This window comes from Micromonospora terminaliae, from assembly GCF_009671205.1.
Classification (GTDB): Bacteria; Actinomycetota; Actinomycetes; order Mycobacteriales; family Micromonosporaceae; genus Micromonospora; species Micromonospora terminaliae.
Genome location: NZ_CP045309.1, coordinates 623,703 through 679,905 on the forward strand (window position 1 = coordinate 623,703; position 56,203 = coordinate 679,905).

General features: G+C 71.9%; 54 protein-coding genes, 1 tRNA gene and 2 pseudogenes. 28 read left to right on the forward strand and 29 right to left on the reverse strand.

The genetic code is table 11. From position 1 onward, the window contains the following. Window positions 1-90: 90 nt before the first annotated feature. Window positions 91-513, forward strand: a complete 423-nt coding sequence (locus GCE86_RS02885; RefSeq protein ID WP_154225462.1) for a hypothetical protein — start codon at window positions 91-93, stop codon at window positions 511-513. A gap of 136 nt (window positions 514-649) precedes the next feature. On the opposite strand, the gene GCE86_RS02890 is transcribed toward GCE86_RS02885, so the two are convergent. After that, window positions 650-2,869: a HelD family protein gene (locus GCE86_RS02890; RefSeq protein WP_204343295.1), complete on the reverse strand. Its 2,220-nt coding sequence runs from the start codon at window positions 2,867-2,869 to the stop codon at window positions 650-652. 280 nt (window positions 2,870-3,149) lie between these two features. Then, window positions 3,150-4,268 carry a LolA family protein gene (locus GCE86_RS02895; RefSeq protein ID WP_154225464.1) on the reverse strand — a complete coding sequence of 373 codons (1,119 nt, stop codon included), beginning with the start codon at window positions 4,266-4,268 and terminating at the stop codon, window positions 3,150-3,152. Window positions 4,269-4,364: 96 nt separating this feature from the next. On the opposite strand from GCE86_RS02895, the gene GCE86_RS02900 reads away from it, so the two are divergent. Both GCE86_RS02900 and GCE86_RS02905 read left to right on the forward strand, forming a co-directional pair. Beyond that, complete coding sequence (locus tag GCE86_RS02900; RefSeq protein ID WP_154225465.1) at window positions 4,365-5,021, forward strand: response regulator transcription factor; 657 nt, start codon at window positions 4,365-4,367, stop codon at window positions 5,019-5,021. After that, on the forward strand, window positions 5,018-6,469 hold the full coding sequence (locus GCE86_RS02905; RefSeq protein WP_154225466.1) for a sensor histidine kinase: 1,452 nt from the start codon (window positions 5,018-5,020) through the stop codon (window positions 6,467-6,469). Before GCE86_RS02900 ends, GCE86_RS02905 begins: the two co-directional genes overlap by 4 nt. Before the next feature lie 6 nt (window positions 6,470-6,475). Here the strand turns inward: GCE86_RS02905 and GCE86_RS02910 are convergent, their stop codons facing one another. The 3 genes from GCE86_RS02910 to GCE86_RS02920 all read right to left on the reverse strand — a co-directional run bounded on the left by GCE86_RS02910 (window position 6,476) and on the right by GCE86_RS02920 (window position 10,880). Beyond that, window positions 6,476-8,698, reverse strand: coding sequence for a hypothetical protein (locus tag GCE86_RS02910; protein WP_154225467.1), 2,223 nt, complete (start codon window positions 8,696-8,698; stop codon window positions 6,476-6,478). A gap of 67 nt (window positions 8,699-8,765) precedes the next feature. Continuing rightward, on the reverse strand, window positions 8,766-10,361 hold the full coding sequence (locus tag GCE86_RS02915) for a tetratricopeptide repeat protein (RefSeq protein WP_154225468.1): 1,596 nt from the start codon (window positions 10,359-10,361) through the stop codon (window positions 8,766-8,768). A gap of 48 nt (window positions 10,362-10,409) precedes the next feature. Continuing rightward, window positions 10,410-10,880, reverse strand: coding sequence for a MarR family winged helix-turn-helix transcriptional regulator (locus GCE86_RS02920; protein WP_154230305.1), 471 nt, complete (start codon window positions 10,878-10,880; stop codon window positions 10,410-10,412). 50 nt (window positions 10,881-10,930) lie between these two features. Between GCE86_RS02920 and GCE86_RS02925 the strand changes: the two genes are divergently transcribed. Next, the gene (locus tag GCE86_RS02925; protein WP_154225469.1) at window positions 10,931-11,452 is read left to right on the forward strand and encodes a VOC family protein; all 522 of its coding nucleotides are present in this window, start codon (window positions 10,931-10,933) and stop codon (window positions 11,450-11,452) included. 24 nt (window positions 11,453-11,476) lie between these two features. Continuing rightward, the gene (locus tag GCE86_RS02930) at window positions 11,477-12,385 is read left to right on the forward strand and encodes a hypothetical protein (protein WP_154225470.1); all 909 of its coding nucleotides are present in this window, start codon (window positions 11,477-11,479) and stop codon (window positions 12,383-12,385) included. Here the strand turns inward: GCE86_RS02930 and GCE86_RS02935 are convergent. Further along, on the reverse strand, window positions 12,345-12,869 hold the full coding sequence (locus GCE86_RS02935; RefSeq protein ID WP_154225471.1) for a potassium channel family protein: 525 nt from the start codon (window positions 12,867-12,869) through the stop codon (window positions 12,345-12,347). The genes GCE86_RS02930 and GCE86_RS02935 overlap by 41 nt on opposite strands. 109 nt (window positions 12,870-12,978) lie before the next feature. Continuing rightward, window positions 12,979-13,158 (reverse strand): DUF4236 domain-containing protein, encoded by a 180-nt coding sequence (locus GCE86_RS02940; RefSeq protein ID WP_154225472.1) that lies wholly within the window; start codon window positions 13,156-13,158, stop codon window positions 12,979-12,981. Window positions 13,159-13,404: 246 nt separating this feature from the next. Between GCE86_RS02940 and GCE86_RS32555 the strand changes: the two genes are divergently transcribed. The 7 genes from GCE86_RS32555 (at window position 13,405) to GCE86_RS02970 (ending at window position 18,829) form a co-directional block, all read left to right on the forward strand. After that, window positions 13,405-13,482, forward strand: a complete 78-nt coding sequence (locus tag GCE86_RS32555; RefSeq protein ID WP_349881247.1) for a putative leader peptide — start codon at window positions 13,405-13,407, stop codon at window positions 13,480-13,482. Between the two features lie 133 nt (window positions 13,483-13,615). Next, window positions 13,616-14,650 (forward strand): ABC transporter substrate-binding protein, encoded by a 1,035-nt coding sequence (locus tag GCE86_RS02945; RefSeq protein WP_154225473.1) that lies wholly within the window; start codon window positions 13,616-13,618, stop codon window positions 14,648-14,650. After that, on the forward strand, window positions 14,647-15,462 hold the full coding sequence (locus tag GCE86_RS02950; protein ID WP_154225474.1) for an ABC transporter ATP-binding protein: 816 nt from the start codon (window positions 14,647-14,649) through the stop codon (window positions 15,460-15,462). The genes GCE86_RS02945 and GCE86_RS02950 overlap by 4 nt, the downstream gene beginning before the upstream one ends. Beyond that, window positions 15,455-16,315: an ABC transporter permease gene (locus GCE86_RS02955; RefSeq protein WP_154225475.1), complete on the forward strand. Its 861-nt coding sequence runs from the start codon at window positions 15,455-15,457 to the stop codon at window positions 16,313-16,315. Before GCE86_RS02950 ends, GCE86_RS02955 begins: the two co-directional genes overlap by 8 nt. 11 nt (window positions 16,316-16,326) lie before the next feature. Then, the gene (locus tag GCE86_RS02960) at window positions 16,327-17,661 is read left to right on the forward strand and encodes an LLM class flavin-dependent oxidoreductase (protein WP_154225476.1); all 1,335 of its coding nucleotides are present in this window, start codon (window positions 16,327-16,329) and stop codon (window positions 17,659-17,661) included. Continuing rightward, window positions 17,658-18,221, forward strand: a complete 564-nt coding sequence (locus GCE86_RS02965; protein ID WP_154225477.1) for a flavin reductase family protein — start codon at window positions 17,658-17,660, stop codon at window positions 18,219-18,221. Before GCE86_RS02960 ends, GCE86_RS02965 begins: the two co-directional genes overlap by 4 nt. Then, on the forward strand, window positions 18,218-18,829 hold the full coding sequence (locus GCE86_RS02970) for a malonic semialdehyde reductase (protein ID WP_154225478.1): 612 nt from the start codon (window positions 18,218-18,220) through the stop codon (window positions 18,827-18,829). The genes GCE86_RS02965 and GCE86_RS02970 overlap by 4 nt, the downstream gene beginning before the upstream one ends. A 4-nt stretch (window positions 18,830-18,833) precedes the next feature. Here the strand turns inward: GCE86_RS02970 and GCE86_RS02975 are convergent, their stop codons facing one another. Then, a complete protein-coding gene (locus GCE86_RS02975) occupies window positions 18,834-19,289 on the reverse strand; it encodes an RrF2 family transcriptional regulator (RefSeq protein WP_154225479.1) in 456 nt (151 codons plus the stop codon). A 7-nt stretch (window positions 19,290-19,296) separates the two neighbouring features. Continuing rightward, window positions 19,297-20,211 (reverse strand): helix-turn-helix transcriptional regulator, encoded by a 915-nt coding sequence (locus GCE86_RS02980; protein ID WP_154225480.1) that lies wholly within the window; start codon window positions 20,209-20,211, stop codon window positions 19,297-19,299. Between the two features lie 150 nt (window positions 20,212-20,361). Here GCE86_RS02980 and GCE86_RS02985 point away from each other — a divergent pair, with 150 nt between their 5' ends. Further along, entirely contained in the window at window positions 20,362-21,138 is a 777-nt protein-coding gene (locus GCE86_RS02985; RefSeq protein ID WP_154225481.1) for an SDR family oxidoreductase, read from the forward strand. 72 nt (window positions 21,139-21,210) lie between these two features. On the opposite strand, the gene GCE86_RS02990 is transcribed toward GCE86_RS02985, so the two are convergent. Next, window positions 21,211-21,642, reverse strand: a complete 432-nt coding sequence (locus tag GCE86_RS02990; protein ID WP_007457244.1) for an SsgA family sporulation/cell division regulator — start codon at window positions 21,640-21,642, stop codon at window positions 21,211-21,213. A gap of 294 nt (window positions 21,643-21,936) precedes the next feature. Between GCE86_RS02990 and GCE86_RS02995 the strand changes: the two genes are divergently transcribed. Further along, window positions 21,937-22,446, forward strand: coding sequence for a TIGR02611 family protein (locus GCE86_RS02995; RefSeq protein WP_420846508.1), 510 nt, complete (start codon window positions 21,937-21,939; stop codon window positions 22,444-22,446). 50 nt (window positions 22,447-22,496) lie between these two features. Further along, window positions 22,497-22,568, forward strand: a tRNA-Val gene (locus GCE86_RS03000). Between the two features lie 77 nt (window positions 22,569-22,645). On the opposite strand, the pseudogene GCE86_RS32465 reads toward GCE86_RS03000, so the two are convergent. The 4 genes and pseudogenes from GCE86_RS32465 to GCE86_RS03020 form a co-directional block, all read right to left on the reverse strand. Further along, window positions 22,646-23,870: pseudogene (locus GCE86_RS32465) on the reverse strand (tyrosine-type recombinase/integrase). Continuing rightward, a pseudogene (locus GCE86_RS32470) lies at window positions 23,870-24,066 on the reverse strand (excisionase family DNA-binding protein). The pseudogenes GCE86_RS32465 and GCE86_RS32470 overlap by 1 nt, the downstream one beginning before the upstream one ends. After that, window positions 24,063-25,631 carry a replication initiator gene (locus GCE86_RS03015; protein ID WP_338106377.1) on the reverse strand — a complete coding sequence of 523 codons (1,569 nt, stop codon included), beginning with the start codon at window positions 25,629-25,631 and terminating at the stop codon, window positions 24,063-24,065. The pseudogene GCE86_RS32470 and the gene GCE86_RS03015 overlap by 4 nt, the downstream one beginning before the upstream one ends. A 538-nt stretch (window positions 25,632-26,169) precedes the next feature. After that, the gene (locus GCE86_RS03020; protein WP_154225483.1) at window positions 26,170-26,487 is read right to left on the reverse strand and encodes a hypothetical protein; all 318 of its coding nucleotides are present in this window, start codon (window positions 26,485-26,487) and stop codon (window positions 26,170-26,172) included. Window positions 26,488-28,259: 1,772 nt separating this feature from the next. On the opposite strand from GCE86_RS03020, the gene GCE86_RS03025 reads away from it, so the two are divergent. Further along, entirely contained in the window at window positions 28,260-28,796 is a 537-nt protein-coding gene (locus tag GCE86_RS03025) for a fascin domain-containing protein (protein ID WP_167537021.1), read from the forward strand. Between the two features lie 369 nt (window positions 28,797-29,165). On the opposite strand, the gene GCE86_RS03030 is transcribed toward GCE86_RS03025, so the two are convergent. Continuing rightward, window positions 29,166-29,405, reverse strand: a complete 240-nt coding sequence (locus GCE86_RS03030; protein ID WP_154225485.1) for a winged helix-turn-helix domain-containing protein — start codon at window positions 29,403-29,405, stop codon at window positions 29,166-29,168. Between the two features lie 418 nt (window positions 29,406-29,823). Here GCE86_RS03030 and GCE86_RS03035 point away from each other — a divergent pair, with 418 nt between their 5' ends. Together GCE86_RS03035 and GCE86_RS31540 are read left to right on the forward strand one after the other, a co-directional pair. Beyond that, on the forward strand, window positions 29,824-30,042 hold the full coding sequence (locus GCE86_RS03035) for a flavin reductase (protein ID WP_154225486.1): 219 nt from the start codon (window positions 29,824-29,826) through the stop codon (window positions 30,040-30,042). Beyond that, complete coding sequence (locus tag GCE86_RS31540; RefSeq protein WP_167537022.1) at window positions 30,039-30,212, forward strand: hypothetical protein; 174 nt, start codon at window positions 30,039-30,041, stop codon at window positions 30,210-30,212. Before GCE86_RS03035 ends, GCE86_RS31540 begins: the two co-directional genes overlap by 4 nt. A gap of 440 nt (window positions 30,213-30,652) precedes the next feature. Here GCE86_RS31540 and GCE86_RS03040 read toward each other — a convergent pair whose 3' ends face one another. Both GCE86_RS03040 and GCE86_RS03045 read right to left on the reverse strand, forming a co-directional pair. Then, window positions 30,653-31,306, reverse strand: coding sequence for a CatB-related O-acetyltransferase (locus GCE86_RS03040; RefSeq protein WP_154225487.1), 654 nt, complete (start codon window positions 31,304-31,306; stop codon window positions 30,653-30,655). A 29-nt stretch (window positions 31,307-31,335) separates the two neighbouring features. Then, entirely contained in the window at window positions 31,336-32,949 is a 1,614-nt protein-coding gene (locus GCE86_RS03045) for an FAD-dependent monooxygenase (RefSeq protein WP_244317159.1), read from the reverse strand. Window positions 32,950-32,978: 29 nt separating this feature from the next. Here GCE86_RS03045 and GCE86_RS03050 point away from each other — a divergent pair, with 29 nt between their 5' ends. Both GCE86_RS03050 and GCE86_RS03055 read left to right on the forward strand, forming a co-directional pair. Next, window positions 32,979-33,548 (forward strand): TetR/AcrR family transcriptional regulator, encoded by a 570-nt coding sequence (locus GCE86_RS03050; protein ID WP_204343278.1) that lies wholly within the window; start codon window positions 32,979-32,981, stop codon window positions 33,546-33,548. 78 nt (window positions 33,549-33,626) lie between these two features. Next, window positions 33,627-34,037 carry a VOC family protein gene (locus GCE86_RS03055; RefSeq protein WP_154225488.1) on the forward strand — a complete coding sequence of 137 codons (411 nt, stop codon included), beginning with the start codon at window positions 33,627-33,629 and terminating at the stop codon, window positions 34,035-34,037. A gap of 127 nt (window positions 34,038-34,164) precedes the next feature. Here the strand turns inward: GCE86_RS03055 and GCE86_RS03060 are convergent, their stop codons facing one another. Further along, entirely contained in the window at window positions 34,165-35,028 is an 864-nt protein-coding gene (locus GCE86_RS03060; protein WP_154225489.1) for a hypothetical protein, read from the reverse strand. Window positions 35,029-35,192: 164 nt separating this feature from the next. On the opposite strand from GCE86_RS03060, the gene GCE86_RS03065 reads away from it, so the two are divergent. The 3 genes from GCE86_RS03065 to GCE86_RS03075 all read left to right on the forward strand — a co-directional run bounded on the left by GCE86_RS03065 (window position 35,193) and on the right by GCE86_RS03075 (window position 36,952). After that, a complete protein-coding gene (locus GCE86_RS03065; protein ID WP_154225490.1) occupies window positions 35,193-35,687 on the forward strand; it encodes a GNAT family N-acetyltransferase in 495 nt (164 codons plus the stop codon). Window positions 35,688-35,846: 159 nt separating this feature from the next. Then, window positions 35,847-36,392 carry a GNAT family N-acetyltransferase gene (locus GCE86_RS03070; RefSeq protein WP_244317161.1) on the forward strand — a complete coding sequence of 182 codons (546 nt, stop codon included), beginning with the start codon at window positions 35,847-35,849 and terminating at the stop codon, window positions 36,390-36,392. A 107-nt stretch (window positions 36,393-36,499) separates the two neighbouring features. Continuing rightward, window positions 36,500-36,952 carry a VOC family protein gene (locus GCE86_RS03075; protein ID WP_154225491.1) on the forward strand — a complete coding sequence of 151 codons (453 nt, stop codon included), beginning with the start codon at window positions 36,500-36,502 and terminating at the stop codon, window positions 36,950-36,952. A gap of 118 nt (window positions 36,953-37,070) precedes the next feature. On the opposite strand, the gene GCE86_RS03080 is transcribed toward GCE86_RS03075, so the two are convergent. The 4 genes from GCE86_RS03080 to GCE86_RS03095 form a co-directional block, all read right to left on the reverse strand. After that, entirely contained in the window at window positions 37,071-38,006 is a 936-nt protein-coding gene (locus GCE86_RS03080) for an NAD-dependent epimerase/dehydratase family protein (RefSeq protein WP_154225492.1), read from the reverse strand. A gap of 86 nt (window positions 38,007-38,092) precedes the next feature. Beyond that, entirely contained in the window at window positions 38,093-39,034 is a 942-nt protein-coding gene (locus GCE86_RS03085; RefSeq protein ID WP_154230309.1) for an RNA polymerase sigma-70 factor, read from the reverse strand. Between the two features lie 99 nt (window positions 39,035-39,133). Then, window positions 39,134-39,442, reverse strand: a complete 309-nt coding sequence (locus GCE86_RS03090) for a hypothetical protein (protein ID WP_154225493.1) — start codon at window positions 39,440-39,442, stop codon at window positions 39,134-39,136. Window positions 39,443-39,883: 441 nt separating this feature from the next. Next, window positions 39,884-40,210, reverse strand: coding sequence for a hypothetical protein (locus tag GCE86_RS03095; RefSeq protein ID WP_154225494.1), 327 nt, complete (start codon window positions 40,208-40,210; stop codon window positions 39,884-39,886). Between the two features lie 260 nt (window positions 40,211-40,470). Between GCE86_RS03095 and GCE86_RS03100 the strand changes: the two genes are divergently transcribed. Both GCE86_RS03100 and GCE86_RS03105 read left to right on the forward strand, forming a co-directional pair. Continuing rightward, a complete protein-coding gene (locus tag GCE86_RS03100) occupies window positions 40,471-40,992 on the forward strand; it encodes a GNAT family N-acetyltransferase (protein ID WP_154225495.1) in 522 nt (173 codons plus the stop codon). A 49-nt stretch (window positions 40,993-41,041) separates the two neighbouring features. Then, window positions 41,042-41,716, forward strand: coding sequence for a DUF6891 domain-containing protein (locus GCE86_RS03105; protein ID WP_154225496.1), 675 nt, complete (start codon window positions 41,042-41,044; stop codon window positions 41,714-41,716). Between the two features lie 50 nt (window positions 41,717-41,766). On the opposite strand, the gene GCE86_RS03110 is transcribed toward GCE86_RS03105, so the two are convergent. Both GCE86_RS03110 and GCE86_RS03115 read right to left on the reverse strand, forming a co-directional pair. Beyond that, entirely contained in the window at window positions 41,767-42,543 is a 777-nt protein-coding gene (locus GCE86_RS03110) for a hypothetical protein (protein WP_154225497.1), read from the reverse strand. A gap of 149 nt (window positions 42,544-42,692) precedes the next feature. Further along, window positions 42,693-43,619 carry an alpha/beta hydrolase family protein gene (locus GCE86_RS03115; protein WP_154225498.1) on the reverse strand — a complete coding sequence of 309 codons (927 nt, stop codon included), beginning with the start codon at window positions 43,617-43,619 and terminating at the stop codon, window positions 42,693-42,695. A gap of 158 nt (window positions 43,620-43,777) precedes the next feature. Between GCE86_RS03115 and GCE86_RS03120 the strand changes: the two genes are divergently transcribed. Next, window positions 43,778-44,374, forward strand: coding sequence for a TetR/AcrR family transcriptional regulator (locus GCE86_RS03120; RefSeq protein ID WP_154225499.1), 597 nt, complete (start codon window positions 43,778-43,780; stop codon window positions 44,372-44,374). A 75-nt stretch (window positions 44,375-44,449) separates the two neighbouring features. On the opposite strand, the gene GCE86_RS03125 is transcribed toward GCE86_RS03120, so the two are convergent. The 3 genes from GCE86_RS03125 to GCE86_RS03135 all read right to left on the reverse strand — a co-directional run bounded on the left by GCE86_RS03125 (window position 44,450) and on the right by GCE86_RS03135 (window position 48,395). After that, a complete protein-coding gene (locus tag GCE86_RS03125; RefSeq protein WP_154225500.1) occupies window positions 44,450-46,930 on the reverse strand; it encodes a M14 family metallopeptidase in 2,481 nt (826 codons plus the stop codon). Between the two features lie 249 nt (window positions 46,931-47,179). Then, the gene (locus GCE86_RS03130; RefSeq protein ID WP_154225501.1) at window positions 47,180-47,902 is read right to left on the reverse strand and encodes a hypothetical protein; all 723 of its coding nucleotides are present in this window, start codon (window positions 47,900-47,902) and stop codon (window positions 47,180-47,182) included. Next, on the reverse strand, window positions 47,895-48,395 hold the full coding sequence (locus GCE86_RS03135) for an RNA polymerase sigma factor (RefSeq protein ID WP_154225502.1): 501 nt from the start codon (window positions 48,393-48,395) through the stop codon (window positions 47,895-47,897). The genes GCE86_RS03130 and GCE86_RS03135 overlap by 8 nt, the downstream gene beginning before the upstream one ends. A gap of 223 nt (window positions 48,396-48,618) precedes the next feature. On the opposite strand from GCE86_RS03135, the gene GCE86_RS03140 reads away from it, so the two are divergent. Together GCE86_RS03140 and GCE86_RS03145 are read left to right on the forward strand one after the other, a co-directional pair. Further along, window positions 48,619-51,813 (forward strand): S8 family peptidase, encoded by a 3,195-nt coding sequence (locus GCE86_RS03140; protein WP_163636976.1) that lies wholly within the window; start codon window positions 48,619-48,621, stop codon window positions 51,811-51,813. Between the two features lie 136 nt (window positions 51,814-51,949). Beyond that, entirely contained in the window at window positions 51,950-52,894 is a 945-nt protein-coding gene (locus tag GCE86_RS03145; protein ID WP_154225504.1) for an acyltransferase domain-containing protein, read from the forward strand. Here the strand turns inward: GCE86_RS03145 and GCE86_RS03150 are convergent. Next, a complete protein-coding gene (locus GCE86_RS03150) occupies window positions 52,891-54,444 on the reverse strand; it encodes a GH25 family lysozyme (protein WP_154225505.1) in 1,554 nt (517 codons plus the stop codon). The genes GCE86_RS03145 and GCE86_RS03150 overlap by 4 nt on opposite strands. Window positions 54,445-54,562: 118 nt before the next feature. Then, the gene (locus GCE86_RS03155; RefSeq protein ID WP_154225506.1) at window positions 54,563-56,098 is read right to left on the reverse strand and encodes a serine/threonine-protein kinase; all 1,536 of its coding nucleotides are present in this window, start codon (window positions 56,096-56,098) and stop codon (window positions 54,563-54,565) included. Between the last annotated feature and the right edge of the window lie 105 nt (window positions 56,099-56,203).

A 56,203-nucleotide genomic window follows, 5' to 3' on the forward strand; every position in this document is an offset into this window, starting at 1 on the left:
CGACCCCGATCGTGGCGCCGGAGCGCCGGTTTCAGCGGCCGGGCGGCGGGCACGCAACAAGGATCCCGAGAAATCTGCGAGGTGGTTCACGTGCGTGAGGACGACATGCGGCAGCAGGCCGCCCGGCGGGCCGAGGAGCGGGTCGCCGGCGGCGTCTACGGCGAGGGCGCGCTCGACGAGGTCACCGTGCCGCAGACCGACGTGCTGCGGGTCATCCAGGACGAGGACCCGGACGACCCGGCGCACGCCCCGGTCGACCCGAACGTGTTGCGCGACGGCGGCCCGACCCGCGGCCAGGGCGCGGTCACCACGACCGGCGGCACCGCCGGGCCGGCCAGCGTCCGCCGGGTGGCTCGCCAACCTGAGCAGCACCGGGGCACCGTGGCGCCGACCACCACGGGCGACGCCACCACCGGCGGCCTGAGCACCCCGGCCGGCGGCTCGACGAGCGACGCCTCGTCGTCCGGCAGCCAGGTCGGCAACTTCACCAACGACCAGGCCAACCCAGGCTGACAAGGGCGCGAAGAAGGGGGGCGGCGGCTTGCCGCCCCCCTTCCTTGCTCTGCCGCGCCGATCATGAGGTTGACGGCACCAATGGAGATCCACATCACCGCCAACCTCATGATCGACCCAATCGGGCCCCGGTGGGTCAGGTGGTGCGGAGGATGCCCAGGCGTTGGGTCGCGCGGGTCAGGGCCACATAGAGGTCGCTGTGGCCGCGCGGGGACTCGGCGACGATCCGGTCCGGGTCCACCACCAGCACCGAGTCGAACTCGAGGCCCTTGGCCTGCTCGGTGGTGAGCACCACCACCCGGTTCGCCAGCTCCGGCTGCTCGCCGACGGCCGCCTCCGGCAGCGCGGCCACGACCGCCGCGCCCAGCTCGTCCACCCGGCCGGCCGGCACGATGACGCCCAGCCGGCCGTCGGCCAGCCCGGCCGCCTCCCGGCCCGTCGCCTCGACCAGCTCGGCCGCGAGCCGGTCCGACGGAACGCCGCGGTCCCACGGCGGTACGCCGCTGGCGCGTACCGAGCGGGGTGGGCGGAGCGCCGGGTCGATCTCGGCGAGCACCTCGGCGGCGACCGCCATGATCTCGGCCGGGGTGCGGTAGCTGACGGTCAGCTCCTCCAGCCGCCACCGGTTCGCCACGTACGGCGCCAGCGCCTCCTGCCAGGACGGCGTGCCGGCGAGCGCGCCGGTCTGCGCCACGTCCCCCACGATCGTCATCGACCGGCTCGGGCACCGGCGCATGAGCAGCCGCCAGGCCATCGGCGACAGCTCCTGCGCCTCGTCGACGATCACGTGCCCGAAGGCCCAGGTCCGGTCGGCGGCGGCACGCTGCGCGGTGGTGAGGTTGTCGGTCTCGCCCTGCCGCTCGGAGAGCCGGTCGGCGTCGATGAGGTCCGTGACGCCGAGGATCTCGCCGCCGTCCGCCTCGTCCTCCACGTCGATCGAGCGGGAACCGCGCCAGATCTCCAGCACGCCCTCGGCGTACTCCCGTTCCAGGGCCCGGATGCGCTCCCGGCGGGCCGCGGCGGCGCGCTCGTCCTCGCCCAGCAGCTCGGCGGCCTCGTCCAGCAGCGGCACGTCGGCCGGCGTCCAGCCGCCCGGCTCCCGGTGCAGCGCGGCCCGCTCCGCGTCGGTGAGCATGGGCGCGGCGGCGGCGATCCGCTCCGGCGACTCGAACAGGTCGGCGAGCAGGCGTTGCGGGGTGAGCACGGGCCACAGCTCGTCCAGCGCGGCCTGGATCTCCGGCTCGTCGCGCAGCTCCCGGCGGATCTCGGCGCGGTCGGCCTCGGACAGCAGGTTCTCGCCGCCGAGCGGGTCGGCGCCGATCCGCTCGGCCACCTGGTCGGCGAGCGCGTGCACGATCTCGATGTCGAACAGCGCCCGGGCCAGGTTGTGCGGGCGCTCGGTGCGGCGGACCCGGTCCCGCGCCTGGCGCACGGTCTCCGGGTCGAGGGTGAGGACCTCCCGCTGGGGCAGTTCGATCTCCAGCGGTTCGTCCGGCACCCACTGCCGGTCGCGCACGGCGCCCACCAGCACCTCGGCGAGCACGGCGCGCCCCTTCAGCGCGGCGGTCTCCGCCGGCTCGGTGCGGCGCGCGTGCACGCCGGGGAAGAGGTCGGCCTGGGTACGCAGCAGCACGCCGGTCTCGGCCAGCGCCGGCAGCACCTGGGAGATGTAGCGCAGGAAGGTGGCGTTCGGGCCGACCAGCAGCACGCCGCGGGTGGAGAGCTGCTGCCGGTGCGTGTAGAGCAGGTACGCGGCCCGGTGCAGCGCCACGGCCGTCTTGCCGGTGCCCGGCCCGCCCTGCACGACCATGACGCCCGGCAGGTCGGCCCGGATGATCCGGTCCTGCTCGGCCTGGATGGTCTCGACGATGTCGCGCATCCGCCCGGTACGCCCGGCGTTCAGCGCGGCGAGCAGCGACGCCTCGCCCGTCACCTCCTCGTGGGCGGTGGGGGAGGCGGCGGCGATGTCCAGCACCTCGTCGTTGAGCCCGGTGACCTTCCGCTCCCGCGTACGCAGGTGCCGGCGGCGGCGAACCCCCTGCGGGTTGGCGGCGGTGGCCAGGTAGAACGCGCGGGCGGCCGGGGCGCGCCAGTCGATCAGCAGCGGGTCGTAGTCGCCAGAGGTGTCGAAGATGCCGATCCGGCCGATGTAGCGGCACGAGTCGTCGTCGCCGTCGAGGCGGCCGAAGCAGAGGCCGGTCTCCACCGCCGAGTACTGCTCGACCTGTTCGGCGTACATCCGCACGGTGTGGTCGCGCTGCGACCGGGCCTGCTGCGTGCCGCCGGTGGCGCGCAGCTCCTCGGTGAGCCGCCGGGCCGCCTGGTCCCGCATGCCGTCCAGCCGGTCGTAGAGCATCGAGACGTACTTCTGCTCGTGACCGATCTCGTCGTTCTGGTGCAGCTCACCCGACACGTCGGAGTGCGTTGACAAGCCGGCTCCTCATGGCTAAAATTGCGGCAAGGAGTGGCTCAACGAGCCATTCCTTTTTGTGTTTGAACTGAGAAAGATACCGCGCGGCAGGCGGCCGGGCCAAGCCCCGCCGGCCGCCCGCGACGACGTCACACCGCAGGTTCGCACACGAAAGCGGGGCCCGGCCGGCACCTGCCGACCGGACCCCGCCGGGGCCGCGTGGAGCTCAGCCCTTCGCCGCCTGGTACAGGCGCTCGGGCCGCACGAGACCGGCCAGCACCCGGCCGTCGTCGGTGAGCAGCACGCTGAACAGCCTGCCGGTGAGCAACCGGCCGCTGCCCCAGTCGCCGCTCACCCGCTGCAGCCCGCCGAGCACCTTCGCCATCATGTCGGCGTCCGGTCCCGCCGCCTCGCCCGGCTTGGCGCCGGGCGCACCGGGCGCACCCTGCGCGTCGAGCTTCGCGACCAGCACGGTGGTCCAGCCGGTCCCGACGGTACGCACGTCCGGCCCGTCCTCGCCCCGCTGGGGACGCTGCTTGCCGGCCGGCCCGCGCGCGTCGCCCGCCGGCTCCTCCTTGACCGTCACGCCCGGCGGCGGGTTGAACCGGAACTGGTCGGCGTCCGGGGTACGGAAGTCGACCTGCGTGAACGCCACCTCGAACGCCGGCTCGTCCTTCCCGTCCGCGAGCACCTCGAAGCGCAGCGGCACGTGCTCCTTCGCGTCCAGCGCGATCCGCACCTGGTGCACCAGCGAGTCCCGGTCGCGCGGGGTCAGCACCAGCTCGTACACGCTGCGACCGGCGACGGTGGCGGAGCGGCCCACGGTGACCGCGGTGCTCGGGTCGATGGCCGCCAGGGCGCGGTCGGCGGCGTCGGCCGGCGTGGCCGGGGCGGACTCGAGGTCCTTCGCGTCCGCGGGCAGCGTCCGGTGGGACGCCGTGTTGGCCCGGCTGTCCCAGCTCCAGACGTCCCGCCCGTTGCGCAGCAGGTCCCGCTCGCCCAGCGTGTCGACCAGGGCGAGCCGCTGCCGCTCCGGGCCGGCGTACCAGACCCGCAGGGTGTGCGTGCCGCTCACGAGGCTGGCGAGCTCGCTTCCGGCGGCCTGCCCGACCAGCCCGGCGATCGGCGGCAGCCCGAGGTCGGCCCGCTGCACCACGGTGCCGGAGAGCCCTTCGAGGCGGGACGTCCGCAGGTCCTCCAGGAGCTGGGCGGCGGTACGCGGCGGCAGCGCCGGGTCGGCCCCGGCGGCGAACGTGCCGACGGCCGCGCCGCCCCCGATCACGGCGACCCCCGCGGTCACCGGGACCAGCCAGCGGAGCACGGCACGGTTCTTCAGTACGGACATGGTGTGCACCTCCTGACGGTAGATGCTGCACCAGGGTCGCTGTGAGAGCGCTGAGGAGATTCCCTAGGGGGTGTCACCGGATGGCACCCTTGACCCGTGCGTGTGCTGGTGGTGGAGGACGAGACGCGGCTGGCCGCGTCGCTGCGGCGGGGCCTGCAGGCGGAGGGCTTCGTGGTCGACGTCGAGGCCACCGGGCCCGGTGGGCTGGACGCCGCCCGGCACGGCGACTACGACGCCATGATCCTGGACGTGATGCTCCCCGGCCTCTCCGGTTACGAGGTGGTGCGCCGCCTGCGCGCCGAGGAGCGCTGGCTGCCGGTGCTCATGCTCTCGGCCAAGGACGGCGAGTACGACCAGGCCGACGGTCTGGACTGCGGGGCCGACGACTACCTCACCAAGCCCTTCTCGTACGTGGTGCTGCTGGCCCGGTTGCGGGCGCTGCTGCGCCGCGGCGCGCCGGAGCGCCCGGCCGTGCTCTCCGTCGGCGACCTGCGCCTGGACCCGGCGCGGCGGCGGGTGACGCGGGCCGACGCCGAGGTGGCCCTGACCGCCCGCGAGTACGCCCTGCTCGCCTACCTGATGCGCCGCCCCGGCGAGGTGGTCTCCAAGACCGAGCTGCTGGACCACGTCTGGGACGCCGCGGTGGAGACCGCCCCGAACGCCGTCGAGGTGTACGTCGGCTACCTGCGCCGCAAGATCGGCCGGGACCGGCTGGAGACGGTCCGGGGCGCCGGCTACCGGCTGGCCACATGAGGCGGTGGCTCGCGGCGCTCCTGCCCAACCTCGGACTGCGGTCCCGGCTGCTCGTGCTCGGGGTGCTCGGCCTGGTCGTGGGGTTCGCGCTCGGCGGGGCGCTGCTGCTCGGCGCGCTCGGGTGGACGCTGCAGCGCTCCGTCGACGACGAGGCGCTCCGCACCGCGGACGCGGTCGCGCTGCTGGCCGCGGAGGACGCCCTGCCCGACCCGCTGCCGGTGGCCGGCGGGCAGCTCCGTGTGCAGGTGGTCGACGGCCAGGGCCGGATCCGCGCGGCCTCCATCGACGCCGACCGGCTGGTGCCGATGCTCGGCGCCGACCAGCTGCGTGCCGGGGAGCGGCAGCGGCTCGTGGTGGACGGGCGGCGGGTCGGGCTGACCGGGCCGGTCCGGGTGGTGACCGTGCCGGCGGGCAGCGCCGACGAGCCGCTCACCGTGCTGGTGGCCAAGTCGATGTCCGACGTCCGGCACAGCCTGCACGTGGTACGGAACCTGCTGCTGGTCGGCTTCCCGCTGCTGGTGGCCGGGCTGGCCGTGGTGGCCTGGCGGGTGGTGGGGGCGACCCTGCGCCCGGTGGAGGCGCTGCGCAGCGGCGCCGCCGAGATCACCGGCCGGGCCGGGGCGGAGCGGTTGCCCGTCCCGGCCGGCCGGGACGAGATCCAGCGGCTGGCGGTCACCCTCAACGACATGCTGGACCGGCTGGCCGCCTCGCGGGACCGGCAGCGGGCGTTCGTGGCCGACGCCGCGCACGAGCTGCGCAGCCCGGTCACCAACATGCGCACCGAGCTGGAGGTGGCCCGCCGGCTGGGCGACGGGACGGACTGGCCGGCGGTGGCGGACAACCTGCTCGCCGACACCGAGCGGCTCAGCCGGCTCGTCGCCGACCTGCTGCTGCTGGCCCGCCTCGACGAGCAGGCCGCCCGGCCGGACCGTCCCGCGCCGCACGCCGTCGGCCCGGTGGAGCTGGGCGAGCTGCTGCGCGGGGTGGCCGAGCGCTACCCGTCCCCGCCGCTGCGCCTCGACCCGCCGCCCGGCCCGCTGTGGACCGAGGGGGATCCGGGGGAGCTGCGCCGGGTGCTGGTCAACCTGGTGGAGAACGCGCTGCGGCACGCGCACGGCGAGGTGCGGCTGGCGGTCACCGGCCCGCACACCGATCCGCCGGTGCCCCGGCAGCGGGGCGGCCCGGCGCACCACCTGGTCACGGTGACCGACGACGGGCCGGGCATCCCGGCGGCGGACCGGGAGCGGGTCTTCGCCCGCTTCACCCGGCTGGACGACGCGCGGGCCCGCGACGCGGGCGGCGCGGGCCTCGGCCTGGCCATCGTGCGGGAGCTGGTCCGCCGGGCCGGTGGCGCCGTCGAGCTGGCCGACGCGGCGCCGGAGGCGGCGGCGCCGGGGCTGCGGGTGACGGTACGGCTGCCCGCGCTGGCCGATCCGGAGGTCGACTGACCGGCGTCAGCCGATCCGGTCGGTGAGGTCCCGCACGGCGGCCCGGTACGGCGTCTGCGTGTGGTACGGCCAGTGCCGTTCGAGCGGCGGCGGCACCGTGTCGGCGGGGTCGATCGTCAGGCTGACCGGATCGCGGAGCCGGACGTCGACGGACCGGGCACCGGGCGCGTCGCACGGGGCCGGCCCCTCGGCCGGCCGGGGGAACACGGGACCACCGACGGGGTCGGTGTCCCGCCACAGGTTGCGCCACCGCCAGTCGAGCCGGTCGCCCAGGTCGCAGAGCGTCCCCCGGCCGAGGTAGGCCGGGTAGAGGCGGGTGTAGAGCCGGCTGAGCGGACACCCGTGGGTCAGCAGCGCCACGCGGCGCAGGACGTCCGGCGGCAGTTGCAGGATCGTGGCCGCGGCCAGGACGGAGCCGTGGCTGTGGCCCGAGATGACCACCTTGCCCCGCGCGCCGAGCGCGGACACCCGCCGGGCGAGTTCGGGTACGGCCCGGGCCGCGTAGCAGGGTGGCGCGAACGGGTGGACGGTGCGGGGCCAGAAATCGCCCAGGTCCCACAGCGCGGCCACCGTGCGGCGCGTCTCCGCCGACCGGTAGGAGCGGAAGGCCAGGATCATGAGGCCGATGACGAGCAGGCTGATGAGCCAGACCCCGCCGTCGGTGACGTAGGCGGTCAGCAGCGTGGTCTCCGCCGGGTCCCGGGTGAGCCGGGCGACCAGCTGGGTGGGCCCGACCCCGATCAGGTCGAACGCGATGGTGGCCAGGCCCAGCGAGGACATCAGGAAGAACGTGACGAGGATCGGGCCCAGCTCGTCGGTCACGTGGGAGCGGGCGATGGCCTCCCGGACGACGTCGCGCCGGGACAGCGCCCCGGGCGTGACGTCCGGGTAGTCCCGCTCGACGATCCCGCCGGCGCGGCGCCGCCTCCGCCGCCGGCTGACCGCGAGCGTGATCGAGGCGGCCCCGGTGGCGATGAGCAGGGCGGCCAGGCCGGCCAGTGCGGCCCACCAGTAGGCGACCGGCGGGTCCAGGGGAGCGACCCCCGGGGGGTCGGGCCAGATCGGGCCGGGGAGGGAGCCGCGGTCGAGGAAGTCGGCGACCCGGAAGACCAGGGTGGCGGCGAAGGCGCCGGCGACCGTCACCGAGGCCGCCGCCACGACGGGCATGCCGAGCCCGCCGAGGACGGTCCGGCCGCCGGCCGCCCGGGGCGAGATCGTGACGAGGGCCAGCAGCACCAGCAGGACGCCCTGCGCCCCGAGCAGGGCACCGACGGCGCCCTCGTAGCCGGGCAGTTGGCCGGGTGGCGACCGGACGTCGCGGGACAGGGCGGCGTAGCCGAGGCTCAGCGCGCTCAGCGCGAGGGTGGCCGCCGACAGGGGGCGCAGCACGCGGCGGACCCCTCGCCGGGTGGCCGGTACGGGCAGGCAGAGCAGCACCGTCGCGCACCCGATCAGGGCGCCGGCGGCGGCGAACAGCACCAGCCCGGCGACCTCCTCCGGTGCGGAGATCCCGGCGAGCAGGCTGGCGTCCAGCGTGCCGGCGCCGATCGCCACGTGGATCTGGCGCAGCCAGGCGGGCGTCCGCTCGTCGTCCCAGAAGCCCGGTACGTCGAGGCGGTCGGGTGCACGGGCGGCCTCCGGCTGCGGCTGGGGCGGGCGGAATCCCTCGAGGGCCCGCGTCGACCGTGCGCCGATGCCCCAGACGACGCGCAACGCGACCAGCGGGACGAGGGCCAGCAGGGCCAGCCGGGGACCGGTCGGCAGGTCGCCCAGCCAGGACAGGTAGGGGCGGTTCGCGCGGCACCCGTCGAAGGGCACGCACTGCCAGCCGACCAGGTCCAGCGTCACGCCGATGACGGACAGCACGAACGCGGCGGTCAGTGTCCCGGCGAGCAGGCGGCACAGCACCCGGAACAGGCGGGACCGGCCGGTGGCGGCCGGGCGCAGACGCAGCGCCAGGTTGCTCAGCATGAACGGCAGCAGCAACAGCATGGACGCGGTCCGCACCGCGGCGCCGGCCGTCAGCGCGCCCCAGCGGTAGGCCTCGACGGCGATCCCGGGGGTGGCTCCGCCCGCCGCACCGGCCCCCGGGCGGGGCCGGTAGAAGCCGGCGTGGCCGTCACCGGCGACCCGGTCCACGATCGGATGGTCGAGGATCTTCTCCGCGGTCCCGCCGGACACCCCGTGCACTCTCAGCTCGACGGCTGCGCCCTCCGGTGCTGTGCCCACGCCGACAGGGTCACAGACCCGCGGCGGGCTCACCGCCGATTCGGCCCAAACCCCGGCGGACCGGCGGTCAGCGGCGGCGCTTCGTGCAGACCGGGCCCGTCCGGGCGACGGTGTCGGTGGACCAGACCAGCGCCACGGTGAAGCAGTAGTCGGTGGTGCGGTCGAGGCCGTAGGCGATGTAGTCGGCCGAGCCGGCCGGCAGGGTCAGGAAGGTGTGCTGGGGCTGCCCGGAGCGGCCCCCGGCGACCACCACGGGCCCCTCGGCCCCGGCCGGGTACGTCCAGCTCAGCACGATGCTGTCCCGCCGGTCGGTCAGGGTGAGCCGTCCGGGCGGCGTGCCGGGGGAGGCGGCCGGTGCGGCGCTCGACGGGCCCGCGGTGGGGCCGGCCGAGGAGGCGCGCCCGGTGGGCGCGGGGCCCGGGGTGTCCCGCCGGTCGTCCACCCGGGACACCCCGGCGATCACGGCGATGACGCCGAGCAGCAGCGCCACCACCACCCCGGCCACGACCAGCGGAAGCCAGGGCGTGCTCCGGCGCTCGGCGGCGGGGGGCCGGGGCACGTGCACCGGCAGGTAGGGCGAGGCTGCCTCGGCTCCGGCGCCCCGCACCTCGCGTACGCCCGCGGGCTCGGAGTCGGCCAGCCCGACCACGGTCGGGGGCAGCGCGCTCTCGCCGGGTCGCCAGGGTTCCTCGGCCGGCTCGTCCGGCGGCCACGGGTAGTCCGCGAACGCCTCGTCGTCCGCCTCGAGCGGGGTGCGGGGTGTCGGCACGTGCGCGGTCTCGGCCCGGTCCGGCGGGCGGTAGAGCGGCGTCTCGACCGGGTCGTCGAGTGTCGGTGGCCGGTAGGGCGGCAGGTCGGGCGGCTCCTCGGCGGGCGGGGGGACGCTGCCGTGGTGCGCGCCGGGGTCACCGAGGTCGTCCGGCTCGACCGGCCGCCGGGCGGCCGGCACCACCGGAGGCTCGGCGGCGCCGCAGACGTGGTCCGGGTCGGCGGCGGCCCGGGCCAGCCCGGCGACCTGCGCGGCGAGGGGGTCGTCGGCGGCCAGGTGCTCCCGGCACAGGTCCTCGGCGAGCGTGAGGTGCTCGTGGGACTCGGCGTAGCGGCCGCAGTCGCGTTCCATGGCGCCGAGCTTGGCCAGCATCTTGATGCCGCTGGGGTGGTTGTCGCCGTAGACCTCGCGGTGCAGCTCCCAGGCGTCCTGCAGCCGGTCGCGGGCCACGTCGCACTGGCCACGCGCGTATTCCACGGTGGCCAGGTCGGCGTGCGCGGCCAGCACCCGTTGCGACTCCGGCCCGTCGCGGGCGGTCAGTTCGATGATGACGTCGGAGTAGAGCCGGGCGGCGCGGGCGTCGCTGCCGACCCGGTGCAGCACCGCGGCCAGGGTCGCGGCGGCGGTGACCGTGCGCTCGTCGGAGCGCCCGAACAGCCGGGTGGCCGCCGCGTACGCGAACGCCGCCCACCCCCGCGCGGAGTGCGGCTCGCCGAGCGCCACGAGCACCCGGGCCTGGAGGCCGGCGGCCTCGGCCAGCTCGGCGTCGGCGTTGGCGGGGCGGGGGTCGGCGTCGCTCAGCGCGTCGGCGAGCAGTCGCTGGGCACCGGCGAGGTCGCCTTCGGACACCAGGTGGTGCGCCTGGACAGTCAGGTCAGCGAAGCCGGAGGACACGCCCCATCGTGCTCATCCGGCGACGGTAAGTACAACCCCCGCAGTGGATCAGTTTGGTCGCGATCCGGTCAGGTGCTCGGCGAGGGTCTCGCTGATCCGCCGCAGCTGGTCCACCTGGGCCGGGCTGAGGGCGTCGAACAGGTGCCGGCGTACGCCGGCGACGTGGCCGGGCGCGGCGGCGGCCAGGGTGGCGAAGCCGGCGTCGGTGAGCACGGCGAGCTGGCCGCGCCGGTCGGTGGGGCACTCCTCCCGGCGGATCCAGCCGGCGGCCTCCAGGCGGGCGGCGGCGTGCGAGAGCCGGCTGCGGGAGGAACCGGTGGCGTCGGCCAGGTCGCTCATCCGCAACCGCCGGTCGGGGGCCTCGGAGAGCCGGACCAGGATCTCGTAGTACGCGTGCGGCATCCCGGCGTCGCGCTGCAGCTCACGGTCGAGGGTGTCCATCAGCGCCCGGGAGGCGGTGAGGAACGCGCGCCAGGTCCGCTGCTCGTCGGGATCCAGCCACCGGGTCATGACGGCCATCATAGCGCGTGTTGTTGAACGCTCAACCAAACCGCGCTACCGTCGGTGTCATGGGAATCCACCGCCTCAACCACGCCGTCCTCTACGTCCGTGACCTCGAGCGCAGCGTCGCCTTCTACCGCGACGTGCTCGGCTTCCGCCCGGTGTCGATGACGCCGGACGGCTTCCGCGGCGCCGCCTTCCTCCAGGCCCCCGACTCCACCAACGACCACGACCTCGGGCTGTTCGAGATCGGCGCGGCCGCCGGTCCCTCCCCGGCGGGCCGGTCCACCGTCGGCCTCTACCACCTCGCCTGGGAGCTGGACACCCTGGACGAGCTGGGTGCCACGGCCGAGCGCCTGGCCGCCGCCGACGCCCTGGTGGGCGCCTCGGACCACGGCACCACGAAGAGCCTCTACGGCCGCGACCCCGACGGGCTGGAGTTCGAGATCGTCTGGATCGTCCCGGCCGACCTGCTCGACGACGCGGCCCTCGCCGCCCGCAAGCGCATCGGCCGCCTCGACCTCGACCGCGAGCGGCAGCGCTACGGCGGCCAGACCCGCGGCGGCGTCGGCATCTCCATTCCCGCCTGACGGGGCATGCGGTAGAACGGCAGCATGTCGACCGACGCCGTCCTGCGCGAACTGCTCGTCCGGCAACTCGACCACTGGTTGCCCGCCGCGCTGCACCGCGCCCGGCGGGCCACCCTGGCGCTCGCGTACGCCGGGGGTGACGCGACCGGCGCGGAGGCCGCGCTGCGGGTGGTGGCCGAGTTCGCCGACCGGCTGCGCGGCCGGCGGCTGACCGTGCTGGTGATCGCCGGCGGCGGCGAGGACCTGCCGGCCCGGCTGGGCGCCGCCGAGGCCGCCCTCCCCGCGGACGTCGCCGTGCACGTGGTGCCGGGCCGGCCGGACCGGCTGCCGGTGGCGCTCAAGGCGGCCGGCGCGGCCGGCGCCCCGCTGTTCACCGTCGTCGACGGCGGGGAGCCCGACCCGGCCCTGCTGGCCGCCGCCGCGTCCGGCCGCCCCGCCGAGGTGCTGCTGGTCACCGCACCCGGCCGGTCGCTGCGCCCGGCGCTCACCGGGGCCGGCTTCCCGCTGGTCACCGAGGTCGAGCTGGTGCCGGCCGACGGCGGGCCGGCCCGGCTGCTCGGCTACGCCACCGGCTCGGACCGCGGCCTGGAGGCGGTCAAGGACGCCCTCTGGGCGGTCGACGAGTACGCCGGGGTGCGCTACCGGGATCCGGCCGACCCGGCGGGGCGGCTGCTCGACATCAGCCTCGACCCGGAACCCGGCCCGCTGCGCCGCGAACTGCTGGCCGAACTCGCCCGCTCCGGCCCGCGCACCGTGACCGCGCTGCGCCGCTTCGCCGCCACCTCGACGGTCTACCGGGCCGCCGACGCCAACCGGGCGCTCGCCTCGCTGCTCGCCGCCGGCGCGGTGACCCGCGACCCCGGGCACGGCCGCCTCGGCGGGGACGTGCTGATCAGCGCCGCGGCGGGCGGGGCCGCTGGGTCATCTGCCTGACCACGATGGACGCGCCGGTGGCGATCACCCCGATGCTGAACACCATCTGCGCGCTGACCACCACCCGGGCGACCTGTCCCTCGGCGCTCACGTCGCCGTAGCCGACCGTGGTGAGGGTGGCGAGCGCGAAGTAGAGCGCGTCGATCCGGGTGCGGAGGCCGCTGAACTCACCCGGACGGCTGCTCGCCACCACGTAGTCGGCGAGGGCGAAGACCAGCAGGCCCGCGATCAGCGCGACGGCGAGCCGGATCAGCGCGCGGGTCTCCCGGTCGCCGGTCGGCTGGGTGACGGCGAGCTGGCGGCGTACCTGGCCGGTGACCAGGAACGCGACCACGAGCACCAGGATCAGGGTGCCGGCCGAGCGCAGGGCCAGCCGCAGGCCGTTCGGGTCCGGCTCGACGGGGACCACGAAGTAGGCGAGCAGCAGCAGCGCGACGCCTACCGCGGCCCGCCACCGCTCCCGCCGGAAGGACTGGTCCGCCACCCCGCGATTCTCCGTCCGGACGGGGCTCCCGTCGGCGGAACGGCGAAGCCGGCCCGGACGCCGAGCGGGGTGCCGGTGAACCACCGGCACCCCGCTCGACGTCGGGACGTCACGCCCGGGACTTGTCCTGCTTCCAGGAGAGCGGCCCCGGCAGGTCCACGCGGTGGGCGCGGGTGTTGGAGTTCCACGACCAGCGGCCGATCTTGATGCTCCACGAGGAGAAGCCGTTCTCGGTGAAGTTCAGGATCAGCGGGCCGTACTTCTGTCGCTTGCGGAACACGATGCCCATGGCGGGCTCCTCTCGTCGTCCTCCCTGCGTCTGCGGCATCGAACATGCCCGGAAGGGCGGTTCGCGAAACCCGGTCGGATCCGGTCTGGACGGTGCCCGTCCCACCGGTCACAATCTCTATCCAACGGGTAGGTGTTAAGGGGCGGTAAATGCTGGTGGTGACGGGTCGTAACAAAGCCAGCGATGCAAGTCTCACTCTATGGAAGGGCATTGACCGGCGCGGAGAACGGTCGGCAGCATGAAGTCATGTCGCAGCGGGACGAGCTTCTCCTCACCGCTCGCGTGCACGTCGACCTGGTCCGGCACGCGAGCGCGCTCTGTTGAGCTGACCGCTTCCGGTCGTCATCTCTCCTCCGCTCCCGTCGCCGGCGCATCGTGGCCCGGCCGGCAGCGGCGTGCTCTCGCGCCCTCCGCGGGCCCTCGCCACCGCATCGTGGACAGATCAGGAGACTCCTCCATGCCCTCCACCCGTCAGTCGCTGCGGCGTACCCTCGCCGCCGCCGTCACCCTGCTCGCCCTCACCGCCGCCACGGGCTGCGGCGCCGGCGCCGCAGCCGGCGGCAAGCAGACCACCGAGCTGCGCTACCAGGGCTCGGTCGGCCAGGTGACCCTCCCCGAACTCGCCGCCGACCTCGGCTACCTCGGCGACGTGAAGCTCGACTGGATCGGCAACGTGACCGGCGGCCCGGCCGACATCCAGGCCACCGCCACCGGCCAGACCGACTTCGGCGGCGCCTTCAACGGCGCCATCGTCAAGCTCCAGGCCGCCAACGCACCCATCACCGCCGTGGTCGCCTACTACGGCTCCGACGCGCAGACCTTCCAGGGCTACTACGTCCTCGACGACAGCCCGATCCACGGGCCCCGCGACCTCATCGGGAAGAAGGTCGGCATGAACACCCTCGGCGCGCACGCCGAGGCGGTGCTCAAGACCTGGCTGGCCAGGGGCGGCCTGACCCCCGCCGAGATCGCCAAGGTCGAACTCGTCGCGCTGCCGCCGGTCAACATCGAGCAGTCGCTGCGGCAGAAGCAGATCGACGTGGCGGTGCTCGGCGGCGTGATCCGCGACAAGGCCGTCGCCGCCGGTGGCGTCCGCACCGTCTTCACCGACTACGAGCTGCTCGGCGCGTTCAGCGGGGGCAGCTACGTCTTCCGGGACGACTTCATCACGCGCAACCCGGACACCGTACGGGCGTTCGTGAGCGGGGTGGGCCGGGCCATCGAGTGGGCCCGCACCCAGCCCCGGGAGACCGTCGTCGCCCGGCTGGAGGCCATCATCGCCAAGCGCGGCCGCAACGAGGACGCGTCCCTGGTGCGGTACTGGAAGTCCAGCGGCGTCGCCGGCAAGGGCGGTCTGATCAGCGACCGGGAGTTCGCCACCTGGATCGACTGGCTGGCCGGCTCCGGTGAGCTCAAGGGCGACCGGCCGAAGCCCGCCGACCTCTACACCAACCGGTTCAACGAGTTCGCCACCGGCGGGGGTGGCGCGTGAGCACCGACAAGATCCTCTTCGACCGGGTGACGAAGGTCTTCCCGGGCCGGCGGGGCGGCGGCGCGGTCACCGCGCTCGACGAGCTGACCCTCGGGGTACGCCCCGGCGAGTTCCTGGTCGTCGTCGGCCCCAGCGGCTGCGGCAAGTCCACCCTGCTCGACCTGCTCGGCGGCCTCTCCGCGCCCAGCGGCGGGCAGGTGCTGGTCGACGGCCGCCCGGTCACCGGGCCCGGCCTGGACCGGGGCATCGTCTTCCAGCAGTACGCGCTGCTGCCCTGGCGCACCGCCGCCGGCAACGTCGCCTTCGGACTGGAGGCCAAGGGCGTGCCGCGCGCGGATCGCGCCGACCTGATCGCCCACCACCTCGACCTGGTCGGGCTCACCGGGTTCGCCGACCGCTACCCGCACGAGCTGTCCGGCGGCATGAAGCAGCGGGTGGCCATCGCCCGCAGCCTCGCGTACGACCCGGACGTGCTGCTCATGGACGAGCCGTTCGCGGCGCTCGACGCGCAAACCCGCGACTCGCTCCAGGACGAGCTGGTGCGGATCTGGCAGGCCACCGGCAAGACCATCGTCTTCATCACCCACGGCATCGACGAGGCAGTCCACCTCGGCCAGCGGGTCGCCGTGATGACCTCCCGCCCCGGGCGGATCAAGGAGGTCATCGACATCGAGCTGGGCGACCGGGAGGCGCAGGAGGACCTGCGCTCCACCGACGCGTTCCGCCACCACCGACACCAGATCTGGACGCTGCTGCGCGACGAGGTGCGCGCCGCCCAGTCCGCCGTACGAGAGGAGGCCCGCGTTGGTTGACATCGCCGAACGGCCCACCCGTCAGGCGGCCCCGCCCGCCGTGTCGCCGGCGGTCCCCGCCGCCGCTCCCGCCCTGCCCGGTCGGCTGCTCGGGCTCGGCCGCCGGGCCCTGCACCGCAGCGTCGCGCTGCTGGCCCTGGCCGCGGTCTGGGAGACCGCACCCCGGGTCGGGTTGGTCGACCGGGTCTTCCTGCCCCCGCTGTCCGAGGTGCTCACCGCGTGGTGGACGCTGCTGCGCACCGGGCAACTCGCCGACCACGTCGGCGCGAGCCTGACCCGGTCGCTCACCGGGCTGGCCCTGGCCGTGGCCGCCGCGATCCCGCTCGGCCTGCTGATCGGCTGGTACCGGCCCCTGGCCGACCTGCTCAGCCCGCTGCTGGAGGTGTTCCGCAACACCGCCGCGCTCGCGCTGCTGCCGGTCTTCGTGCTCATCCTCGGGCTGGGCGAGACCTCCAAGATCGCCCTGGTGGTCTACGCCTGCTCCTGGCCGATCCTGCTGAACACCATCGCCGGGGTGAAGGGGGTGGACCCGCTGCTGGTCCGCTCGGCCCGCTCGATGGGGCTCAACCACCTGCGGCTGTTCCAGAAGGTGATCCTGCCGGCGGCCGTGCCGACCATCTTCACGGGCGTCCGGCTCGCCGGGGCGTACTCGATCCTCGTGCTGGTCGCGGCCGAGATGGTCGGCGCGAAGGCCGGTCTCGGCTACCTCATCAACTACGCGCAGTACAACTTCGCGATCCCCGACATGTACGCCGGGATCATCACGATCTCCGCCATCGGCCTGGTCGTCAACCAGCTCCTCGTCGCCGGGGAACGCCGCTTCTCCACCTGGCGCGTCGACGTCACCGCCTGAGAGGAAACCCCATGTCCCGAACCCTGCACCTCAACGCGTTCCTGATGGGTGTCGGCCACCATGAGGCGGCCTGGCGGCACCCCCGCACCGACCCGCGCCGGGTCGCCGACGTCACGCACTTCCAGGAGCTGGCCCGGATCGCCGAGCGCGGCACCCTCGACTCGGTGTTCCTCGCCGACGGGCTCGCCGTCGGCCCGGCCGTCCGGCACAACATCCAGGCCGTCTTCGAGCCGCTCACCCTGCTCGCCGCGCTGGCCACCGCCACCGAGCACATCGGCCTGATCGCCACCGCGTCCACCACCTACAACGAGCCGTTCAACCTGGCCCGCAAGTTCGCCTCGCTCGATCACCTGAGCGGCGGCCGGGCCGGCTGGAACATCGTCACCTCGGCGCAGGCCCGGGAGGCCCGCAACTTCAACCTCGACGACCACCCGGCGCACGCCGAGCGGTACCGCCGGGCCGCCGAGTTCGTGGACGTGGCCATCAAGCTCTGGGACAGCTGGGAGGACGACGCGCTGGTCCTCGACACCGAGGCCGGCATCTTCGCCGACACCGACCGGGTGCACGAGATCGCGCACGACGGCGAGCGGTTCCGGGTGCACGGACCCCTGAACACCCCCCGCCCGCCGCAGGGCCGGCCGCTGCTCGTGCAGGCCGGCTCGTCCGCCGACGGCATTGCGTTCGCCGCCCGCTACGCCGAGGCGGTCTTCACGGCCCAGCAGACCCTCGCCGACGGCCAGGCGTTCTACGCCGAGCTGCGGCGCGCGACCACCGCCGCGGGCCGGGACCCCGCCGGGGTCAAGGTGCTGCCCGGCATCGCGCCGGTCATCGGGGGTACGGAGTCCGAAGCCCGGGCCCTCGCCGACGAACTGGAGGCGCTCATCGTGCCCGAGCACGCCCTCGCCCAGCTCTCCGGCATGACCGGTCTCGATCTCACCGGGCTGCCGCTGGACGGGCCGCTGCCGGACCTGCCCGACGTCAGCGCGGTGCAGTCCCACCAGAGCCGGTACCAGCTCGTCGTCGACCTGGCCCGGCGGGAGCAACTCACCATCCGGCAGCTCATCGGGCGGCTCGGCGGCGGCCGCGGGCACCGTGTCGTGGCCGGCACCCCCGAGCAGATCGCCGACCAGATCGAGCTCTGGTTCACCCAGGGCGCCGCCGACGGCTTCAACGTCATGCCACCCCTGCTGCCCCACGGACTGGAGGCCTTCGTGGACCACGTCGTACCGCTGCTGCGCCGGCGCGGGCTGTTCCGGCACGAGTACACCGGCCGCACGCTCCGCGAGCACTACGGGCTGCCCCGCCCGGCCAGCACCTGGGCGGACCGGGAGCTGGTGACCGCGTGACCACCGTGGACCGCCCCGGGGCGGGCACCGTCGAGCTGCGCCCGGTCGACTCCGACACGTTCCGCGGCCTGCTGCGCCGGCAGGCCTCCACGGTCACCGTGGTCACCACCCCCGGCCTGCACGTCGGCCGGCGCCGGCCGTCGCTGCCGCCGGCCGGCTTCACCGCCACCTCGTTCACGTCGGTGTCGCTGGACCCGCCGCTGGTGTCGTTCTGCCTCGGCCGCGAGTCGTCGAGCTGGCCGACCGTGGAGCGGGCCGAGCACGTGGCCGTGCACCTGCTCGCCTCCGGGCAACAGGAGGTCGCGCGGGTCTTCGCCACCAGCGGCATCGACCGGTTCGCCGCCCACCCGGGCTGGGAGACCGGCCCGTTCGGGGTGCCGCTCATCGCCGACGCCCTCGCCGTGCTGCTCTGCCGGGTGGTCCGCCGGATCGAGGCCGGCGACCACACCCTCGTGCTCGCCGAGCCCCTGGCGCTCGGCGCGGGCGAGGACGGTGACCCGCTGGTGCACCACCGCGGCGGCTACACCACCACGCTCGGCGCCTGGCCGGAGACGTGGTGAGCGCAGCCGCCACCGACCTGCTCGCGCTCGACCGGGCCGCCCAGGACCTGCTGTTCCGGGCGGCCCGGACGGCCAACACGTTCACCGGCGAACCGGTCGACGAGGAGCAGGTGCGGGCCATCCACGACCTGGTGCGCACCGGCCCGACCGCGATGAACGCCCAGCCGCTGCGGGTGCTGCTGCTGCGCGCGGCGGCCGCCCGGGCCCGGCTGCTGCCGTACCTCAGCTCCGGCAACCGGGACAAGACGGCGAGCGCGCCGCTGACCGCGGTGCTCGCCGCCGACGTGGACTGGCACGACCGGCTGCCCGAGCTGTTCCCGCACCGGCCCGGCGCGCGGGACTGGTTCACCGGCGACCCGGCCGGCCGGGAGGCCCAGGCCCGGCTCAACGCCGCGCTCCAGATCGGCTACCTGCTCATCGGGGTACGCGCCGCCGGGCTGGCCGCCGGCCCCATGGCCGGATTCGACACGGCCGGGGTGGAGCGGGAGTTCTTTCCGGACGGTCGGCACCGGGTGCTGCTGCTCATGAACATCGGCCGGCCGGGGCCGGACGCCTGGCGGGAGCGGCTGCCCCGGCTCGACTACGCCGAGGTGGTCCGCACCCTCTGAGGCGTCAGCGGGGCTCCCAGGCGTCGGGGCGGGCGATCAGCTTGCGGACGTGGCCGGGGAGCTTCCCGCTGGCCATCTCGGCCAGGCTCACCTCGTCGACCACCTGCCGGACGGCGGCACGCACGGCCACCCAGAGCCGGGGCAGGTTCTCCGCCGCGCCCTCGTACCGGGTCTCCTCGGGGCGCATCCCGCGTACCCCGGCGAGGGGGCCGTCGACGGCGCGCAGGATCTGCCCGATGGTGATGTCCCGCGGCGGCCGGGCCAGGGTGTAGCCACCCTCGGCGCCGCGCTGGGCGCGGACGATCCCGGCCCGGCGCAGGTCCGCGAGGACCGCCTCGAGGAACTTGCGGGGCATGTCCTGCTCGGCCGCGATGGCCTGGGTGGACAGCAGGGTGGGGTACGCGGTGGCCAGGCTCAGGGCCGCCCGGACCGCGTAGTCGCCGCGCGCGGAGATCTGCACAGTGCCATCATGCCCGGCCGGCGGGGGCGGGGGAGTCGGCGGGCGGGCGAGGGCGCACCATGCGGACGGGCAGGGGCTGCTCCCGGGCGGCCCGGAAGGCACCCGGGCTCACCCCGACCTCGCGGGTGAAGAAGCGACCGAAGTTGGTCGGCTCGGGGAAGCCGAGCCGCCGGCCGATCCGGGCGATCGGCTCGTCGGTGGCGGCGAGCAGCCGGCTGGCCTGCAACGCCACCCGCTCGTCGATCACCTGCTTGGCGCTGCGGCCGGTCACCGCCAGGCAGGCCCGGGTCAGGGTACGCACCGAGCAGCCGAGCTGGGCCGCGTAGTCCTCCACCCGGCGGGTGTGCCGGTAGCCCCGCTCGACCTCCCGGCACAGCCGCCGGAAGGTCTCCGTCTCGGCCCGCGGCGTCTCCCGCTCCCCGCCGGCGGGCAGCAGGCTCAGCCGCAGCAGCAGCACGGTGAGCTGGTGACGGAGCAGCGCCGCGGCGGCGGGGACCCCGGCGTGCCGGTCGGCGTCCACCGCCAGCTGGGTCACCTCGCTGATCACCGCGTCCTCGTCCTCGCCGGCGAGCTGCCGGTACGCGGGCACCGCGTCCGGGTCGACGTCCATGCCACGCAGCGCTTCCGGCCCCCAGCGCACCACCGTCGCGTCGAGCTGCGGACCGAGGCAGCGCAGCACCTGACCGGGGCGGGCCCGCAGCATCGTGCCCGGGCGGCAGGGCAGCGCCCGGAAGTCCAGCTCCGCGCTGCCGTGACCGTGGGTGACCAGGATCAGCAGGTCGGCGTCGAGCAGGACCGGTCGAGACCAGCCGGACGCGGGCGCCAGGCCGGCGAGCGCACCGGTGACGATCTCGTCGGACTCGACGCGCGCCGCCGACAGGCCGGTGCGGGTGGCCGGGGAGGGCTGACCGGTAGTGACCATCGTCCCGACGGTAACCGGCCGGTGCGCACCTTGCATCTCGACGGTTTCGGCCGGCCTTGTCGGCACTGACCAGCGACGGTTAGGTTACCGATCGGTAGCGCCGGGGTCACCGACCGACCCGCGGCCCCGCACATCGGCGATGGGATGGGCATGACGGATCTGTTCTCGGTCGAAGGCAAGACGGTGCTCGTCACCGGCGGCTCACGGGGCATCGGCCTGATGATCGCCCGGGGCTTCGTACAGGCCGGCGCCAAGGTCATCATCTCGTCGCGCAAGGCCGACGTCTGCGAGGCCGTGGCCAAGGAACTCTCCGCCGACGGGCACTGCGAGGCGATCCCCGCCGACCTGGGCCACGACGAGGGCGCGCTCGGGCTGGCGCAGGCCGTGCGGGACCGCACCGACCGGCTCGACGTGCTGGTCAACAACGCCGGCGCCACCTGGGGCGCGCCGCTGGAGGCGTACCCGGAGGCCGCGTTCGACAAGCTCTGGGCCGTCAACGTCAAGGCCGTCTTCCGGCTCACCACCGCGCTGCTGCCCGCGCTGCGCGCGGCCGCCACCCCCGGCGACCCGGCCCGCGTGATCAACATCGGCTCGATCGACGGCATCCGGGTGCCGTGGATGGAGGTGTACGCCTACTCGGCGACCAAGGCGGCCGTGCACATGCTCACCCGCAGCCTCGCCCACCAGCTCGCCGGCGAGCAGATCACGGTCAACGCGATCGCGCCGGGGCCGTTCGAGAGCAAGATGATGGCCTTCGCGCTGGACGACCCGGCCTCCCGGGCGGCCATCGAGCAGCAGGTGCCGCTGGGCCGGATCGGGCGCCCCGAGGACATGGCGGGCACGGCGATCTACCTGTCGTCGCGGGCCGGCGCGTACCTGACCGGGGCGGTCATCCCGGTCGACGGTGGGATCACCACGCACGGCTGACGCGTACCCCTGGATTCGACGGCCCGGGGCCGCGCGGACTCGGCAGATCCGCGCGGCCCCGGGTGTGTCGTGTCAGCGGCCGGCGAGCAGCCGGTTCACCGCGGTGTCGACGTCCAGGTGCTCGGCCTCGCGGCCGCGCGGGACGACGACGTAGGTCCGGCGCAGGAAGCGCACCAGCACGCTGCGCGGGACCTCGAAGAGGGCGTTGCCGTCCGGCGACGACAGCGCGAGCGCGACGAAGTCGCCGCGCGGGGTGGCCCACGGCCAGACCCGGACATCGCCGATGCCGGCCGGCTCGTCGAGACCGGTGACCAGCAGTTCGCGAGCGAACGACCAGCTCACCGCCTCGCCGCCAGCGGATTCGGCGTGGAACAGGACATGGACCGCATACGGGTCAGCAGGGTCGTAACGCAGACTGGCACGCACCGGCAAGGCGGTGGCGTCAGGCGCGACGAGCCTTAGCGACGTCTCGACCTCTACGGTCGTCGGTCGAATGACACTCATGGACGTTCTCCCCCCGGCACCGCTGCGGAACGCGCGTGTCCCGCTTTTCCCATACTCAGGTGCTGCTCCTGGCTACGCTCCGCCATACGCTGACTTCACCCAGTGGTGGGAAGGGGGTCGGAAAGCCTTCGAGAACATGAAAATTCTTGTAGGATTTCCGCTTCCGCCCGATCCGTCATCCCGCCCGGCAACGGGTGGTTCAGTCGTCGACTTACTCCGGTAACGTCCAGCCCTCAGCAGGGGTGACGGTCCCGGGCGACACTGGGGGTGGAAATGGTCACGAGGGGTTCCTCGGTGGAAGCGAGGACCACGGCCGGCCCACCGAAAGGTGCGGTCCGAGCAGCCAAAAGTCGGGGGTACGCGGTGCCTGTCGAAGGGGGTCCCGGGACCGCTCTCGCCGAGCGGCGCCGCGGATGGCGCGGTCGCGTGCACACCACCCTCGAACTGATCCGGGCCAACCCCACCGGCCGCATCGCCCTCAAGGTCTTCATCGGCCTGCTCGGCGCCATCGTCGTCACCGTCGGCCTCGCCCTGATTCCGCTCCCCGGCCCCGGCTGGCTGCTGGTGATCGCCGGCCTCGGCGTCTGGGCTGTCGAGTTCCACTGGGCCCGCCGGCTGCTCGCCTTCACCCGCCGGCACGTCAACGCGTGGACGCGCTGGGTGACCAGCCGGTCGCTGCCGGTGCGCTGCGCCCTGGGCGCCGTCGGGCTGGTGTTCGTGTCCGTCGTGGTGTGGCTGTCGCTCAAGTTCAGCCTCGGGATCGACCTCGTGGCGAGGGCGATGCACTACCTCGCGACGCACTGAGACCCGGTTTTTGGTCCGGGGTCTCGATCAGGTAGAGTCATCGGCGCTGAGGGCGATTAGCTCAGCGGGAGAGCGCTTCGTTCACACCGAAGAGGTCACTGGTTCGATCCCAGTATCGCCCACGCAGGTCAAAGGCCATTCCCGGTCATCGGGGATGGCCTTTTTGCTGCCCGTACAGCAGCTGAGTACAGCAGTTCCGTCAGTGGCCGAGTGAGTCACCGAGGCGTTTGAGTGCGTCTCTGGTCGCCTTGGTCGATACCTGGGTGTAGATCTCCATCGTCACGGAGAAGCGGGCGTGCCTCAGCACCTGCATGGCGACTCTGGGGTGGACGTCCAGGTCTGCCAGGAGGGTGGCGCAGGTGCGTCTGGCGTCGTGGACGGTGATCGGCTTGACCTTCGCCCTCTCGCACCTCGTTTGCCAGGAGCGCTGGAAGTTGCGCGGCTCTATGGGTGTGCCATACCGGGTGGTGAATACGAGGCCGGTTTCCTGCCAGGCGTTGCCGGCCGCTGCTTGTGCCTCGTCACGCTGTTCTTGTCTGAGCTTGATGGCGGCAAGGCAAATATCGGGCAGGGGGAGGGTGGCGTCGGATGCCTGGGTCTTGGTGTCGCGGTGCAGGAGCTGGCCGCGGACTCGTTGGAGCTGGCGGCCGATGGTCAGCTCTCCGGCGTCGAGGTCGACGTCCTCCCAGGTAAGTCCGAGCGCCTCGCCCTTGCGTAGGCCGGTGACGAGGACCAGGGCGTAGGCGGCGTAGAGCGGGCCCTCGTCGGCTCGGGCTGATTCGAGGAACTTTCGGGCCTCGTCGCTCGACCACGACTTGCCCCGGCGGCGGCGGCGGGCCGTGGCGAGGGTGACCGGCACGGCCGGGTTCTTGGTGATGAGGTCTTCGGCTTGGGCGTGGGTGAGGGCGGCGCGCAGTGCGGCCCGGATGTCGCTGACCGTGCGCGTCGACGGGACGGCCTGGCAGCAGCGGCCCGACCGCACAGCAGCGCCGCTTGTGCTTCGGCCGGGCGGCATCCTTGCCCTGGCCGCAGCACTGGCAAGTGCGGGCCACCTGGTTGATCCAGGTCTGCACGTCCCGTGACTGGAGCCGGTCGAGCCGCTTGGCCCCGAGGCCCGGGGTGATGTAGCGGCGGACGAACGTCTCGTAGGTGGCGTAGGTCAACGGCGCCCGGTTCGGCTGGATGATCTCGGCCAGCCACCAGGTGAGGAAGCTGCCAACCGTCGGGACGCTGGTCGCCACCGGCCCCTGCTTCGCCCGCTGGTGCAGCTTGATCCACTTGTCGTGGACGGCTTCTCGGGTCTGGCCGTAGACGTACTTGCGGGTGCGGCTGCCGTCGGGTTTGGTGACCCAGACGTAGGCGGCGAAGCCGTTGCGGTAGGGGAAGATCGAGCCTTCGCCGTTGGCTCGGGCGCGTCCGGGCATCAGGCGGCCTCCTGGCGTTCGACCTGTTCGCGGATGTAGTCGTCGACCCATTCGGGAAGGATGCGGCGGTACTTGCCGTCCTTGATGGAGCGCAGCTCGCCGGTGGCGATCTTCATCTTGACCTTGGAGATGCCGAAGCCGAGCAGTACGGCGACCTCGGCGGGCGAGTACCAGCGGGGCGGAGGTCATGGTTCATGCGGCGGCTCCGGTGAGCCAGGCTTCGTGGGCGAGTTCTTCCCGGCCGATGCGTCTGCTCTCGCGTCGTTGCCGGGCGGCGGTGTTGGCGAGCAGGGCGTCGCCTTCGGTGAGCCAGCCGGACCCGATGTAGGTGAGGGTGCCGACGGTGATGGTGTCTGCGGGTTGGTCGTCCTCTTCGCGTCGGTAGGTGGCGCGGGTGTCGCGGAGCAGGGCGAAGGTGACGGAGTAGCGGCGGGCTTTGGTGAGGAAGTGGCGCCGAAGCCGAGCATGTGTGCCCAGCGGCGCAGGCCGCCGTAGATGTTGGGTTTGGTGTCGAGGCTGTCTTGACGATCGCCATGGTTGCGGCGCCGCTGCTGGTGTCGGCGGGGGTGGGGCGGCCGAGGTGCCAGCAGGCGTCGATGAGGCGGGCGGTGTGGTCGCCTCGGGGTCGGCGTAGTCGTCAATCGTGGCCGGGGTGAGCCGAGTGGAGCAGTGGCGGGTGGCTTCGGTGGCCTTGGTGGCGTACTTGGCGAGGTAGGCGGCGACCTTGTCATCGGTCAGCTCCCCGTCGGTGCGGTTGATTCGTCGGACGTCGACCTGCGCGCCCCAGGCGATCAGCCAGCCATCCGGCTGGTCAGGGTGCGAAGGTGTGGTGACGGTGATCCGAGAGGCGGCGTAGTGGACGGCGGCGTCCAGGTCGTCGACGGTGATGCCGGCCGGTGGCGGCACGAGCGCGTCCGGGTCGTCGGGGGCGACGCCGTCGAGGCGCAGCAGGACATGGAAGTGCACGGCGGCGCGGCCTTGCATCTCGGCGACCTTGCCGTGGGAAACCCGCACGGGCGGCATCCAGCGGACCTTGCCGGAGGCGGTGACGACGCCGACCTTGGGGATGCCGCGTTGACGGCCGACCGCGGCGAGGCGGCGTTCGATGGCCTGTTTGGTGCGCCGCCACAGTTCGCCGGAGAAGTAGTTCCAGACGACCTGGTGGGCGTGGTCGTAGCAGTCCAGGCACAACGGCTGGCCGAGCCGCGGATCGTCGCCGTCGTGGCGGGCGAAGCACGCCGCAGGCTGCCCGTGCTCGCACGTGCCTGCGTTGCTGCGGGCGCGGCAGGGGGCGGGGCGGCAGTCGCAGCGCTGCCGGCTGCGGCAGGTGTGGCGCGGGACGTGCCGGTGATGGACCGGGCCGAAGGACGGGGCGGTGAAGGTGGCGAAGACGACCGGATGCCGGCCGACCGATGCGGGAACGCCCTTGCCGCCGGTCAGGCCGCGACAGACGACTTGGTACGCGTCGCCCTGGTAGACCCAGGCGCAGTCGGGGCACACCGATTCGCGGCGGTTTCCGCACGCCTTGTAGAGCGTCCGGTCGGGCAGCTCGTCGGTGTGCAGTCGGCCGGTGATTCGGCCGGTGTTCCGGTCGACGGCGGCGATGGTGCCGGTGAGGCGGATCGGGCGAGAACAGCCGCCAGCGGGGCGGGTGTGCTCCAGCCAGCCGGAGAACTCCGGCGAGGCAGCGCGGTGCAGGACCTGGGCGTCACGGCCGACGGCGAGACCGGGGCGGTAGAGGTTGAGCGGGGTGGTGGACACGACTGTCTCCTCATCAGGGGGTGGCAGGAACGGGAGACGAAGCACCACCAGCCGTGGACGGTTGTCCGCTGGTGGTGTTCGTCGTGTCTCCTGGCACCGCCGAGAGGGCGGCCGACGCCGGAGGGCGGAATCGTGGTCACGCCACTTCCCACCGATGGGTCATGTCCTTTCACGCTCGTGGACTCGTTGATGAAGGCCGGCACGGGTGGGGAGCCTGGGATATCGGCATCCGGCGGGTTGCCGCAGGCTGCCCCACCCGTGGAGATGTGCGAATCCGGGCCATCGTGGACGGCAGGCAAAGGCCGTGCTGGGCCTCTCAGCGGATTCAGAGGACCGGCATGGGGGCCGGTGCGATCGAGAGCCGGCGGGACGTGGCCCGCATCAGCGGCAAGAAGGCCGCTCGATATCTCCGACGTCGAGGCCAGCGATCCGACAGGAAGGCCGCGCTGGTGTGCTCGACGAAGGTCAGAGTAGCACCGGGTACCGACACGTCAACGTGCCGTGAAACTGCTGTCGAGCCAATCAGGTCCGGCGGTGCCTACAGAGCGATGCGGTTGACGACCGACCGCTGGACCGGACCGGTGTACTCGGTGAGGCTGAAGCGGCAATGCCCATCCGTGGGATGAACGGTCACGGCGACAACACTCTCGTCTTCGAATCGCAGCGTGAAGACGGGGTTGAGTTCGCACAGGAATGCAAAAGCCTCTCGGTCCTCGTCGCTCTCGCTGACCAGGCGACCGTCGGCCTCCCAGCCGCCGGTGACGGCGGCAATCACGATGGCCACCTCGACGCTGCCGAGCAGGGTGGAGGAGTTCGCCCACCAGTCCAGCCAGCACCGGCCCTCGAAGCGGTCCATGCCGTCATCTTTGCAGGGCGAGGCCCGGCCGGCCGCCGGCCGAGTGGGAGAACTTCCTTACATCGATCAAGGCGGCCCTGAACGGGCCGCACGCGCCGCCGCCTGGGCGCGCGCCGGCCGCGCCGCTGTCGCTCTGCGGCCGTCACGCCTGATGCCCGGCGGCTGGCGCGGAAAGCGGGAAGCCCGGAGGGCCGCCGCAGGATGACAGACCGTTCACGCGTGAGTGGGTGGGCCGGCAGCCGGCCGGGCCGCGCGGCCACGAGCCCGCGCGGCGTAGGGGAGCGCACGGCGGGCCGCGTCGGCGAGCTGGCGGAGATCGCGGGGCTGCGTTTAGGGCGCCTCCGGCGGGGGCGCTCCGGCTCCAGGATGGCCGGGGCTTCGTCGGCGGGTCACGGTTCGTGGGTGGTTGCGGTAGGCCATCCCGCCTGCCATCGACCCGGGCGAGCCGAGCAGACCACCGCCCGACCCGCCAGCGTCCGTACGAACCGTCAAGGTCCGCTTGACGTGGCGGGCCGGGCGGCGGCCCGCTCCCCAGAAGGGCGGGTCGACGGCAGACGGGATGGCAGGGTTCAAACCATTTGCAAATCAGGAGCCGGTTAGCCCACGGAGATACCCAGCAGCGCCTGCCACGAGATCAACACGGAGTCAAAGGGATCTGAAACTTCTCCCAAGCATCGAAAAAGTCGGCGCTGGCCTGTAGCGGGAAGGCAGGCCCTGAGGTGAGATTTGCACTCACATACTTGTTGTTAGCCATGGAGCGGATTGTGGAGTAGCTGCCCCAATTGATGATTGTGAACCTCTCCCATGGCCCGATACTGCTGGCCCGAGCCTGTAGCGGATAGGGGGCCGAGGTGAGATTTGCACTCACATATTTGCCGTTAGCCATGGAGTAGATTGCGTATTCATCACTAGCCAACCATATGAGTTTGAACTGTTCCCAGGATCCGGCGCTGGTGGTGCGAGCCTGTAGCGGATAGGGGGTCGAGGTGAGATTTGCACTGACGTATTTGGCAGCGGCATTTGACCAAATAATAGTAGGATTCCAACACTCCGATTCGAGAGAGAGCCCGCTCGATGTTCCGGGGCTCGGTGCGACGCCCAACCCTCCCGAGGCTGCCGCCCGCATCGGCGCGGGCAACACTACGGCGAACACCGCGACTAGCGCTAGTAGTGGCATGAAGAACCGGACCGTCAGCCATCGCGGCGTCAAAGCGTATGCCTGCGAACAGAGCACGGCAGGACTGGGTTGTCCAGTTTTGTGGGCTGCATCCACCAGAGACTCCCTCCATCGATGAGCATAAGATTAGCCCACCATGAACGTCCGAGAAAGCCCTCACGCGGCTTCCAGTTGCCCACGTGATTAACCTGCTGTACGTCACGAGGCAGGACCGTTCAACAACAGCGACCAGGCTTCTCCGGCGGGGTCGATGCCCCACCCGCAGCCGGTAGCGGCCAGTCGAGCAGCCACGCCGGCGGACGTCGACGGGCGAGCGCCAGGACCGGACGCCCATGTCGTCGGGATGTCTTGAGACTCGTCCAGTGGGGCGCTCCACCTTGTCACCCTGGCCCTGGTCTGCTCCACCGAGGTGTCGGTTGGCGGCAGACGAGATGGCGAGAACTCGGCCGCTGCGTAGGACTGCGACTCTGCGTCAATTCTGCGAGTCGAAATATTGACGCATGGCCAGACGTAATATAACCTTCCGATCACGTTACGCAGGCGTTGCTCGATTTAGGGAGTGATCTGTATGACACGGGGGAAACCTAGCTTTGGCGTGCTCAAATTTGGACGATACCTCCTCGTCCTGGCCGCCGCCGTTCTTGTAATCAACTTCTTTGGCCCGCAAAGCGCCTCTGCGGCGACGTACTACAACGCCACCTCAGCGACCCCTTCGGCGCTAGCCGAAACCTGCTCGACTGGCTCGAACGCCATCTACTCGTTTGCCGCCAGCAAGTACGTCAGTCCAAATCTGACCACGAGTGCAGCTCCTCTGCAGGCCCGTGCTGACAATGTAGGGGCGTGGGAGAAGTTCTGCATCGTCCAGTGGAGTAGAGATGAACACGTAATTATTTCGATCGCCGCCAATAAATTCGTAAGCGCAAGGATGAATGAGCCCGGTTACCCGCTGCGGGCCAGTGCTGACACTGTTGGAACCTGGGAAAAGTTTAGTATCGGTTACGTTGATGGGGCCGCTCAATTCCTGTCATTGGCTAACAGGAAGTACGTAAGCGCAAGGATGAATGAGCCCGGTTACCCGCTCCAGGCCAGCGTTGACTTTGATGGGCCTTGGGAGAGGTTCTGCATCTGCTAGAAGGTTAGGGGTTCGAGTCCCTTCGGGCGCACAGCAGGTCAAGGGCCGGTTTTCCATCATGGGGGACCGGCCCTTGATCGTGTTGACCCCCCACGGCTGACCCCTACGCCTACGCGTCGAAGAGGAAGCCGAGCCGGTCTACCGCGTCCAGCAACCGATCGAGCCGTAGGAGCTACCGCCGGCGACCAGGAGCGAAGCAGCGAGGAAGCATCGAACGCAGCACCTACGGGCAGCAGCGGACGACAATAGCGGCGCGGCGGCCGAGGTGAGCAGCAGCGGATGACAGCCGGTGGCAGCAGACATTGCGCCGCAACGGCGTTCACATCGAAGCGCTTTCAGGCAGCGACCTGCCTGGGGTCGCTGCCCGACCTACTCGGCGACGAAGACGCCTACGCCCGGCAGGGTCTCGGTCATGCCCTTGATCCGTAGCACCTGCATGGCGCGGTCAATCACCGGCTCGGTGACCCCGTAGTGCTCGATCAACTCTCGCCGGCTCGGCAGCTTGGAACCCGGCGCGAACTCGCCCGACGCAATGCGTTCGGCGAGGTCGTCGGCAATCTGCTCATAGCGGTAACGCGGTGGCACGGTGTTCCCCTCGGTTGGCAACACGAGTAGACCACCTATGCCAGCCCTTGACTACCCAACGGTACCTGTGGGAGGTTGCCGAGGAGGTCGATTCCCCCGGTTGGCGCTGTGGGCCGTCCTCGCCGGCGTGGATGTCCGGCGCATCCCCCGCGATCGGGCATCCACGCCTCCGGACACCTGCGGCACGAGGAGGCGGCAGTGGACCCTTCCGATTACCCCACTCGGCGGCCCGTGACCCTGACGGCTCCGGCGAGCCGATGAAGCGGGTCTCCTACGAGGAGTACGTCTTGGCGGCTGCGCTCACCCTCGCTCGTCGCCACCGGCCCGTCTGGTCGTGGCGGTTATGGAGACACGTCTGCCGATGCGGTGCGGCCCTGCCGTGCCGAAGCCGTCACCGCATCCCTATCAACCGCGGCCACTGGCCCAGCCAGGACAGCCGGCGATGACGGCGCACCTCCCGAGGAGGCCGGCGTGGACGTGCGGCGGCTGCGCGGGGGAGTGGCCATGCCAGACCCGGCGGCGGGAGCTGCGAGCCGAGTACGACCAGGCCCCGGTGTCGCTAGCCCTCTACCTGGCCGCCCAACTCGTTGACGCCGCCCAGGACCTGACCCACGTCCCCGCCGGCCACCTGCACCACCGATTCCTCGGCTGGACCCGATGAGCATCCTGCGACCCGGCGACGAGAAGTTCCACTACAGCGACGGCTCCCACAAGTGGATCCCACCCCACCCGGACTACGACCAGGAGGTCTGGGACGAGCAGGTCCGCCAGCACAAGCAAGCCCACCTGAGAAACGAGCGCCCGAAGGTCCGCATCCAGCGCCTCGTCTGATGCCAGCAGTACAGCACCGAAGTACAGCAGCCGTGCCAGCCGAACCGAGCCGAGAAGGGCCTCAGCAGGCCGTTTGACCTCGCACCGAGCCCGATCCGACCAGCTCGCCGAGAGTTCACACCGAAGAGGTCACTTGGTTCCTGTTGCTCGCATCGTGAACCGGTGCGGCTGGTAGAGCGCCTTCGTTTCGGAGGATCTGCCCATGCTCGGCCACAGCCTGCGGCCTGCTGGTGGGACACGCCCGGCGATGGCGAAGCACGAGGCCGCGATGAATGTGCTCAGGGGCGCCATCGGGCCTGCGCACGCTGAGGGTCGTGGTGCACCTCAGGCTCCTGGCAACTCGCCCTGCGACATCCTCGGCCGAGCGGGACGGCGTGTTCGCGAAGTCAGGCGGTGAACGGGACGGCGGGCGATGAACGGAGCATGCTTACGCTCGTTTTTCAATGCGGGGAAGGGCTGGGGGCCGCGGCTTCCAGGTCGTCGACGGTGCCGGACATGATTGTGGGGATATGTTCGGTGAGATGTGGCAGAGGCCAGTCCCACCAGGCCAGCGCGAGGAGGCGGTCGATATCGGCGTGGCTGTAACGGTGGCGCAGCAGCCGGGCGGGGTTGCCGCCGACGATGCCGTAGTCGGGGACGTCGTCAACGACGACGGAGCCGGAGGCGATGATTGATCCGTGACCGATGTGGACGCCGGGCATCACGGTCGTCCCGTACCCGAACCAGACGTCGTTTCCCACCGTGGTGTCGCCCCGTCCGGGCAGGCCGGTGATGAGGTCGAAATGGTCGGCCCAGGAACCGCCCATGATCGGGAAGGGGAAGGTCGAGGGGCCATCCATTCGGTGGTTGGCGCCGTTCATGATGAACCGCACGCCCTCGCCCAGCGCGCAGAACTTCCCGATGACGAGCCTCTCGGGCCCGTAGTGGTACAGGACGTTGCGGTTCTCGAAGGCGGTCGGGTCCTCCGGATCGTCGTAGTAGGTGAACTCCCCGACGGTGATCAGCGGTGAGGTCACCAGTGGTTTGAGCAGCACGACTCGCGGTTGGTCGGGCATCGGATGCACCACGGTCGGGTCGGCGGGGATGGGTGGCATGTGATCGCTTCCTTCCGGAGGGCTGGACGTCAGGCGTTGTTCTCGGGGACACCGAACCACCGGGTGAGCGCTTCGCGCAGCGCCGGCGCGGTGTGAGCGGCGGATTCCTCTACGGCCGCTGCCCAGGCGATGTGCGCGTCCGGGCGGATCAGGATGGCGTCGGCCGGGCGGTCGTCGGTCCTGGCTGTGCGGACATCGACGCGGGACCGCCAGTCTGCAGCCGCCCGGCGGAGATCCTCGCGGTCGGCGAGATCCAGGAGAACGGGCCGAGCGGTGTGCAGGAGTTCGCCAAGGTGGGTCACTGCCCGGTCGCTGTGTAGGGCGAGGTCGGGGACGAACGATCCGACCAACCGGTGGTGGCCGGATGAACCGGGCATCGGGTAGCGGATGTCGGAGCCGGCGACGAGCGCCCCCATGCGGCGCAGTGGCTGCTCGTCGGCGAGTAGCTCCTGAAAGACCTCGCGGAGCGCCTCGGCGGCCGGGTCGGTTCCGCGCCGCATCGCCACCTGGGCCTGGGTGTGCAGCATGGTGCGCGCGCCAGCGAGGGCCCGTTCGTCGTGGTAGGTGTCCAGCAGACCGCCCGGCGCCCAGCCATGGACCGCCGCGGCCAGCTTCCAGGCCAGGTTGACCGCGTCGAGCATGCCGGCATTGATCGCCACACCGGTCGCGGGGAACAGATGAGCCGCGTCACCCGCCAGCAGGATCCGTCCTTTCCGGTAGTGCTCGGCGTGCCGGGCCTTGAAGGTGAACCGCGACAGCCGGATCGCGTCGTCCACCGGAAGTTCCGCCCCCAGGACGCGACGAAAGCTGTGCTGGAACTCGGTTATGGAAATCGGAGTGTCATCGTCGTACTCCGTGCTCTCATCCTCAGCGGTGTAGAGGGAGACCACGGGTGAATTGGGCGACGCCCCGACGCCGAGGAGACCTCGGTCCGTGCGGGTGAAGCCCCCGCGGACCGTGCCGAAGCCGGGGACGTCGAGATCACCGTTGGCGAGCACGGTCACCGTGTCGGGAAAGGTTACCTGCGCCAGCCGGTTGACCTCCGGATAGGCGGTGCCGGGGAAAGCGATGCCCGCCCCCTCCCGGACCAGGCTGCGGGCGCCGTCGCAGCCCGCCAGGTAGCCGGCGGTCAACCGGTACGGTCCGTCCGGGCCGACCACCTCCGTGGTCACGGTGGCCTCGTCCTGCTCGACCCCGGTCACCTGGTGCCCTCGGCGGATCTCGACACCGAGCTCGCCGGCGCGCTCGTCGAGCATCTCTTCGAGGCGCTGTTGCGGGAGCGGTAGAGCACGCAGCGGGGGGTCGACGAGCCCGGTCAGGTCGAGGTGGACGCCGCCGTACGGGAACCGGGGGGCCGGGACGGGGCCGGTGCAGGCGGCCTCGCATCGCTCCAGGAGGCCCCGGTAGCGCAGCAGCTCCAGGATCTGTCCGCCGAGGCCACCGGCCTTTGGGGTGTCCCGGCGTCGCTGCTGCCGCTCCAGCACCAGCGGCCGTACCCCGGCCAGGCGCAGTTCGCAGGCCAGCATCAGGCCGGTCGGGCCGGCACCCACGATGATCACATCAGCATCCATGCGCTTCCCCTCGTCAGAACGGCACGTGCCGTGCCGAAAGGAAAGCGCACTGACCGGGGTACCGTCAAGCACGGCACGTGCCGTGCCGGTATGGTGGTGGCATGACCAAACCCAGTCGCGGCGCCGCACGGACCGAGGTCATCATGCGGACCACGCTGGAACTGGGCCAGGAGATCGGCTACGCCAAACTCAGCATCGAAGCGGTCGCGGCCCGAGCCGGCGCGGGCAAGCACACCATCTACCGCAGGTGGCCATCCAAGGGAGCCCTACTCCTCGACTCACTGCTCTCGCTGCACAAATCCAGCCTGGACTACCCCGACACGGGCGACATCTTCGCCGACCTGCGCACGCAGATCCACGCGGCCGTCGACCTTCTGGGCAACCCGCCCTTCGGCCCGCTCTACCGAGCCCTGGTCAGCGAGGCACAGCACGACCCCCAGCTCGCCGCCGCGCTCAACGAGCGCTTCATCAGTCCGCAAGCCGCCATGACCGTCGCCCGACTGGAAACGGCACGCGACCAAGGCCAACTGTCGCCCGACTTCGACCTGAGCCTGGCCATGGCGATCCTCTCGGGGCCGCTGTACTTCCAATTCCTGATTACCCAGGAACCCGTGACCCACGAGTACGTCGACCGGGTCCTTCGCGCCCTGTTCACCGGTATGGGGAAGTGACGCCGGCGGTGACGAATGTGCTTGAGCCCTTCGACACCCGAGAACTTTTCTGCGCAGACCTGACTATCTGGGAGAGTCATGACAAGTAGGTTTACGGAGCTGGTCGTTGACTGCCGCGATCCGGAAAGGCTCGCGGCCTTCTGGTGCGCGGTCCTGGACTTCAAGGTGATCGACCGGAGCGAAGGCAGGGTCGAGATCGGTTCCTGGGTGCCGACCGTCGAGGATGTGCGGGCCCGCCAGATGCCGCCCACCCTGCAGTTCATCCAGGTGCCCGAGGACAAGGCCGTCAAAAACCGGCTTCACCTCGACGTCAGCCCCATCGACGGCAGCACCAAGGACGAGGTGACCAGGTTGCTCAGCCTTGGCGCCACCATGACGGATGTAGGCCAGGGCTCGGACCGCAACTGGGTGGTCATGGCAGACCCCGAGGGCAACGAGTTCGATGTTCTACGCACTCTGGCCCCGCAGCAGAACCAGCTTGATCTTTAGCCGGGCGGCGGCATCGACCACCAGGTGGCTGCGCCGAGGCGCGGATATGTCGGGTGGTGCTCCGAAGATCCGGACCATGCACGGAATGATCAAGCGGATGGCCGACGACTGGACGACATCGCCGTGTTCAGCCGCCGCCCAGCGATCCTGGGTCTTCGTGAGCAGACGAAGGACCGGTCCCGGCGTTACTGCGCCGTCGGCGCCGCCGTTCGGCCAGGCCGCCGAGCAGATTCAGCCCGAGAGCGTATGCCGCGGCGCCGGTCAGTAGGGCGGCGCTGGCGCTGCTTCCCCAGTCCCCCATGAGCACGGGCGGCTGGGACCACACATCGATCGACAGGGCGGCCAGTGCGACTGCCGCGCCCGCCGCGATCGGTGGAGCCGCCCACAGCAGCCAGTACGGGGCGTTGAACCGGTCGTCCTGCAGCAGACCAGTCAGGGTGGCCGCGCACCAGCACGCCGCCAGCAGCGCCAGGAGCAGCCAGCGCCCGCCGCGAGCCAAGCCGCGGAGCAGGACGCTCAAGCCGACTCCGGCGGCGGCGTAGAGCGGGTACGCAGCCAGCTCACGCACGAGGACTCGAACCAGGACGGGGTCGTCGAGCGGCGCCGTGGTGAAGTAGATGCCCTCGGCGGCCCGGGCCAGCGGATACGCGACCGCGAAGGTCACACCCGCCAGAGCCACGGCGAGCGAGACCGCCACCATCAGCGCGGTGATCTGCGCGTGGCGACGGGCGAGGGCGGCGCCGGCCAGCAGTGCGAGGAGCTGTCCGCACAGGACACCGGACGTGTACCGGAAGACCCGCTCGGTGTAAATCCACTCGTGCTGTTGGGCGTCGCCCTGGGGGTCATAGTTGACCCAGAGCTCGTAGAACCCGTCGTTGAACGGCATGGCCAAGAACACCAGCAGCGCCATCACGGGCAGGGACCACACCGCCGGATGGGCCACCGCGCGCCGCAGCATCGACGATCCAGGCTGGGCAACCTCTACACGCATCTGGCAAGGATGCGCCGAGTTCAGCTATCACGGCCAAGGGGGCGTCACTCGCGGGATCAGTGTCGGATGGCCGTGACGGTTCGCCGTTCCATACGGCCTGGTCGTCACACCGCGTCACCGGATACCGGGTTGCCTGCTCGCCACGCTTGCGGAACCCTCTCCGCGTGATCGAAACACGCGTGCTTGGCGAGGGCGATTGGAAGATGTGGCGGGAACTGCGGCTCGCTGCGCTCGCGGAAGCGGGGTACGCCTTCGGTTCCCAGCTGGCGGACTGGCAGGGTGACGGCGACCGCGAGGAACGCTGGCGCAGTCGACTGGCCATCCCCGGCTCGTACAACATCCTGGCGATGCTCGACGGGCAAGCCGTCGGGATGGCCAGCGGAGTGCCGACCGACCACGACGCGGTCGTCGAGCTGATCTCGATGTACGTGGCACCCGCGGGACGTGGCCACGGCGTCGGCGACCATCTCGTGCGTGCGGTCGAGCAGTGGGCCCGGCTGGCGGGTGCACGGACGCTCCGACTGGCCGTTGTCGAGGACAACAAGAACGCCTGGGCCCTCTACCAGCGGAACGGCTTTCGTGACACGGGTGAACTCGGCGACCTCATGCCCGACGGTGTGCGCCGCGAGCACCTCATGGCCAAGAGCCTCGTGGGTTAGCGGTGGGCCGGCCGTGCCGGGTCTCAGGACCCGCGTGACAGATCAGTCTCGGGACGTGGGTGACACGTCCGGTTAAAGAATCTTGCGGTATGTAGGTGACGCCTACTGAGGCGGTCTTAAGTGGTGGCCCGTGCGAGCGGTGACTGCTACGAAGTGGATGTGCCTGACCTGACAAGCTCCCTTGATGCCACGTCCCTGGAGACTCCGCGGCTGCTGTTGCGCCACTGGCGGAGCGATGACCTGGACGGGTTCGCCGCGATCAACGCGCAGCCCGAGGTGATGCGCTACATCCATGACGGCCGCACCCTGGACCGGACCGCGACCGCGGAGCGCCTGGCCAATTATCAGCGCCACTGGGACGAGCGCGGCTTCGGCCTGTACGCGGTGGAGATCAAGGAGACCGGCGAGCTGGCCGGTTTCACCGGGCTGGCGGTGCCGACCTTCCTGCCCGAGATCATGCCGGCCGTGGAGATCGGCTGGCGGCTCGGCCGCGCGCATTGGGGCCGAGGCCTGGCCACCGAGGCGGCCCGGGCGGTGGTGGCCCACACCCGTGCCGAGCTCGCCCTGCGGCGGCTGGTCAGCATCCACGTCGTCGGCAACGAAGCGTCCGCGCGGGTGATGGTCAAGCTGGGCATGTCGCTGGAGCGCGAGACCGTGCAGCCGGACACCGGCCGCCGGGTCCGGGTCTACGCGATGGACCTGTAAGCAGCGCACCGGAGGGCCGCCGTAGAAGGACGGTTGCGGCAGAGCATCCCGCCGGCCATCGGCCAGACTGGGGAGACGCTGGTGGCGATGTCCGGCATGCTGTAGGCATGCCCGAGGAACCGAAAGATCGTTCCGCCCTGTCCGGCGACACGGCGCTTGCTGCACCGCCAGTGATCTCTGTGATGTTGATCGTCTCCGACGCGAACGCCGCAGTTGCCTGGTACAAGACCGCACTGGGCGCGACGGAGCTGTGGAACCTCGGTGGTGTGGCCGGCCTTGAGATCAGGGACGCCCCCTTCTTCCTCCACCAGGTCAATCCCGAGAACCCGGCAGAGACCAGCCCCGTCCAGGCGGGGGTCACGAGCGCCCGCATCGAGGTGTTCGTCGACGACCCCGACACCTTCATCGAGCGTGCCGTCGCGGCCGGCGCGGTCGCCGGAGCGGCAATCGAGGATCACCGCGTGCCCTGGGGGACGCACCGTCAAGGTGGCTTCACGGACCCGTTCGGGCACACCTGGTCCGTGGGCGACAGGTCACCCCTGCGCTCGTTCCCGCGCTGATCGGGCGGGGCTCCGTACACCTCGGGCATGGTCGAAGGGCAGCCATCCTTGCCGGGTGGTTGCCCTTCGACAGGCTTCCGGTGCACCAATTGAGGCGGGACGAACGACGCTCAGCACGTCACGGCGCGACCTGGAAGCCCTGGCGCCAGGTGCGGTGGGCCGGGTGCCAGCCCAGTTCGTGCTTGGCCTTGGCGTTGGAGGCGCCGCGCAGCTCGGTCATGAGCACGACGCCGGCCTGTCCCGCGGCCAGCCGTCCGATGAACCGCGGTACGCGCATGGGCTTCTTGGCGCCCAGCATCGCTGCCAGTTCCGGCAGCCATTCGGCGACCGGGGCGGGGTCGTCATCGACGATGTTGTAGACACCGCGGCCGCCGTTCTCCACCGCTGCGGCCGTTGCCTCGGCGGCGTCGGCGATGTGGACGAACGACCACACCCCGCCGCCGTCGCCGACGATCGGGAACTTGCGCTTGCGGATCATCTCGAGCTGCTCGGAACCGGGTGCCATGGAGGTGCCGGGCCCGTAGAACGCGCCATAGCGCAGGACGATCCCTTCGGTCCAGGCGGCGCCCAGGACGGCCTTCTCCAGGTGTTCGACCGCGGCGATCATCGGGGCCATCTGGCTGATCGGTGCGCGGTCGAGGGGGTCTTGTTCGGTCTTGACCGGCCCGCCGGTCCGCGTGTAGGTGAACGCGCCGTTGCTCTGGGCGACGAACCGTCGTACTCCCGTGGCGCGTGCGGCCGCGAGCAGATTGTCGGTGCCCTCGACGCGCAGCCGGTTGGTGGCGGCGAAGCTGCGGTCGAAGTGGCGGGTGTCGACGTGCCCGATGGCGGTCAGCTGGTGAACGACCACCTCTGGGGCCGCCTGGCGCACGGCCGCCTCGACCTGGGCGCGATCCAGGGCGTCAGCGATGACCGGTACGGCGCCCAGCTGTGCTGCCCTGGCCTTGTTGGATTCGCTTCGGATCATGGCGAACACCTCGTGCCCGGCGTCGACCAGCCGCGGCACCAGTTCCTTGCCCATGGCTCCGGTCGCACCTGCCACCAGCACCCTCATCGTCGGCTCCCTTGCTGTCCGGTTCAGATCTGTCACCTGAACCGGATGGCCCACCGATTGCTGACAGGAGCCGTCGGTGATGCGCGTCACATCGTCAGCAGGGGTTCCCCATGGGCGGTCGTCGCCCACTGCTCGGTTGCGCGTCGGAGCTTGTCGGGGTTCGCCTGGGTACGGCAGGCGGTGATGCCCTCGGTGGTGACCTCCAGGCACATGACGGCGACGACCCGGCCTTCCACGACGGCCACAACGGCGGGTTCGCCATTGGCGCTCCCGGCGTAGATCTCGGGCGAGCCGCCGACGACGGCGCGCTTGGCCTCGGCGGGTTTGAACAGGCCCCAGACGAACTTCGCGACCGCGACGGCTCCCTCGAACGCCCTGGTGCGCGCCGGAACCTTCCCTCCGCCGTCGCCGATCGAGATGGCGTCCTTGGTGAGCAGGCGTACGAGCTCATCGGTCCGGCCACTGGTGGCGGCAGCGAGGAATTCCTCGACGATCCGCCGGGCGGCGGCCTGGTCGATGTCGCTGCGGGCCTTTCCGTGTACGACATGCCTTCGGGCACGGTGGAAGATCTGCTGGCTGGCGCCCTCGGTGATGTCGAGGATCTCGGCGATCTCCCGGTGCGGGTAGTCGAAGGCCTCCCGCAGCACGTACACGGCCCGCTCGTTGGGGGACAGGCGTTCCATGAGGGTGAGGACCGCGTACGAGACCGATTCGCGCTGCTCGGCGGTCTCGGCCGGGCCGAGCATCGGGTCCCCCGCGAGCAGCGGCTCGGGGAGCCAACGGCCCACGTAGGTCTCGCGGCGTGCCCGCGCGGAGGTGAGCTGGTTGAGGCACAGGTTGGTGAGCACCTTGGTCAGCCAAGCCTCGGGAACCTCGACGCGGTCGACATCGGCGGCCTGCCAGCGCAGGAACGTCTCCTGCACGACGTCCTCCGCCTCTTCCACGGAGCCGAGAAGGCGATAGGCGATGGCCGCCAGACGGGGCCTCGACCGCTCGAATCGGTCGACGTCATCCACCGTCAAGGGCATGGCCTGATCATATTTCCCGCAACGCCACGAGCGGATCACGGCCCCACTGATGAATCGAGGCCAGCCGGACAGCGAACACGCTGAACGCTGAGCTGAAGGCTACTTCACCGTCTGCATCGGTTGACCGGTCAGAGCGCTGTAGCCGGCACTAGCCAAGATCAGGACGCCGGCCACTGCGAGGGCTGCGCCGATCACTCGTTCCAGCAGGATGAAGTGCGCTCGACGCTCCTCGTGCGGGACGTCAGGTAGCCAGCGCCATGGCGGTACTCGCCGTAGCACGCTCGCGGTCGACATCGATCGCCGCATGTGCCACTCCGTCACCCCCCGAAAGTTGGTGGCCAGGGCGACGCCTACGAGGCTCACAGCCGGGCCGAGAATGACAGCCGCCACGACGCGCCAGGTCTCCATCTGACCCCTCCCGGTGCGGTTCCGGATCGTAGTTGGCCATGATTCCCGCAGCTCAAGCAGAGCACGGGGTGAATCGGCTCGACCAGCCCTCGTCCGGCATCCCATCGAGGGCCAGCAGCTCGTACCCGGTGCCGTCGTGGCTTACGAGCAGCGCGTCGTGGAATCTGTAACGCTGTGGGGATTCATGATCGCGCGCCTCCGTGGCATTGCGCTCCCCGAAGTCAAGTCGCACCCACCGTTCGTCGTCGTCGTGTTCGTCGGCGGCGGTGAGGGGGCCGGGGACGCACAGCCAACCGCAGGGGTCAGGAGGAACGTCAGCATGGCCGGCACGGCAACCGCTTTGATCCGCATGCCGGCCACTCTAGGACGCTCACGACTTGCATCAAGCTGATCAGCGCCTGGAGCCTCCCAGCCCTCGCTCTGCAGGGTGGCAGCGAGCGGTCAGTCAAAGACTCGGAACCCTAGGACGAACTCCGCGAAGGAGATGCCGAATACGGCGACCACCGCGATGACACCGAGCGCCTTTCCGACCAGTTCATTGGCTCGGCCGACCCGGGCCGGTAGCCGCTCCTTCCAGTTTTCGAGGACGCGGTTGGGCACGGACACGAGCATCCAGAGCACGATGAAGGCCGTCAACGGGCCGGTGGCCTCGATCCAGCCGGCGGCGGCACCGAAGAGGTACATCACCCCGACGATGTTTGCGCCAAGACCCGCCAGCACAGCACGGGCGAGTGTTGCCCGAGAGGGGCGCGGCTGAGCGTCGATCACGGTATGAGGATGCCGGACGCGAGCCTGTCCAATCCATACGGGTGGAGCACCGGTGCCTTCATCTCGTTCTGGCGCGAATGGCCACGGCCGCGGATGCGAGGCGACGGAACAGCAGGTCAGCCGCAGGCGACATCGGCGGTCCCGACAGCAACGACCGCTGTACGTCTCGGAGGAAGTGAGCGGCCCAGCGCTACGCCGGCGGCATGGCGTGGCGAACGACCCCGCGCAGGAGGGGCCTGCCTGCCTGAGACGATGAACGGGTGAAGATCACCCGCCTCGTCACCTCCGAGGACGCGCCAATCCTGGCCGAGCTGCTCCGCGTCAACCGTGAGTTCCTCGCACCGTGGGAGCCGATCCGGAGCGAGGACTACTTCACGGCGGACGGCCAGCACGCCGTCATCGGAGCCGATCTCCGGCAGCACGAGCAGGGATCGAAGCTGCCCCACGTCATCCTCGACGACTCCGGCCGCGTGATCGGCCGCATCACCCTCAACGGCATCGTTCGCGGCCCGTTCCAGTCCTGCGCCATGGGCTACTGGGTGGGCGCCGGCCACAATGGCCGGGGGTTCGCGACGAGGGCGGTGCGCGAGATCGTACGGGTGGCCTTCGAGGTGTTGGGGCTGCACCGGGTGCAGGCGGAGACCCTGCTGCACAACGTCAGATCCCAGCGGGTGCTGGAACGCAACGGTTTCGTGCGGTACGGCATGGCACCGGAATACCTCAACATCGCCGGCCGGTGGCAGGACCACCTCATGTACCAGCTGGTGAGGCCGTCCGGCTGACGGCATCGCCCACCGCAGCGTGTCACAGGCTCGTGTGAACATCGTCGCCGTGACGAGATGGGGTTACAACGACCGCCCCGAGGGCGTCCGGTTCCTGACGGAGCGGATCGCGGAGCCGGGCCGCGGGGAGATCGAGCGTGAGCTCTGGGACTGGGTCCTGCGAGGCGAGGACGACGCCGACGAGTTCGTGGAGTTCTTCGACGACGACGAGCAGCGTCACGGCGTCACCGACGAGGAGCTGAGGGCGGCGCACGAGAAGGCGCTGGCGGCTCGTCGCGAGCAGCAGCGGCACTGGGGCGAGGTGCGGAGCAACCTCACCCGCGCCTTCGCCGACCTCGCCGAACTCGGGGTGTTGGCCAGGGAGAACTTCAGCTGCTGCGGCACCTGCGCGGCCGCGGAGATTCACGACGAGCGGGACGGCTCCCGGCACTGGCAGGGCTACCTCTGGTACCACCAGCAGGACACGGAGTCGCTGCTCGCGAGCGAGGACGGCGAGGTCTACCTCGGCTACGGCGCTTATCCGCCGGCGGACTTCGACGAGGTCGCCTATGCCGCCCTGCCCGAGGCCGAGCAGCAGGCCCGCTATCAGGCGGACCTGGAACGGCTGCTGGACGAGGTCGTCTTCCCGGTGCTCCGCGGGCACGGCATGCGGGTGGAGTGGAACCGCAGGCAGTCCACGCGGATCCGGGTGACCGGCGCCCAGTGGTACGCGCGGTTGGCCTGAGCGCTGTCCGACCGACCCCGACCGGTCGGGGCCGGTGGGGGACGGCGCGGCTACTGGCTCAGTGAGGGGCTCTGCTCGCCGGGAGTCGGGGCGGGGCGGCGGTCGTGGCTACCGCGCCGGAGTCGCGCCGCGCCGAGGGCGTTCAGGCCCACACCCCAGATGAGCAGGACGGCCAGCCACTGGACCCAGTTCAGTGCACTCATCTCGCCGGAGAGCAGATGCCGGACGGTGGAGTACGGGGTCAGCGCCTGAGCCGGTCTGAGGACGTCGACGGCACCCAGCAGGATCCACAGGCCGAGCGGCAGGACGATGCTGGCGGCGAACGCGAGGGCGGGCCGTCGCATCAGCAGGCCCAGTCCGGTGCCCACGAGCTGGGCGACCACCTGGACCAGGACGCTGCCTGCCGCGATGGTGCCGGCGTGCCGCCACGGCTCCGGAGCCGTCGACGTGGTCATCGCGAGGGCCGCGACGCACACCACGAGGCCGAACAGACCGATGGCGGCGGCGAGCAGCGTCGCGGCCAGCAGGGTGGGCGCGAGGCGGGCGGTCCCGGCCGCACGCTTCAGGTCGCGGGCGAGCAGGATGCCGAAGGCCGGCACGATCACGGACATCAGGCTCTGCACGAGATCCGAGAGCTTGCCGAGGGTGCGATCACCAGTCGGTCCGGCCAGAGCGAGCCCGGCAGCGGCCAGCAGCCCGAGCAGGAGGGTGACGGCGAGCAGGATCCGGCGCGCCCGCGTCCCGACGGAGCGGCGGAGGGCATGGACAACGGCCGGGACCAGGGTGGGGGAGGTGTTGCGGGTGCGAGGAACGCCGGATTCAGTCATCGTGCCCCCGTTCGACGATCGGGCCTCATTGTCTCCTGAGCGGACGCCGGCAGTCACGGACGTTTTCGCACCGCGTCACGACGGCGCGGGCATGCCGTTCGCGCCCCGCACCGGCGTCGAGGCCGATGCGGGGCGCGGCGCGGCGCGCGCTACTTCGAGTCGATACGGCCCAGCACACCGGGGTGGTCGATCAGCTCGGCGCTCGCCGCGGCCCACCCGGCGTCCGTGGGACAGAGCGCGCTGCGCAGGTAGGCGCAGGTGAGCTGCTGGATCAGGGCGACGCGGTCGGGGCTCTCGTCGGTCGTCTCCGTGACCGTCCAGCCGGTGATTCCGCCGAGGGAGTGTTCCGCTCCGAACAGGGTGAGCAGGCTCTTGGGGCCGGGGCTCAGGTGGTACGGATCGGTGAACCAGTCCGGCCCGCGGACGGACAGCGGCGAGTCGTCCCGGTCGCCCGCGATCACCAGGGCCGGCGTGGTCATGTCCGAGAAGCTCGGGCTCATGAAGGGAAAGTGCTCGGCGGCGAACGGGCTCAGGTCGGCTCCGCCCGTGCCGGTCGTCGCCAGCAGCACACCGGCCTTGACCCGGGAGTCGGACAGGTCTTCGCCGGGGACGCCGTCGCGGAGGACCCGGGCGCCCAGCAGCATGCTGGCCGTCTGGCCACCCCAGGAGTGTCCGGCCACGGCGACGCGGCTCTGATCGAGGCGCCCCCGCAGACCGGGCACGGCGGCCTCGATGAGATCCAGTTCGTCGAGGACCTGCCGGAGGTCCGCCACGCGGAGACGCCAGATGTCGGGATAGCGGGCGTCGTCGGGCGTGACGTTCAGGGTCCGGGAGTCGAGGTGCGTGGGTTGGACCACCACGAAGCCGTGGGCCGCCCAGTAGTCGACCAGCGGGGCGTAGCCGTTCATCGACCAGCCGAAGCCGTGCGAGAAGACGATGACGGGCAGGTCCGAGCCGGTCGCCGGGGCGGAGACCCGTACCTGCAGATCGTCGCCGCGGTCCGGAGCCGGCAACGTGACGGGGCCGACCGAGACGACCGGGGTCGGTGTGCCGGAGCCTTCAACGGAGTGGCGCATCTTGTTTCTCCTTGACGGGTGTGAACCAGGTGGATGGCGCCCCGGCTTGGAGATGGGCCTGCTGGCCTGGCATCATCAGGGTAAGCGGAACGCCGTTCCGTTAAAACGATACGGAACAGCGTTCCGCTTACCAACTCGTGTGACGGAGGCAACACCACGTGGCCGACCTCGACGGCGCGGCGGAGAAGTCCGCCTCGCGCAAGCGTGCCGACGCCCGTCGCAACGAGCAGACCCTGCTCGACGCGGCCGCCGCGGCCTTCCTCGCCTCCGGGGTCGATGCGCCGGTACGCGACATCGCGGCCAGGGCGGGTGTCGGTGTCGGGACGATCTATCGCCACTTCCCGACGCGGGCCGATCTTGTCGTCGCCGTCTACCGGCACCAGGTCGAGGCCTGTGCCGAGGCCGGGCCGGCCCTGCTGGCGGGCAGCGACAGCCCGTACGCCGCCCTGGCTCGATGGATCGACCTGTTCGTCGACTTCCTGGTCACCAAGCACGGCCTGGCCGAGGCGTTGCAGTCCGACGATGCGGCCTTCCAGTCCCTGCACGCCTACTTCCTCGACCGCCTCGTCCCGGTGTGCACCCGCCTGCTCGAGGCCGCCGCGGCGGCGGGCGAGATCCGCCCCGAGGTGCACGCCTACGAACTGATGCGCGGCGTCGGCAACCTCTGCATCGGTGCGGGCCGCGACCCGCGCTATGACGCCCGCCGCCTGGTCGGACTCCTCATCGCCGGGCTGCGTCCGGCCCGGGAGCAATGACCACGAGTTCCCTCGGAGCCCGGCCAGCGCCTCGTCAGCGGGCACGGAGCCCGCTGACGAGGCGCTGACCGTGCGCTACTGCTGGGCGATCGTGATCGTCGCCGTGCGGTAGTTGTTGCGGCTGTCGTTCTTGGACGGGTCGTAGTTCTGCTCGATGTTGCCGGCGCTGTCGACCGAGAACCAGCGGAAGGTGGTCGTCTCGGTCACGTGGAACACCTGCCCCGGCTCGCGGAACTCGGTCGCCGCGTAGCGGGGCGACTCGAGGGTGGGCCGGCTGCCGTCCGTCGTGTAGTAGATGGTGGCCGGCTCGCTCGTCTCGAAGCGCACGTCGACAGACCCGCTGTACTTCCCGCCGCCGGGAACGAGCTGGGACGTCGGCTTCTGGTGGTCCTTGCCCCAGTCCGCGGCGACCCGGAACATCTCCATGATGCCGTTGGCGTACTCCATCGTCTCGGAGTGGCCGCTGACCAGGTCCGGGTCGCCCACCCACGCCGGCTGGAACGAACCGCCCTGCCAGTTGCCGGTGGCCGGGTTGTAGACCGAGCCGCCGACCTCCCAGCCGAAGGCGTAGATCCCGTAGTTGTAGTAGAGGTCCTCGCGCACGTTGCCGGCGGAGGAGTAGAGGACGTCCGACGAGCCGCCGACGTTCTCCGGGGTCACGACGGTCTGCCGGTGCGCCTTCACCTGCGACAGGATCCGGGCGGCCGACTGCCAGTAGAACGCCTCGTCACCCAGCGGCGGACGCGGCGTGGTGATCCGGCCGTCCGCGATGTAGGCGCCCGGCTGCCAGAACAGCTGGCCGCCGTTGGAGTGCACGGACATCATGAACTTGATGTTCCGGTACTTCTCGACCAGCCAGATGATGTTCTTCGACTCCGGCTCGGACAGCTTCTCCGGGCCCTGGTACGTGTCGCTGACGCAGCTGAACGACCCGCCCGAGTAGCCGTCGTGAGCCGACCCGACCCGGTAGTTCCGGTTCAGGTCGACGCCCCAGGAGTTGCGCCGGGCCGGATCCGCGTTGTCGTCCGGGCAGTGGTTCGTCATGTTCCGGCGCTGCGAGGCGAAGTTGTAGAAGCTGTAGTTCGCCCCGTCGGGGTTGTTGGACAGGATGAAGAAGATGTCGGTGTTGTCGACGATCCTCCGGGTCTCCCGGTCCGACGTGTAGTTGTGCACCAGACGCTCGGCCGACTCCAGGCTGGTCGTGGCGGGCACCCATTCGCGGGCGTGGTCCTGCGCCTGGATCAGCACGCCCGGGTTCCGGCCGTCGCGGTGCTTGCCGATCCGCAGGACGGGGATCGTGGCCGGGCCGCGCGGTACCTCGCCCTCCGGGGCGCCGACGCGCTTCTGGTCGAGGAAGTCGGTCAGTGCGACCGGCCCGGAGGTCGCCGCGACGATGCCGGTACCCGCGTTGGTCCGGTACGGGTGCGCCCGGTCGACCAGGCCCTGGGACTGGCTCTCCAGTGCCGCCGCCACCTGCGCGGCCGTGCTCGCCGCCGCGCCGGAGGCGTTCTTCGCGAGGAGGACGCGGATCGCCTTGCCCGCGACCTCGACGGCGAGCGGGAGGTTCGCCCCCGGCCGGTCCACGAACTCGACGGTGATGTCGTTGCCGCCCTCGTGGCCCCAGGCGGCCGAGCTGACGACGACCGCGCTCTGCCCGGTGCCGCCGATCGTGGCCTGCGCCTTCCGCTGGTAGCCGTTCGTCTTGTTCGGCAGGTAGACGATCTCGGCGATGTCCGGGTACTGGCGGGCGATCTCCTCGGCGCGGCCGAAGAGCTGCTGCGGGTGCCGGTAGCCGTCGACGAAGTCCCACTTGTAGGCGGGGTTCGCCGTCAGCGGCGGCGCGCCGTCCTCGAGCCAGTTCGAGACGTAGCCGGTGGCGACGCCTCCCGTCGAGCTCGTGACCCGGATCTGGCTCGGGCGGGCGTCGAGCTTGAACAGGTTCCGGTGGAACATGTACTGCCCGGAGTCGACGAACCGGCTCATGGTCCGGGCGGAGCCGAACGGGGTGCCCGCGCCCGAGTCGTTCTCGAGCTGCATCCCGACGACCGGGTTCGTCTGCGCCCCTTGGGTGGTCCGCGCCTCGACGTAGAGGAAGCCCTGGCCCTTCGTCGTGAACCAGTCGGCACGGGCGATCCGTACCGTCTCCTCGTGCGCGAGCGGCTGGACGGCCGTGGTGCGAAGGGTCTGGAGGCCGCCGTCGGCCTCCTCGCTCCAGGCGAAGCCCTCGCCGTCGCCGAGGATCTCGACACCCAGCGCCTTGAGTTCGGTGACCTGTTCGGCGGTCGCCACGGCCTCGCCCTCGATGCCCGTCGGCACCCGCTGCAGACCGTGTTCGAGGTCGAAGCCGGCGGCGGTCACCTTGTCCAGCATGTCGGCGCCGGTCAGCTTGATGCGGACGAGGCGTGCGGCCTCCGGAACCTCGAGGCTCGATCGTCCCGGGCCGGCCGCGGCCGCCGGCCCGGCCGGATCCGCACCCGCGGGCCCGGTCGCCATGAGGACGCTTCCCACCAGGGTGGGCAGCGCGAACAGCGCGATGCGTCGTCGTGTACGGCGCATTCTCCCCTCCTTCTGCTTGCGACGTGCGGTTGACGCGGTGGACGGCCAGGCTGCGGGTCGGGCCGTCCATCCGCGACGGTCACGCCGGGCTCGCGCAGGGTCGGCCCGTGCACGGCGGTGGTCGCCGCCGTGACGGGGTCGGGGAGGACCGTGAGAGAGCCGGGTTGCGACGAGCGTAGGCAGGTTCGTCGCCGGCAGGGATTGGCCGAGCTGGATTTGAGGTTGACTTGAGGCGGCGTGGCCGCCGCGCTACCGCCCCGCGGTTGCGGGACCCCGGTCCTCGAACTCGTACGTGGTGGTCAGGCCCTCCGGCAGGTCGGGGACCAGGGCGTTGGTGCCGTCCACCACCTGGACGTAGCGCTTGCCCTGGAAGATCGAGTAGGTCCCGTCGGCGACCTTCTCGATCGTGAAGAGCTGGGCCGGGGTGGCCGGCTCGCACGCCCGGCCGCGGACACTGCCCGGGGCGGCGTCATGCACGACGGTCATGCAGACCCGGGCGCTGCCGTCCGGCTTCGCGAGCGTGATCCGGAACCGGTCACCCTCGGGGCGCAGCACCCACAGCGCCCGGTCGTCGATGCCCCGCTCGGTGGTGGCACGAACCCGGTCGTCGTCCCGGCCGGTCGCCAGGGTGGCCGAACCCAGGCCGGGAACCCGGATCAGGACCTGCCGCCGGCCGCCCAGGATCTCCAGGGGCCCCGCCGAGGGGGTCACGGACGGGACGGCGGATGGCGTGGACGGCGTGACCCGGCTCGCCGGGCCGACACCGGGATCCGGCGGTACGACGTGGTCCCGGGCCGGGAGCAGGGCGGTTCCTGCGGTCACGGCCACGACGGCGAGTCCCACGCCGGTGACGGCCACCCGGCGCCGCCGGCGCTGCTCGCTGCGCCGGCGCAGGGCCTGCGGCCCGGGCAGCGTGGCGACGCGCCGGACGCCGTCGGCGATCGCCGCGAAGTCGTCGCGTGGATCAGCCATGGGAGGCCCCCTCGTGGTGCGTGTCGGTCAGCATCCCGGCCATCGCCCTCCGTCCGCGGGCGAGGTACGCCTTCACGGTGCCGACGGGCACCTGCATCTCCGCGGCGACGTCGGCGACGCTGAGATCGTTGAGGTGATGCAGCACGACGGCGCGGCGCTGGTTGGGGCTCAGCCGCTGCAGTGCCTGGAGCAGGGCGACGTGGTCCTCGCTGAGCCCGGGCACACTCTGGTCGACGGCGGCCCGGTGGTGCGCGCGGACCCGGTTGAGGGTCTTGCGCCAGCTGCTCACCGCGATCCGCGAGGCGACCCGGCGGACCCAGGCCTCGGGGCTGTCCGCCTCCCGCACGGTCCGCCACCGCTGCCAGGCCCTCATGAAAGCCTCGGCCACGGCGTCCTCGGCCTCGCCGCGATTGCCGGTCAGCACATAGACGTGACCCACCACCCGCCCCGCGCAGGCCGTGTAGAAGGCATCGAACTCCTCGGCGTCACCCATCTGACCTGCGCTACCTCCCTCCGGCGCCTCGTACCGCGGTCACCGGCGCATGGAACCCGGGCGCGAGATCCGGCTTCGCCGGCAGGTCCAGGTTTGTGAGCGGCGTCACACCCACGGAGATCAACCGGCCGAGCCGGCCAGGCGTCATCGTGCCGTCCCGGGAGAGGCCCGTGGCGGAGAGGACGACGTGCGACGACGGCAACGACGCGCTCTGGCAGCGGGAGTGCTCGCCACCGCGCTCGCCGCGGCGGGCCTGACGGCCCACCCGGCGGCAGCGCAGGAGAGGCCGGCGGCGCCGGTCACCGGCAGGCCCGGCACCTTCACGCTGATCACGGGGGACCGGGTGTCGCTGGGCGCGGACGGCCGACCCGAGATCCAGCGGGCGCCCGGGCGGGCCGGAGTGCGGTTCGTCAGCAGCCGGGAAGGGGGCCACCGGTACGTCATCCCGGTGGACGCCGTGCCGCTGCTGCACGACGGCCGACTCGACCGGCGGCTGTTCGACCTCACCACGCTCGGCGAGTACGGCTACGACGACCGGGCGGCCGAACTGCCGCTGCTGGTGGCGTACCCGGAGAACGCCGCGGCGCCGGCGCGGTCCGCCGCCGTCCGGGGCGCCGCGCGGGTGCACGCGGACCTTCCCGCCGCCCACGCGCTGGCCGTGCGGGCGGACCGGAACGGCCGGGCCGAGCTGTGGTCCTCCCTCACCCGCGGCACCACGTCGGAACGCACCCTCGCCCCCGGTGTCACCCGGGTCTGGCTGGACGGCAAGCGCCGGGTCTCCCTGGACCGCAGCGTGCCGCAGATCGGCGCACCGACCGCCTGGCAGGCCGGCTTCGACGGCACCGGGGTGACCGTCGGTGTGCTGGACACCGGGATCGACGCCGGCCACCCCGACTTCGCCGGGCACCTCGCCGCGGTCCGGGACTTCACCGGCGGCGACGACCCCACCGACACCATCGGTCACGGCACCCACGTGGCGTCGACCATCGTGGGCAGCGGCGCCGCCTCCGGCGGCCGGTACCGGGGCGTGGCGCCGGGCGCGAAGCTCGTCGTCGGCAAGGTCTGCGCCACCAACGAGTGCCTGGACTCGGACGTCATCGCCGGCATGGAGTGGGCCGCCGCGCAGGCCCGCGTGGTCAACCTGAGCCTGGGCGACACCGACCGGCCGGGCCTCGACCCGCTGGAGACCGCGGTCCAGGACCTGAGCCACCGGTACGGCACCCTCTTCGTGGTCGCCGCCGGCAACGAGGGCAAGCCGAAGTCGGTCATGACGCCGGCCTCCGCGGACGACGCCCTCGCCGTGGCCGCCGTCGACGCGGACGACCAGCGCGCCTACTTCTCCGCCCGGGGGCCGCGCGTCGGCGACAACCACATCAAGCCCGAGATCAGCGCACCGGGCGTGGACATCGTGGCCGCCGCCCCCGGCGGCGGCTACGCCACCATGTCGGGCACGTCGATGGCGACCCCGCACGTGGCGGGCTCGGCCGCGATCCTCGCCGGACAGCACCCCGACTGGTCCGGCCCACAGCTCAAGGCCGCCCTCATGGACTCGGCCAAGCCGGCCGGCGAGGACAGCCTCTACGAGCAGGGCGCGGGCCGGCTGGACATCGGCCGCGCGGTCAGCCAGCCGGTCGCCGCCGAGGTCGCCGCGATCGACTTCCCGGTCCAGCGCTGGCCCCACGCCGACGACACCCCCGTCGCCCAGGTCGTCGGCTACCGCAACACGGGCACCGCGCCGGTCACGCTGACGCTCGGCGTCGCCCCGGCGCCGGCCGGCATGGTCACCGTCAGCCCGTCCACCCTGGTGGTTCCGCCCGGTGGCCGCGCCCAGGCGACGATCACCGTGGACACCCGGGTGGACGCGCCCGACGGGCTCTACCAGGGCGCGCTGACCGCCACCGGCGCCGGCGACCTGCGGGTACGGACGCCGTTCGCGCTCAACCGGGAGATCGAGAGCTACGACGTCCGGCTCGACCACACCGGCCGCGGCGGCCGGCCGGCCACCGAGTACACCACCGTGGCGGCGAACCTGGCGACGGGCGAGTTCAGCACCCTGGACGGGCAACCGGGCGGCGGCGTCCTGCGGCTGCCCAAGGGCCGGTACGCGCTGTACAGCACCATCCACGAGGGCGCCGCGTCGACCCTGCTCGCGCAGCCCGTCCTCGACGTGCACGGCCCGGTCACCGAGGCCCTCGACGCCCGCACGGCCCGCCCGGTCTCGCTGACCCTGCCCGACCGGGATGCCGCACCGATCTCGATCAACGTGAGCGCGAACTGGAACGACGGCTTCCGCTACCCGGGGGTGCAACTCGACGGCGAGTCGTTCGAGGAGGTCTTCTTCGGCCGGATCGGCCCGGTCGTGACGGCCCCCGAGTTCACCGCGACGCTGGGCGTCGGGCTCGCCCGTCCCGGCCCCGACCGGAGCTTCCGGAACAGCCCGTACACCTACGACCTCGCGTACGTCCGCCAGGGCGACATGTTCACCGGCCTCGCCCGGACCCTGTCCCCGAAGAACCTCGCCACCGTCAAGGCGACCTACCGGAGCCAGTCGACCACCGCCTCCGCCGTCCGCTTCCACCGCGCGGCGTCGCCCGGCGGTGCGGGGCCCATCGGTTCGCGCACGTCGTTCGACCTGCCGTTCCGCGCCACCGAGTACTACAACACCGACGGCGGCATCGTCTGGACGTCCACGTTCGTCGAGGGCGACAACCTCACCACACAGGAATCGACCTTCCAGCCGGGCCGGACGTACACCCAGACCTGGAACGCGGCGCCCTTCGGTCCCACGGTGGGCGGCGCCCCGGCCCTGGCGCCACTGGGGTACGCGGGCCGCGACGGCGACACCATCTCGATCGCGTCGCCGCCGCTGTTCGGTGACGCGGCCGGGCGCCCCGCGAGCCGCGACGACCTGCCGGTCCGCCTCCGGCTGTTCCGTGACGGCACGGAGATCGCCACGGCGGACAGCGCGTACGCGGACTTCCCGGTGCCGCCCGGCAAGGCCAGCTACCGCCTGGAGGCGACCGTCACCCGCGGCGCACCGGACACCCTGTCGACGGCGGTCTCGGTGGCCTGGACCTTCACCTCCGCGCACACGTCGAAGCCGGAGCGGCTGCCCCTGACGACGGCCCGGCCGACACCCACGCTCGACGACACCAACACGGCGCGGGCCGGCACGACGACGACCCTCCCCGTGGCGCTCGACCGGCAGGCGGGCTCCACCGCCGGGCCCGGCCGGCTGCTCGCGGTCTCCGCCTCGTTCGACGACGGCAGGACGTGGGTCGCGTTGCGGGTGCACGGGGACAGCGCCCTCATCCGGCACCCGCGGCAGCCCGACTTCGTCTCGCTGCGGCTGACCGCCGCCGACGGCGCCGGCAACACCGTGACCCAGACGATCCTGCGGGCCTACCGGATCGCCTGACTCCCGCCGAATCCGGGGCGGCGGCTGGGTGCCGCCGCCCCGGGCCGCGCCGCTCGCCGTGCCGCCCGGCGTGGGCGGGGGGCTCGACCACCGCGGGGCTGTTGCGGCCACCCCACCGGTGGGTACGGTCGTCCGCGTGGATCTGGACGACACCGCCGCCCGGCTCGGGGTACCCGTCGAAGAGGTCGAGCGCGTGCACCGGCTCGCCGGTGACCGGCCCTCGGCTCCGCTGCCGGCCAAGGGCGACGCCCCCGCGATCCTGGACCGGCTCGCGGTACGCCCGGACGACGCCGCCGAGATCATGGCGGGCTGGCCCGACCCCGACTCCGCACTGTGGACTCCGGAGCTGCGCTGGCTGCTCGACCGCTCGACCGCCCTGGTCCGCGCCGATCTCGGGGGCCACGGCTGGCTGCCGCCCGGTCCGGCGCTGCCCCGCGAACGGGGCCTCGCCTGGCGGCACCTCTACGTGTACGCGTACCTGGCCCTGGTGGACGTCGTCCGGGCGTACCACCGTGACCACGGCATCGGCGACGCCGTGTCGTGGGCGACCCTCGCGGACCTGGGCCGCAACCTCGCGGTCGACCGGCGGATGCGGGGTGAGGGCTGGCCGGTCATGCAGAGCTGGCTGACGCTGCACGCGCGCGGCGGCCTCTACGAGCTGGGCCGGGTGCAGCACCAGCGCGGCGACGCCACCATCGACCTGCACATTCCCGACGCCGGGCCGCTGACCCCGGAGGCGGTCGCGGCGTCGCTCGACGAGGCCCGCGAGTTCTTCCCACGCCACTTTCCCGACGAGCACTACACGGCGTTCTCCTGCGGTTCGTGGCTGCTCGACCCGCAGCTGCGGGAGTACCTGCCCGAGGACTCCAACATCATCCGGTTCCAGCGGAGGTTCGAGCTGGAGCCCTACGAGGAGCCGGACGGGCTGGACGGCGACGTCGAGGTGCTGCGGTTCGTGTTCCGCACCCTGACCACGCCGCTCGACCAGCTGCCGCGCGGCACCGTGCTCCAACGCGCCGTCGTCGACCACCTGAAGGCCGGCCGCCACTGGCAGTGGCGCCGCGGCCGCTTCCCGATCTAGCCGGTCATCGGGACGAACCTCTCCCAGCCGCCGTTGCTGGCCCGGTTGGCGATCAGCGGCTGGGTGCCGGCGCCTTCCGCGGTGACGTACCGGTTGTTCGCGTTGGCCAGCAGGCTGATCGTGCCGTCGGTGTTGGTGACGATGCGGAACTTCTCCCAGGCTCCCACGGCGGTGCGGTTGGCGATCAGTGGCGAGGTGCCCGCGTTCTCCGCGGTGACGTACCGGCCGTTGACCCGGGCGCGGAACGCCACGAACCCGCCTCCCGCGTCGATCTGGTCGAACTGCTCCCAGGCGCCGGCGGCGGTCCGGTTCGCGATCAGGGCCGATGCGCCGGAGTTCTCCGCGGTCACGTAACGAAGGTTCACGGTGGCGAGCAGCTGGATCGGGGCCGGCGGCGGGACGGCGCGGAACTTCTCCCAGGGGCCGACGGCGGTGCGGTTGGCGATCAGCGGCTGGGTGCCGGCGCGTTCCGCGGTGACGTACCGGTTGTTCGCGTTGGCCAGCAGGCTGATCGTGCCGTCGGTGTTGGTGACGATGCGGAACTTCTCCCAGGCTCCCACGGCGGTGCGGTTGGCGATCAGTGGCGAGGTGCCCGCGTTCTCCGCGGTGACGTACCGGCCGTTGACCCGGGCGCGGAACGCCACGAACCCGCCTCCCGCGTCGATCTGGTCGAACTGCTCCCAGGGGCCGACGGTGGTCCGGTTCGCGATCAGGGCCGAGGTGCCGGAGTTCGCCGCGGTCACGTAACGGTTGTTGACGGTCGCGAGGAGGCTGGTCGCGGGGCCGCCGAGCAGCCGGGCCAGGGCCGCGTGGTCGCCCCTGAAGACGTCCAGGTCGGCCGAGGAGTAGTCGGAGCCGGGGATGGCGGTGCCCGCCGCGTGCTGCCACATGGTGAAGGACGCCCAGCCGGCCGGCAGCGGCGGTGGGTTCTGCGAGTAGTTGGCGATGAACAGCGGGTTCGCCGCGAAGCTCTGGCTGCCGCCCGTGCAGGGATTCCACCAGTTCGTGTTCGTGTAGATCATGGCCGGCCGGCCGGTGCGCACCGCGATCTCGGTGACGAAGTCCCGGATCCAGGCCACCAGTTGGGCCGGTGTCATGTTGTAGCAGTCGTTCACACCCCAGTCGGCCCGGGGCCACTCGATGTCCAGCATCGGCGGAAGGGTGCGCCCGTCGGCGACGTACGGGGCGAAGCCGAGCAGGACGTCCGCCTGCTGCCTGCCACTGCTCAGGTCGGGGCGGGCCCGGTGGTACGCCCCGGTGTACAGGCCGTTGGCCCGGGCGCCGGCACGGTTGGTGGCGTAGTAGGGATCCGGATTGTTGTGCGGCACGACCCGGCCGTCCTGCTCGCTGGCCCGGATGTAGGCGAACGCCGCGCCGCCCCGGGCCGTCGCGGCCCAGTCGAACGACGGCCCCTGGAAGTAGGACACGTCCACGCCGGTGATCGGGTATCCACTCGGGGTCGGCAGTGCCCGGGCCGGCGAGGCGCCCCCGGCCAGCCCCACGAACCCCAACGCCGCACCCAGCAGCACAGCAAGACCTCTGCGTACCATGGCTCGCCTCCAGACACCGGCCAGGGCGCTACGCCGCGTCCGTACCAAGCGTAAGCGCGTCCCGGACGCACAGGCCTGGGCCGCATGTCCATAGCTGCAGGTGGTGGGACTTCCGTACCTAGTCGGCGTCCTTCCTGCCGTTGCCCTTCTTGCCGCCCTTGCCCTTCCCGCCGTCGTCCTTTCCGGAGCGCGGGGCGGGCTGGCTCGTCTGCCCGGCGACGGCGAACGAGCTGCGGCACGGGGTGTCGTTCACCCGGAACTGGCCGGGCAGGGACGTGGCCTCCCGGTAGGTCACCGCCAGGGTGGCGGTGACGGTCCCCCGGGGCGGCAGGTCCCCGATGCTCGCCTGCACCGAGGCGCCGCTCTGCCGCCACGTGCCGGGCGAACCCTGCACGAGGCGCTGCCGGTCGGGGAGGCTGAACGCCAGCCGCGCCCCGCCGATCGGCACCGTCCCGGTGTTGGTGACGGTGACCCGGCTGGAGGACCGGCCGTCCGCGACCCGGTCGAGGGCGTAGCGGACGCTGCACTCCGGCTGGCGTTGACCGATGCCCATGACGGCGGCCGGGGGCCCCGCCTGGGCGCGAGGGTGCTCCTCGGGCGACCCGCGGGCCGACAGCAGGGCGGCCGCGCTGCCGGCCAGCAGCGTCACGGCGACCGCGCCGGCCACGGCCACCCGCCTCGGTGGCGAGAGCCGCCGCCAGCCCGCGACCGGCACGGCGACGAGCGGCGAGGCGGCGAGGCCGGCGGCCACCGGGGCGAGGGACGGCGACCACAGACGGGTGGGCATGGGCTCGGTGCCGTCCGCGGAGCCGGGGAGCAGGAGGGTCGTGGGCGGCACCCCGGCGGCGGTACCGAGGACGGAAGCCGCCTCGGCGGCCGGCGGACGCTCGGCGGGATCCTTGGCCAGGCAGCGCCGGCACAGGTCGCCGACCGCCGCGGGCAGGCCGGCGAGGTCCGGCAACGTGGCCGGTTCCCGGTAGCGGTGGGCGGCGAGCATCTGGGTGGTCGTGGAGGCCTGCCACGGCAGCCGGCCGGCCAGGGCCCGGTAGAGCAGCAGCCCGAGCGCGTACACGTCGGTGGAGGGCTGCACGAGACCTCGTTCCAGCCGCTCCGGCGCCAGGTACGCGGGTGTGCCCAGCAGCCCTTCGGACAGCCCGTCCGGGTCGCCCGAGGCCGCCGAGATGCCGAAGTCGACCAGTTTCACCCCGGCCCCCGCCACCATCACGTTGCCGGGTTTGACGTCGCGGTGCACGATCCCGCGGCGGTGGGCGGCGGCCAGCGCCGCGGCGACCTGGGCACAGACCAGCGCGGCCACCCGCCAGGGCAGCGGACCGCCGCTGAGCAGCTGAGCCAGCGAGCGCCCCTCGACGACCTCCATGACCACGTACGGCACCGGCGGGCCGTCGCCGTTGGCGGCCTCGCCGTAGTCGTACACCTCGACGACGTTCGGGTGGCGCAGCCGCGCGGCGGACCGGGCCTCGGCGCGGATCCGGTGCAGCAACTGCGGGTCGGCCGCCAGCTCGGGGGAGAGCAGCTTCACCGCCACGTCGCGCCCGAGCACCTCGTCGTGGGCACGCCAGATCACCGACATACCGCCCGCGCCCAGCCGGTCCAGCAGCCGGTAGCGATCGTCCAGCATCGACCCGGCGTCCATGAACTGAACGTGCCCAGGCCGGCGGCGGGGAAAACACCGCCGGCCGGCCGCCCGCTGCGGCGAGCCGGCGTCCGCCCTACCGTGACGGCGCCATGGGCCCGCAGG

Coding starts and splice junctions, on each gene's coding strand:
- GCE86_RS03110 (WP_154225497.1), bottom strand. CDS start 42,543: ATGACTGAATCCGGCGTTCCTCGCACCCGCAACACCTCCCCCACCCTG.
- GCE86_RS03090 (WP_154225493.1), bottom strand. CDS start 39,442: ATGGAGACCTGGCGCGTCGTGGCGGCTGTCATTCTCGGCCCGGCTGTG.
- GCE86_RS32555 (WP_349881247.1), top strand. CDS start 13,405: ATGTCGCAGCGGGACGAGCTTCTCCTCACCGCTCGCGTGCACGTCGAC.
- GCE86_RS02905 (WP_154225466.1), top strand. CDS start 5,018: ATGAGGCGGTGGCTCGCGGCGCTCCTGCCCAACCTCGGACTGCGGTCC.
- GCE86_RS03135 (WP_154225502.1), bottom strand. CDS start 48,395: ATGGGTGACGCCGAGGAGTTCGATGCCTTCTACACGGCCTGCGCGGGG.
- GCE86_RS03035 (WP_154225486.1), top strand. CDS start 29,824: ATGACGGCGCACCTCCCGAGGAGGCCGGCGTGGACGTGCGGCGGCTGC.
- GCE86_RS03055 (WP_154225488.1), top strand. CDS start 33,627: ATGACAAGTAGGTTTACGGAGCTGGTCGTTGACTGCCGCGATCCGGAA.
- GCE86_RS02980 (WP_154225480.1), bottom strand. CDS start 20,211: ATGGTCACTACCGGTCAGCCCTCCCCGGCCACCCGCACCGGCCTGTCG.
- GCE86_RS02990 (WP_007457244.1), bottom strand. CDS start 21,642: ATGAGTGTCATTCGACCGACGACCGTAGAGGTCGAGACGTCGCTAAGG.
- GCE86_RS03125 (WP_154225500.1), bottom strand. CDS start 46,930: ATGCGCCGTACACGACGACGCATCGCGCTGTTCGCGCTGCCCACCCTG.
- GCE86_RS02925 (WP_154225469.1), top strand. CDS start 10,931: ATGGGAATCCACCGCCTCAACCACGCCGTCCTCTACGTCCGTGACCTC.
- GCE86_RS02930 (WP_154225470.1), top strand. CDS start 11,477: ATGTCGACCGACGCCGTCCTGCGCGAACTGCTCGTCCGGCAACTCGAC.
- GCE86_RS03155 (WP_154225506.1), bottom strand. CDS start 56,098: ATGGACGCCGGGTCGATGCTGGACGATCGCTACCGGCTGCTGGACCGG.
- GCE86_RS03130 (WP_154225501.1), bottom strand. CDS start 47,902: ATGGCTGATCCACGCGACGACTTCGCGGCGATCGCCGACGGCGTCCGG.
- GCE86_RS02890 (WP_204343295.1), bottom strand. CDS start 2,869: ATGCTCTACGACCGGCTGGACGGCATGCGGGACCAGGCGGCCCGGCGG.
- GCE86_RS02940 (WP_154225472.1), bottom strand. CDS start 13,158: ATGGGCATCGTGTTCCGCAAGCGACAGAAGTACGGCCCGCTGATCCTG.
- GCE86_RS02895 (WP_154225464.1), bottom strand. CDS start 4,268: ATGTCCGTACTGAAGAACCGTGCCGTGCTCCGCTGGCTGGTCCCGGTG.
- GCE86_RS03085 (WP_154230309.1), bottom strand. CDS start 39,034: ATGCCCTTGACGGTGGATGACGTCGACCGATTCGAGCGGTCGAGGCCC.
- GCE86_RS02960 (WP_154225476.1), top strand. CDS start 16,327: ATGTCCCGAACCCTGCACCTCAACGCGTTCCTGATGGGTGTCGGCCAC.
- GCE86_RS02945 (WP_154225473.1), top strand. CDS start 13,616: ATGCCCTCCACCCGTCAGTCGCTGCGGCGTACCCTCGCCGCCGCCGTC.
- GCE86_RS02985 (WP_154225481.1), top strand. CDS start 20,362: ATGACGGATCTGTTCTCGGTCGAAGGCAAGACGGTGCTCGTCACCGGC.
- GCE86_RS31540 (WP_167537022.1), top strand. CDS start 30,039: ATGAGCATCCTGCGACCCGGCGACGAGAAGTTCCACTACAGCGACGGC.
- GCE86_RS03020 (WP_154225483.1), bottom strand. CDS start 26,487: ATGGACCGCTTCGAGGGCCGGTGCTGGCTGGACTGGTGGGCGAACTCC.
- GCE86_RS03080 (WP_154225492.1), bottom strand. CDS start 38,006: ATGAGGGTGCTGGTGGCAGGTGCGACCGGAGCCATGGGCAAGGAACTG.
- GCE86_RS03060 (WP_154225489.1), bottom strand. CDS start 35,028: ATGCGTGTAGAGGTTGCCCAGCCTGGATCGTCGATGCTGCGGCGCGCG.
- GCE86_RS03115 (WP_154225498.1), bottom strand. CDS start 43,619: ATGCGCCACTCCGTTGAAGGCTCCGGCACACCGACCCCGGTCGTCTCG.
- GCE86_RS03040 (WP_154225487.1), bottom strand. CDS start 31,306: ATGCCACCCATCCCCGCCGACCCGACCGTGGTGCATCCGATGCCCGAC.
- GCE86_RS03050 (WP_204343278.1), top strand. CDS start 32,979: ATGACCAAACCCAGTCGCGGCGCCGCACGGACCGAGGTCATCATGCGG.
- GCE86_RS03150 (WP_154225505.1), bottom strand. CDS start 54,444: ATGGTACGCAGAGGTCTTGCTGTGCTGCTGGGTGCGGCGTTGGGGTTC.
- GCE86_RS03075 (WP_154225491.1), top strand. CDS start 36,500: ATGCCCGAGGAACCGAAAGATCGTTCCGCCCTGTCCGGCGACACGGCG.
- GCE86_RS02920 (WP_154230305.1), bottom strand. CDS start 10,880: ATGGCCGTCATGACCCGGTGGCTGGATCCCGACGAGCAGCGGACCTGG.